Annotated in this window: 37 protein-coding genes and 2 rRNA genes (1 of these 39 only partly in view); 25 read left to right on the top strand and 14 right to left on the bottom strand. The window is 33.3% G+C overall.

What is annotated here, in order from left to right; all coding sequences use genetic code 11:
- Together ACEN2K_RS07775 and ACEN2K_RS07780 are read left to right on the top strand one after the other, a co-directional pair.
- Positions 1–1023: the 3' portion of a glycosyltransferase family 9 protein gene (locus ACEN2K_RS07775; RefSeq protein WP_441758765.1), read on the top strand. 51 nt of this gene lie to the left of the window's left edge; only the last 1023 of its 1074 coding nucleotides appear in the window; its start codon lies beyond the left edge, outside the window; its stop codon occupies positions 1021–1023.
- The gene (locus tag ACEN2K_RS07780; RefSeq protein WP_441758766.1) at positions 1013–1798 is read left to right on the top strand and encodes a glycosyltransferase family 2 protein; all 786 of its coding nucleotides are present in this window, start codon (positions 1013–1015) and stop codon (positions 1796–1798) included. The genes ACEN2K_RS07775 and ACEN2K_RS07780 overlap by 11 nt, the downstream gene beginning before the upstream one ends.
- Here the strand turns inward: ACEN2K_RS07780 and ACEN2K_RS07785 are convergent, their stop codons facing one another.
- Positions 1799–2569, bottom strand: coding sequence for a Kdo domain containing protein (locus ACEN2K_RS07785; protein ID WP_441758767.1), 771 nt, complete (start codon positions 2567–2569; stop codon positions 1799–1801).
- A 221-nt stretch (positions 2570–2790) separates the two neighbouring features.
- Between ACEN2K_RS07785 and ACEN2K_RS07790 the strand changes: the two genes are divergently transcribed.
- The 7 genes from ACEN2K_RS07790 (at position 2791) to ACEN2K_RS07820 (ending at position 8700) form a co-directional block, all read left to right on the top strand.
- The gene (locus ACEN2K_RS07790) at positions 2791–3903 is read left to right on the top strand and encodes a glycosyltransferase family 4 protein (protein ID WP_441758768.1); all 1113 of its coding nucleotides are present in this window, start codon (positions 2791–2793) and stop codon (positions 3901–3903) included.
- Positions 3890–4459 (top strand): L-threonylcarbamoyladenylate synthase, encoded by a 570-nt coding sequence (locus tag ACEN2K_RS07795; protein WP_441758769.1) that lies wholly within the window; start codon positions 3890–3892, stop codon positions 4457–4459. The genes ACEN2K_RS07790 and ACEN2K_RS07795 overlap by 14 nt, the downstream gene beginning before the upstream one ends.
- A 149-nt stretch (positions 4460–4608) precedes the next feature.
- Positions 4609–4902 (top strand): GxxExxY protein, encoded by a 294-nt coding sequence (locus ACEN2K_RS07800; protein ID WP_441758804.1) that lies wholly within the window; start codon positions 4609–4611, stop codon positions 4900–4902.
- Positions 4903–4932: 30 nt separating this feature from the next.
- The gene (locus tag ACEN2K_RS07805) at positions 4933–6354 is read left to right on the top strand and encodes a CCA tRNA nucleotidyltransferase (protein WP_441758770.1); all 1422 of its coding nucleotides are present in this window, start codon (positions 4933–4935) and stop codon (positions 6352–6354) included.
- A gap of 86 nt (positions 6355–6440) precedes the next feature.
- Positions 6441–7463 carry a COX15/CtaA family protein gene (locus tag ACEN2K_RS07810; protein WP_441758771.1) on the top strand — a complete coding sequence of 341 codons (1023 nt, stop codon included), beginning with the start codon at positions 6441–6443 and terminating at the stop codon, positions 7461–7463.
- A gap of 61 nt (positions 7464–7524) precedes the next feature.
- A complete protein-coding gene (locus ACEN2K_RS07815) occupies positions 7525–8304 on the top strand; it encodes a CDP-alcohol phosphatidyltransferase family protein (protein ID WP_441758772.1) in 780 nt (259 codons plus the stop codon).
- A gap of 213 nt (positions 8305–8517) precedes the next feature.
- Positions 8518–8700, top strand: coding sequence for a CsbD family protein (locus tag ACEN2K_RS07820; RefSeq protein WP_441758773.1), 183 nt, complete (start codon positions 8518–8520; stop codon positions 8698–8700).
- Positions 8701–8808: 108 nt separating this feature from the next.
- Here the strand turns inward: ACEN2K_RS07820 and ACEN2K_RS07825 are convergent, their stop codons facing one another.
- The 7 genes from ACEN2K_RS07825 to ACEN2K_RS07855 form a co-directional block, all read right to left on the bottom strand.
- Positions 8809–9564, bottom strand: a complete 756-nt coding sequence (locus ACEN2K_RS07825; RefSeq protein WP_441758774.1) for a LytR/AlgR family response regulator transcription factor — start codon at positions 9562–9564, stop codon at positions 8809–8811.
- Positions 9565–9607: 43 nt separating this feature from the next.
- Positions 9608–11098: an ArnT family glycosyltransferase gene (locus tag ACEN2K_RS07830; protein WP_441758775.1), complete on the bottom strand. Its 1491-nt coding sequence runs from the start codon at positions 11096–11098 to the stop codon at positions 9608–9610.
- A 33-nt stretch (positions 11099–11131) separates the two neighbouring features.
- Complete coding sequence (locus ACEN2K_RS07835; protein ID WP_441758776.1) at positions 11132–11485, bottom strand: 2TM domain-containing protein; 354 nt, start codon at positions 11483–11485, stop codon at positions 11132–11134.
- Positions 11486–11500: 15 nt separating this feature from the next.
- Positions 11501–11812: a 2TM domain-containing protein gene (locus tag ACEN2K_RS07840; protein WP_441758777.1), complete on the bottom strand. Its 312-nt coding sequence runs from the start codon at positions 11810–11812 to the stop codon at positions 11501–11503.
- Positions 11813–11814: 2 nt separating this feature from the next.
- On the bottom strand, positions 11815–13152 hold the full coding sequence (locus ACEN2K_RS07845; protein WP_441758778.1) for a histidine kinase: 1338 nt from the start codon (positions 13150–13152) through the stop codon (positions 11815–11817).
- 47 nt (positions 13153–13199) lie between these two features.
- A complete protein-coding gene (locus tag ACEN2K_RS07850; protein ID WP_441758779.1) occupies positions 13200–13850 on the bottom strand; it encodes a hypothetical protein in 651 nt (216 codons plus the stop codon).
- A 267-nt stretch (positions 13851–14117) separates the two neighbouring features.
- Positions 14118–16277 (bottom strand): TonB-dependent receptor, encoded by a 2160-nt coding sequence (locus ACEN2K_RS07855; RefSeq protein ID WP_441758780.1) that lies wholly within the window; start codon positions 16275–16277, stop codon positions 14118–14120.
- 290 nt (positions 16278–16567) lie between these two features.
- Here ACEN2K_RS07855 and ACEN2K_RS07860 point away from each other — a divergent pair, with 290 nt between their 5' ends.
- The 7 genes from ACEN2K_RS07860 (at position 16568) to ACEN2K_RS07890 (ending at position 22610) form a co-directional block, all read left to right on the top strand.
- The gene (locus tag ACEN2K_RS07860) at positions 16568–17125 is read left to right on the top strand and encodes a sugar O-acetyltransferase (protein WP_441758781.1); all 558 of its coding nucleotides are present in this window, start codon (positions 16568–16570) and stop codon (positions 17123–17125) included.
- Between the two features lie 3 nt (positions 17126–17128).
- Positions 17129–17389 (top strand): hypothetical protein, encoded by a 261-nt coding sequence (locus ACEN2K_RS07865; RefSeq protein WP_441758782.1) that lies wholly within the window; start codon positions 17129–17131, stop codon positions 17387–17389.
- Position 17390: 1 nt separating this feature from the next.
- On the top strand, positions 17391–17780 hold the full coding sequence (gene gloA2, locus ACEN2K_RS07870) for an SMU1112c/YaeR family gloxylase I-like metalloprotein (protein ID WP_441758783.1): 390 nt from the start codon (positions 17391–17393) through the stop codon (positions 17778–17780).
- An 86-nt stretch (positions 17781–17866) separates the two neighbouring features.
- Positions 17867–18406: an IS1096 element passenger TnpR family protein gene (locus ACEN2K_RS07875; RefSeq protein ID WP_441758784.1), complete on the top strand. Its 540-nt coding sequence runs from the start codon at positions 17867–17869 to the stop codon at positions 18404–18406.
- A gap of 51 nt (positions 18407–18457) precedes the next feature.
- Complete coding sequence (locus ACEN2K_RS07880) at positions 18458–18871, top strand: four helix bundle protein (protein ID WP_441758785.1); 414 nt, start codon at positions 18458–18460, stop codon at positions 18869–18871.
- A gap of 27 nt (positions 18872–18898) precedes the next feature.
- Positions 18899–19957, top strand: coding sequence for a nucleoid-associated protein (locus ACEN2K_RS07885; protein ID WP_441758786.1), 1059 nt, complete (start codon positions 18899–18901; stop codon positions 19955–19957).
- A gap of 283 nt (positions 19958–20240) precedes the next feature.
- Positions 20241–22610 carry a GAF domain-containing protein gene (locus ACEN2K_RS07890; protein ID WP_441758787.1) on the top strand — a complete coding sequence of 790 codons (2370 nt, stop codon included), beginning with the start codon at positions 20241–20243 and terminating at the stop codon, positions 22608–22610.
- Here ACEN2K_RS07890 and ACEN2K_RS07895 read toward each other — a convergent pair.
- Entirely contained in the window at positions 22607–23794 is a 1188-nt protein-coding gene (locus ACEN2K_RS07895) for a Pycsar system effector family protein (RefSeq protein ID WP_441758788.1), read from the bottom strand. The two genes, ACEN2K_RS07890 and ACEN2K_RS07895, sit on opposite strands and share 4 nt — an antisense overlap.
- Before the next feature lie 25 nt (positions 23795–23819).
- Between ACEN2K_RS07895 and ACEN2K_RS07900 the strand changes: the two genes are divergently transcribed.
- Positions 23820–27554: a metallophosphoesterase gene (locus ACEN2K_RS07900; RefSeq protein WP_441758789.1), complete on the top strand. Its 3735-nt coding sequence runs from the start codon at positions 23820–23822 to the stop codon at positions 27552–27554.
- On the opposite strand, the gene ACEN2K_RS07905 is transcribed toward ACEN2K_RS07900, so the two are convergent.
- On the bottom strand, positions 27537–28415 hold the full coding sequence (locus tag ACEN2K_RS07905) for a hypothetical protein (protein ID WP_441758805.1): 879 nt from the start codon (positions 28413–28415) through the stop codon (positions 27537–27539). The genes ACEN2K_RS07900 and ACEN2K_RS07905 overlap by 18 nt on opposite strands.
- A gap of 45 nt (positions 28416–28460) precedes the next feature.
- Positions 28461–29525 (bottom strand): hypothetical protein, encoded by a 1065-nt coding sequence (locus ACEN2K_RS07910; RefSeq protein WP_441758790.1) that lies wholly within the window; start codon positions 29523–29525, stop codon positions 28461–28463.
- Between the two features lie 342 nt (positions 29526–29867).
- Between ACEN2K_RS07910 and ACEN2K_RS07915 the strand changes: the two genes are divergently transcribed.
- From ACEN2K_RS07915 to ACEN2K_RS07940, 6 genes are all read left to right on the top strand, one after another.
- The gene (locus tag ACEN2K_RS07915) at positions 29868–31697 is read left to right on the top strand and encodes a PAS domain S-box protein (RefSeq protein WP_441758791.1); all 1830 of its coding nucleotides are present in this window, start codon (positions 29868–29870) and stop codon (positions 31695–31697) included.
- A complete protein-coding gene (locus tag ACEN2K_RS07920; RefSeq protein WP_441758792.1) occupies positions 31687–32076 on the top strand; it encodes a response regulator in 390 nt (129 codons plus the stop codon). Before ACEN2K_RS07915 ends, ACEN2K_RS07920 begins: the two co-directional genes overlap by 11 nt.
- Before the next feature lie 78 nt (positions 32077–32154).
- Positions 32155–33069: an ABC transporter ATP-binding protein gene (locus ACEN2K_RS07925; RefSeq protein WP_441758793.1), complete on the top strand. Its 915-nt coding sequence runs from the start codon at positions 32155–32157 to the stop codon at positions 33067–33069.
- 5 nt (positions 33070–33074) lie between these two features.
- Positions 33075–33911 carry an ABC transporter permease gene (locus ACEN2K_RS07930; RefSeq protein ID WP_441758794.1) on the top strand — a complete coding sequence of 279 codons (837 nt, stop codon included), beginning with the start codon at positions 33075–33077 and terminating at the stop codon, positions 33909–33911.
- A 214-nt stretch (positions 33912–34125) separates the two neighbouring features.
- The gene (locus tag ACEN2K_RS07935; protein ID WP_441758795.1) at positions 34126–38604 is read left to right on the top strand and encodes a T9SS type B sorting domain-containing protein; all 4479 of its coding nucleotides are present in this window, start codon (positions 34126–34128) and stop codon (positions 38602–38604) included.
- Between the two features lie 22 nt (positions 38605–38626).
- Complete coding sequence (locus tag ACEN2K_RS07940; RefSeq protein ID WP_441758796.1) at positions 38627–41068, top strand: T9SS type B sorting domain-containing protein; 2442 nt, start codon at positions 38627–38629, stop codon at positions 41066–41068.
- A gap of 78 nt (positions 41069–41146) precedes the next feature.
- Here the strand turns inward: ACEN2K_RS07940 and typA are convergent, their stop codons facing one another.
- Positions 41147–42943 carry a translational GTPase TypA gene (gene typA / locus ACEN2K_RS07945; RefSeq protein WP_441758797.1) on the bottom strand — a complete coding sequence of 599 codons (1797 nt, stop codon included), beginning with the start codon at positions 42941–42943 and terminating at the stop codon, positions 41147–41149.
- A 169-nt stretch (positions 42944–43112) separates the two neighbouring features.
- On the opposite strand from typA, the gene ACEN2K_RS07950 reads away from it, so the two are divergent.
- Positions 43113–44825, top strand: a complete 1713-nt coding sequence (locus ACEN2K_RS07950) for a PAS domain-containing sensor histidine kinase (protein WP_441758798.1) — start codon at positions 43113–43115, stop codon at positions 44823–44825.
- Positions 44826–44830: 5 nt separating this feature from the next.
- Complete coding sequence (locus ACEN2K_RS07955; protein WP_441758799.1) at positions 44831–45232, top strand: response regulator; 402 nt, start codon at positions 44831–44833, stop codon at positions 45230–45232.
- Between the two features lie 653 nt (positions 45233–45885).
- Here the strand turns inward: ACEN2K_RS07955 and rrf are convergent.
- Positions 45886–45995, bottom strand: a 5S ribosomal RNA gene (rrf, locus tag ACEN2K_RS07960).
- 194 nt (positions 45996–46189) lie between these two features.
- Positions 46190–48505: ribosomal RNA gene (locus ACEN2K_RS07965) — 23S ribosomal RNA — on the bottom strand; the annotation flags it as partial.

The following is a 48505-nucleotide window of genomic DNA, read 5'->3' on the forward strand; positions in this document are numbered from 1 at the left end:
AGCATTATATGCAATAACTTACGATATGCTTATCCTGATGCGCAAATTGACTATTTAGTTTACGAAACAACTACTCCGGTTCTAAAAGGGAATAATAGTATTGACCGCATTATCACTTTTGAAGAGAAACATCGTACAAACAAAAAAGAGCTATTAAAATTAGCCCTGGAAATTCGGGCTGAAAAATACGATGTATTGATTGATGCTTACTCTAAATTAGAAAGCTGGTTAATTGTCCTTTTAAGTGGTGCCAAAAGAAAAATTTCCTATAAAAAACCCGGTCGCACATTTTTATATACAGACAATGTTCCTTTTGAGGCTTTTCCAAAAACGAATCTAGGCTTAGCCATAGAAAGAAGACTTTCTTTATTAGAGCCACTCCAATTGGACATTATTATTGACCCTTTACCAAAACTATTTGTTACAGCTGAAGAAAATAACATAGCCCAAACACTTTTTGAAAAACATCAGCTCCAAAAAGATGTAAAAACAGTGATGATTAGCCTTATAGGAAGCGAAAAATTAAAAACCTATCCGTTAGAATATATGGCAGTAGTGATTGATACTATTGCAGAGGATAGAGAGATTAACATCCTTTTTAATTATTTCCCGAAGCAGATTGAAGACGCCAAAAAAATCTTCAATTACTGTAAGCCTGAAACTCAGAAGAAAATTTATTTTGATTTATTAGCGGATGATCTTAGAGGTTTTATTGCCATTATGAATCAATGTGATGTTATTATAGGTAATGACGGTGGAGCTATTAATATGGCCAAGGCCTTACAAAAACCTTCGTTTATTATTTTTTCACCTTGGATTGAGAAAAAAATATGGGCCACTTTTGAAGATGGCATCCATCATTTGTCAGTTCATCTTAATGATTACAAACCACAATTATTTATTGGTAAGAAAGAAAAAGAACTTAAACAGCACGCCTTAAGTTTATACCAAGAATTCAAGCCAGAATTATTTACATCTAAAATCGATACTTTTTTAGTAAAGAATCTTTCTAATGAAAAATAGTAATCTGACAATAAATAGCAAAAACCCTCCTTTAAGCGTTCTAATTATTACCTATAATGAAGAGCACAATATTAGCAAATTGCTGCAAACTATAAATTTTGCTGATGAAATTCTTGTAGTGGATTCCTATAGTACGGATAACACAATCAAAATTGCGGCATCATTTCCTAAGGTTAGAGTAATCCAACATCCATTTGAGAATTATGCGGCTCAACGGAATTTTGCCATTGGTCAAGCCAAAAACAATTGGATACTTTTCTTAGATGCTGATGAAAGACTACTTTCTCCATTAAAAAAGGAAATCTTACACACAATTCAAAATCCGCAAGCCAAAGATGCTTACTATTGCTACCGCTCCTTTATGTTTAAAAACCAAAGACTGTATTTTAGCGGGTGGCAAACAGACAAGGCTACTCGATTATTTAAAAAAGAAAAAGCGCTGTACAGTTTAGAAAAAACAGTGCACGAAAAGCTTATTATTAATGGTACTACGGGAAAATTAAAAAACAAGCTTATTCATTATACTTATATTGATTACAGCAGTTATAAGTCTAAAATGATTCATTACGGTAAGCTTAAAGCGGTAGAAGAATTAAAAAAAGGAACAAAACCACATTTCTTTCATTTTTACATTCGCCCAGTATATCAATTTTTAAATCAATACCTGCTTCGATTGGGATTTCTAGATGGTAAAAACGGACTAACTATATGCTATTTGAATGCTCTTAGTGTGGCGGTACGTTTTCAAGAATTAAAAAAATTAAAAGCTGATTAATTAGGCTTTCCAAAATTTCAGCTTCTTCTTTAACCTCTTTTTACGGAAAAACTCTTCCTGAAACTGCTGCGTAAATCCCCACATTTTTTCAAAAATAACCGCTTCATTTTCAGCATAATGTTTCGCGTATTCATTACTCATTATAGCAATCATTTCTTTTTTTGGCGTAAGCCTGCTAAAATTTTTCATTCGGGATTCAAAATCCATTTTAGCATGAAAATTCATACGGTTTAGATCAACTAAGTAAAAGCTATAGATTCCATTTGCTTCTTTTTTAATCAATGTATTACCTGGAGAATGGTCGAGAAACTCGATACCTTTTTCGTGCAGTTTAAAGGTAAATAGGGTAAATTGTCGTAAAATATTTTCATGATCTGGATAATTAGGAATTTCTACTAATTCCCTAAAGGTCAAATCACATGCTAAGTGCTCACTGACATAGTAACTATCTCGTAATCCTAAAGCATCAAAGTTCTCAAAATAAGCGAGAGGCTTAGGAGTGCCTATTTCATTTTGTAATAATAATGTAGCATATTCGAAGGATCGCTTTGCTTTAGACTTCCTAAAATATTTATAAGCAATTTTGTTTATTAGATTCGGAATTTTAAAAGACTTGATATTTACCTTTTGCCCGTCTAAATCAAATAATTTAATCACATTTCGATCACCATTTCCAAAAACGGTTCCTAAATCAGAATTGAATTCTTTTATGAAGTTTAGAATTTCTCTTGAGTTTTGAACTGTTTGAGAAAACATGAATTTTATTGTCATTTTTATTTTTTTAAAGCTTGCTCTTTGAATAATCACATAGCTTGTAGGATCAATTAGATTTAGTAGTCTTGTATCTTATTAAAACGCAAAGGAAGACCTACTATATAATGTAAGGTACAACCTTTGTTTATAACATAAATCTAAAATACTACCAACCAACAAAAATACACATACCATTTTAGACTTCAAATTATTATTGTAATTTCGGCAAAAAAATAATAATGACCATATTACATGTATCAGCTGTAAAAAATTGGGGCGGTGGGGAGAATCACATTGAGAATCTTTGCTTTGAACTAAAAGAAACCAATCCAGAAGTTAAAAATATCGTTTTATGTGTCGAAAACGGCCTTTTTCACAGTCGTTTACAAAAAACGGATATTGCATTTGAAACAGCTCCTTTAGCATACAATTTAGACTTCCGTTTTTCTAGAAAAATAATTTCTATATGCAAAACACATAAGGTTGACCTTATTCATATTCATGATCCTTCGGCAATTGCCCTTAGTATTATTGCGGATAAATTCTACAATTTACCTCCTTTTGTTTTTAGCAAAAAGACTTCTTTCCCGATAAAACCAAAAAAATTCACACGCTATAAATACAACTACTCTAAGATTAAAAAATATTTATGTGTTTCAAAAGAAACGGAGCGAGTTACCGCTGAATCTATAATAGATAAAGATAAATTAATTACTATTTATCATGGAACTAATTTAAAAAATAAAAGTTCAGACACACCCTTTTTACTAAGAGAAAAATATGGTATCGATTCTTCCAAGAAAATTGTAGGAATTATAGGGAATCACATACGAGCCAAAAATTTCGAAACCTTAGTTGAGACTGTTAACATCATCATTAACAAGGAAAAGAGAAAAGACATACTCTTTGTGCAAATAGGAAATTATACGGATAGAACAGCTGATTTACTTGACGCAGTTAAGAATTACGGTTTAGAGAAAGACATTCTATTCTTGGGCTACACAGCAAACGCTTCTAATTTTATACCACAATTTGACTGTCTTTTGGTCACGTCTCAAAGTGAAGGAATTCCGCAGGTAATTTTTGAAAGTTTTTACCATAAAAAACCGGTGATAAGCACTAGTGTAGGTGGTATTCCAGAAATTATTGAAGATGGTATCAATGGCTTGCTTGCGCCAAAGCACAACCCTGAAATTTTAGGTGAAAAATTAATCCATTTGTTTGATAATACAGCGTTGATTTCTCAGTTCACTACGCTCTCTCATGAAAAACAACTTAGCCAATATACAACAACGATTATGGCTCAAAAAACTTTAGAACAATACAAAAAAATTATCGATGGAAAATCTTAACGAAGAAGTTCTCAAAGCTTACGAAATTATAAAAGAAGGTGGAATTATCTTATATCCTACTGATACGGTGTGGGGAATTGGCTGTGACGCCACAAATCCTGAGGCTGTAGCCAAAATTTACAAATTAAAACAAAGAGCCGAAACGCAAAGTATGATTGTGTTAATGAATGGTGAGAAAATGATGTACAATGTTTTTAAAGAAATCCCAGAAGTTGCATGGCAAATTATGGATTTATCTGAAAATCCAACGACATTAGTATTAGATAACCCTCGAAATGTAGCTCCAAATATCATTGCACCAGATAAAACTTTAGGAATCCGTTTGGTAAAAGAGCCTTTTTGCTTCAAATTATTAGAACGTATGAAAAAACCGCTTGTTTCCACATCAGCTAATATATCGGGAAAACCAACTCCAAAAAGTTTCAAAGAAATTAGCCCTGAGATTATAAAAGGTGTGGACTATGTTGTAAATTTGCAGCACGATAAAATAGCCGGTAAACCTTCTACAATTATTAAATTAACTAGTGATTCTCAGGTAAAAGTGATTAGGAAATAGTAATTACAAAGAAATAATTACAGGATAACCACAGATTCGCAGATTAAAATTTTTAATTTATGGAGGATTATTTATTGGCAGATGAGACTTATAAAATAATTGGAATTCTATTTGAAGCTCATAAAATTTTAGGAAAAGGTTTTTCATAAATAGTCTATAAAGATGCTTTAGAATTTGAATTTAGCGAAAATAAAATTCCTTATGAACGTGAAAAAGAATATTCCGTAAACTATAAAAACACTGTTTTAAAGCATCAATTTTATGCGGATTTTGTGGTTTACAAGTCAATAATTTTAGAAATTAAAACTGTAGAGTGTTTTAACAATAATCATTATAATCAATGCTTAAATTATTTAAAAGTTTCAAATAATGAACTTGCATTACTAGTGAATTTTAATTCTAACTCTCTAGAATACAAACGAATTATTCGCACAAAAAAATAAAAAAATCTGCGAATCTGCGGTAGAAAAAACATGAATTACAAAGAAGCATTAAAAAATAAAATATTCGAAGTTATCTCTAAAGCCTCACAAGAACTTAGCGTAGACAGCTATGTTATAGGAGGTTTTGTTCGAGATTTAATTCTGAAAAGAGATTTTAAAAAAGACATCGATATTGTTGCTGTAGGCAGCGGAATCGAATTAGCTTTAAAAGTATCTCAATTATTACCTAATAAACCAAAAGTTCAAGTATTCAAAAACTATGGAACAGCTATGCTGCGTTTTGAAGATACTGAAGTTGAGTTTGTTGGAGCAAGAAAAGAATCGTACCATTTTGAAAGTAGAAATCCAGTTGTTGAAAACGGAACTTTAAAAGACGACCAAGATCGACGTGATTTTACGATAAATGCATTAGCAATTTCCTTAAATTCAAATTCATTCGGAGAATTGCTTGATCCTTTTAATGGACTCCAAGACATGGAAAACAAGCTGCTAAAAACACCACTTGATCCAGACATTACCTATTCAGATGACCCTTTACGCATGATGCGAGCCATTCGATTTGCTAATCAATTGAACTTTGAAATTGAGGAAAAATCATTACAATCCATTACTAAAAATGCCGAAAGAATAAAAATAATTTCTGGCGAAAGAATTGTAGATGAGTTAAACAAAATCCTTATGACAGACAAACCATCTGTTGGATTTTTACTGTTGTACAAAACGGGACTTTTAGAGCTATTATTACCCGAATTAACAGCTTTAAATCAAGTAGAAGAAATAGAAGGACAAACACATAAAAACAATTTTTACCATACACTAGAAGTAGTAGACAATATCTGTCCGAACACAGATGATGTATGGTTGCGTTGGGCTGCTTTACTGCATGATATAGGAAAGGCACCTACCAAACGTTTTAACAAAAAACAAGGTTGGACCTTTCATGGCCACGAATTTCTAGGTGGCAAAATGGCCAAGAAAATATTTGAACGTTTACACATGCCTCTGAATCAAAAATTAAAGTTTGTTCAAAAAATGGTCATGATGAGTTCGCGCCCTATTGTTCTTTCGCAGGACACAGTAACCGATTCAGCGGTGAGAAGACTGGTTTTTGATGCTGGAGAAGATGTAGAGGATTTAATGACGCTTTGTGAAGCAGACATTACCACTAAAAACCCTTCAAAATTCAAGAAATACCATAACAATTTTGAAATTGTTCGCAAGAAGATTGTTGAAGTTGAGGAGCGTGACCATGTACGTAATTTTCAACCTCCTATCACAGGAGAAGAAATTATGGAAATCTTTAATTTAAAACCTTCCAGAGAAATAGGAACCCTCAAAGAAGCCATTAAAGAAGCGATCCTTGAAGGAGAAATACCTAATGAATACGAAGCAGCTTACCAATTCATGTTAAAAAGAGCAGCTAAATTAGGTCTTAAAATTAACGCTTGTTAAATCAGTAATTGATTAACAATCCAATAACTTTGCATGCGCTTTACTTTAAAAGCAGAAAACCGTAGTTCAGAAAATTGATTTTAAAAATGAGAAAAGAAAATAGATCTGTAGTAATTTGGTTATTATCCGGCTGTGTATTATTATTTTTAATGGTTACTGTGGGTGGAATCACAAGATTAACCAACTCTGGTTTATCCATGACCGACTGGCATTTAGTTACAGACACTTTCCCTCCACTGACAGAGGCAAAATGGCAAGAAGCTTTTGATCAGTATAAAAAATTTCCTGAATATCAAAAAATCAATATCCACAACGATTTCCAGCTGTCAGATTATAAATTTATCTATTTCTGGGAGTGGTTTCACCGCTTTATAGGCCGCATCATCGGACTCGTGTTCTTCATACCTTTTGTTTATTTCCTGTTAAAAAAGAAACTTGACAGGACTACCATAAACAAATGCATTGTATTATTAGCGATGGGTGCTTTTCAAGGCTTTCTTGGTTGGTTCATGGTAAGAAGCGGATTAATCGACAATCCAGATGTAAGCCATTTTAGACTAGCTTTACATCTTACATTTGCCTTTATCACCTTTGCATATACCTTTTGGGTGGCTTTAGATCTAATATATCCTAATAGGAACAATGGCATTCCAAGCTTAAAGAAAATAGCTCGCTTTGCACTAGTGTTTTTATTAGTACAAATCATTTATGGTGGATTTGTTGCAGGTTTAAATGCAGGGCTAATTCACAATCACTGGCCTATGATGAGCGATGGTCAATTCATTCATGACAGCGTATTTTTAGAGCAAAAAAACCTTTTATTAAGCTTTACTGAAGGTAAAAGTGGGGTTCAGTTTATACACCGTACCTTGGCCTATGCGGTTGTAGGTTTTATGGTTTTACTCTATGTTAAGAGTCGAAAATTCACACTCAATCCAGGACAATCAAATGGTATAAAACTATTGGTAATTCTCGTATTCGTACAGTTTGCATTAGGAGTTTTCACACTACTATATGGCGTTCCTTTGTGGTTGGGTTTAACGCATCAAATCAATGCTTTTTTCCTATTATCAGCAATGACTTACACATTACACAGACTATCAAAATAACAACTTATCACTATATTTACCCCTGACTATATTGTCACATTTCTCTTTGTCTCTATAAAAAATGTCAAAACTTGCTGCGCAAGACAGCTTTCTTGATCTATCAGATTACGGAAGACCCTTTGGAAAAATGCTCGCAAATCAGTTAAAAAATACGCGATTTACAGCTATCCATGTTACCTTACTTTTTGGCATTTCAGGACTCATTGCCATCTACTTTATTTTGCAAAATCAATATTACTTAGCCGGGTTTTTCATAATTTTGAAATCAGGAATTGACGCTGCAGATGGAGAATTAGCTCGTCTAAAAAACACTCCTTCCTACACAGGAAGGTATTTAGATAGTGTGTTTGACATCATTTTAAATTTCCTTTTTTTAAGCGCAATTTGCTACGTTTCAAACACCTCTTTTTGGCTCACTTTATGCGCTTTTTTTTGCATACAATTACAAGGAACTTTATACAATTATTACTACGTAATTTTAAGAAATAAATCAATAGGAGGAGACGTAACAAGTAAAGTTTTTGAGTACAAATCACCAAGAGCTTTACCAGGAGAAAATCAAAAATCAGTTGATATTTTACACCAAATTTATAAAGTTGTTTATGGTGGATTTGATAAAATAATTCACACCTTAGACAGTGATGCCTACAAAGTAAAAACCTTTCCCAACTGGTTTATGACCTTGGTCTCTTTATATGGTTTAGGCTTTCAATTACTGCTAATTTCATTGATGCTTGCTTTGGATTTTATCGATTATATCATTCCCTTTTTCATCGGATATTCTACACTATTATTTGTATTTATTTATCTTAGAAAAAGACTTTTTAAGGCTAAAAACTAATTATAGATAAAATCTATATTGATATTTGAATACATTAATATTCAGTAATTTAAAACTAAGCATGTAAACAAAAAATTTAACTAATAATTTTTAATCGGGTTCAGATTAGCTTTAGCAATTTTACAATAAATTATTGGAATAGCATAACACTTTAGAGACTTAATTTGAGCAGCTTTGTGATAGAAATATTATTAATTATAAAACTATATCGTTATGCCAAATTCAGAAGAGATTAAAGGAAACTGGAATGAAATGAAAGGTAAATTGAAACAAAAATATGCCGACCTTACCGATGATGACTTATTATTCGAAGAAGGGAAAGAAGATGAAATGTGGGGAAAACTGCAACAAAAATTAGGAAAAACAGAGAAAGAAATTAAATCATTATTTGATTAATTTTTAAATTAAAAACGAACGAAAACTGTGTCAAAAAAAGCTGTTTATTTTTATGTAAATTAAAATAAATTTCGGCTTTTTTTGAGGCAGTTTTTTTATGCTTTTTTACTACCCAATCCATACTTTAAAATCGGCAACTTTTTCTCTACTTACAATCACCTCATCTTCTCCGTAAGAAGGCAAAATAACTTTTAATCGAGAGTTACTGTACAGCACTATTTCCTTAATTGCTTTCATCGGAATTATGAACTTTCTATTAATTCTGTAAAATTCTTTTGGATCTAATTCTTGTTCCAAAACTTCTAATGTGGAGTCGATCAAATAATTTCTATTGTCGAAAGTGTGAATATAGGTTCCTTTATTTTCGCTAAAAATACATTCGATTTCGTCTATTGAAATCACTTTCAAATGTTGTCCTATTTTGACCGTAAACCTTTTTTTAAATTCTTTCTCAAATGGATTTCCTAACATTTTTTTTATCTCTTCAAAATCCAGTTGCAATTTTTCGGTCTTAGGTAAGCGTTGTTTGAATTTAGATATGGCAATTTCTAAATCATCTTCATCTATAGGTTTTAAAAGGTAATCCACACTGTTTAATTTAAAGGCCCGTAATGCAAATTCATCATAAGCTGTTGTGAAGATGATAGCGCTCTTAATTTCGACCTTTTCAAAAATTTCAAACGACAAGCCATCGGACAATTGTATGTCTAAAAAAATCAAATCTGGATGCTCATTAGTAGAAAACCATTCGATAGCTTCTTCAACAGAATGCAGCAGCACTCCCACCTCTATATTTAGTTTATCCAACTTCCTTTGTAACAATCTCGCAGCGGGCTTTTCATCTTCAATTATGATGGTTGTCATTCTTTTATATTTTAGTTAGTTAGCCTTTATTAATTTTCATTCTTTAATCAAAAACGTGTTTTTCTAGTAATTTCCAATTTTGTTCTATATCAATTTTGGGATTGCTACACAGGTACACTGGAATATTGTTTTCTTCGCCAATGGCATATTTATGCTTAACTATTTTTACTAGCGTGTAATCAGAAAAAACACTTTCTACAGCTTGCTTTTCGTTTCCTATGCTAATATAAATTTCAGCTTGAGTATTTCCCGGTCCCCAAGTCCAAAAACTACCATGACTAGACATAGGACTAGGCAGCTTATATTTATCTCCTAGAATTTCAATTGCGCCAGCTTCTCCGTAATTCTCGGCCCAAATCATGCATTTTTCTCTTTTAGCTACGGGTAATGAGCGGTACAAACTATCTACTAATTGCACTTGTTCTTCCCAACCAAACATATCCGCAAAATCATCTGTAAGTACAATGCGTCCATCGGCTTCAGGTTTCAAATCGAGATAATCCACATAAGTTGCAATAGGCAAAATAGGAATTGCGCCTGGTATAAATGGAATGGCAGGCAAGATTAAAACTGTAGCAACAAGATAATTCCATTTTGGTTTGCGTTGCAGCATTTTTTCAATTTTAACTGCACCTGCAGCAAATAAGATGGGGTACACCGCAAAGAAATAATAATCTTTTGATCCCATAAACCACATTGTGAAAAAGATCACTAGCACAGTTACACCAAATGTTTTGTATTTCCTTAAAGTGGAATCGAAAAAATAAGCATACAATCCTATTAAACTGATAATTAACGTAAAAGGATGCTTTAATTGTTTTGTAGCAAAATCAAAAACACCTCCATTATCCAACTGACTTTCTTTCAATTTCTCTAAATGTAACAGTATTGGAAACTCATGACTCCACTGCCAAACTATATTAGGCAAGACAATTAAAAAAGAGATAATTCCAGCAATATAAAACCATTTATTTTTGAACGACTTTCCTTTATCATAGAAAAACAAACCAATAAAGACACCAAATCCCCAAACTAAGATTGTATACTTGTTCATTAAACCAATTCCGAAAATAATCCCTAACAAAATCAAGTACCGATTTGCTTTTGTATTAAAATATTTGATTAAAAAGTAAAATCCTAGAGTCCAGAAAAATTGATCAAACGCAACGGGCTGAAACAGTAAATGGTTGCGGTAAAAAGGAACAAAAGCTAAAACAGTGACTCCTGCCAGTAAAACAGCATACCGCTTCCCTCCTAGTTCTTTAGCAATTAAACAACATATAATCAAGATACCCATTCCAGCTAATGTGGGAAAGAGCCGCACACCTGACAAGGAGTATCCAAATAGAAAATGTGCCACTTTACCTACGAAGGCTATAAAGGGTGGAAATTCAAAATAACCCCAATCTAAATGCTCACTGACTGACAGGTGTAGCAGTTCATCACGATGAAAACCATAATTCTGGTTACCAATTAGATGAAAGACTAATTTTACAATCGACAATGCTATTATAACTGGGTAGTATTTTTTCATTTAACCGTTTTTTGAAATTATTAAATTAGTTCTTTATTCCCATTTGTTGTTTTTATCTTTATCCATAAATTCCTGAATCTTTTTTTCTTCCCAATCAGATCCAAAAAATATATTTCGACCAAAAACAGACAATCCATGTGCGAGTAAACCTATTCCCCAAAAGAAAACAGTATTCCATGTTTGCCATTGCCAAAACACTTCGTCCCCAATCATACTTCTATTAAAAGCAGAAATTAATATAAAGGCATTTACGAGAACATAAACTAAAGCATGAACATAGAATCCTTTTATTCGTTTTACTCTCTTATATGCCATGTCATATCGCGCATCAGGACTATTACTCTCTGAACTATAATCTTCGAACATTCTTTTTCTAAATCTTCCCATTTTGTCTAAATAAAATTATTTCCAAGTTTCTCTTTGTTGTTTCTCTTTTTCTTTTTCCATAAATTCTTTTATTTTTTGCTCTTCCCAGTCTTTGCCTAGAAATGGCATAAAATTAAAAACCTTCATAGCGTGAAAAAACACTCCAATTCCCCATCCGAACAACGGCCAAAAAAACCATAAATATCCGGGTGATGTTGACAAATTAATTGCCAGAAGGACTAGATTAACAACAATGTATGCACCCAAATTACCATAAAACCCTTTAAGTTCTTCTACTCGCTTTTTAGCTTTAAAGTAGCGATCTTCATCTTGATATATTCTTTCCATGACTATTTCCACGTTTGTTTGTTATCTTCTTTTCTTAAAATCTCTTGAATTTTTCTTTCTTCCCAATTGGAACTATATCCAAAAACCTTAAAAGCATGCATGACTAATCCAAAACCCCAACCCGCAGCAGAAAACCAGAACCATTGAAAATGTGGAGAAAACCTCAGATTGATAAAAATCAAAAAAGGAATCACGAAACAATAAGAGATTAAATTCCCGTAAAAGCCTCTTAGTTCTTCCACTCTCTTTTTGGCTCTATAATAAGCGTTGTTTTCGTTATAATTTGTTGTTGTTTCCATAACTGCTATTTGTTTGGTCAAAATCGGAATTTTGACCGTGAATGTTTTTTCATTTTGTCCTATCAGTACTTTCCTGTCGGTGATGATTCCGTACCGATTGATAATATTTTGTAAGCCTACTCCTTTGCGATCTTGCAGTACTTCTTTCTTTTGATAATCATTTTCTACCACGAGATACCCATTTTCAATAAAAATCCGAATATGCAATGGTCTTTTCTCACTGACCACGTTATGCTTTACTGTATTTTCAAGTAAAAGTTGTAAGGAGAGCGGAACTACTTTAGTGTCACGGTTTATAGTAGTTGTAGGCAATTCATAAAATAAACTGTTCTCAAATCGCATTTTCAATAAATTCATATACGTTTTGGCGAAAGCCAATTCCTCTTCAACTGAAACCAGTTCTTTGTCCTTTTGTTCTAATACATAACGATAAATCTTAGACAGTGAAGTGGTGAATCGTTGTGCATTTTCAGGATTTTCCTCAATTAATGAACTCAGCACGTTCAAACTATTAAATAAAAAATGCGGATCTATTTGATTCTTTAAACTTTCAAATTTTGCCGAAGCCGTTCCTGCAATTATTTTCTGTTCTTTGACTTTATTTTCATTGTATAATTTATAGAAATAGAAAGTATATAATGAAAGTGTAATGAAAAAAGTTATGATGATAGAAAACAAATAATTTGATGGTTTTTCGTTTGCTAAAAATACTTGAAATGTTTTCCCACTAATTATAACCTCTTCAAAAAGATGTAATAAAAAGATAACGAATAAGGAAACTACAAAAGCTCCAAAGAAACCCAGAACGATCCTTTTTAACGAGAAACGATCCTTTTTGAAATAATGATCTAAAAACTCAAAAAGAGCGGTATTTGAGATGTATAAAGCTAAGGTATAGAGTACTGTAAAGCCAAAGCTAATTAAAAGACTTAAATCAAAACGGACGGTGTTTCCTAAAATCAGACTTACAATTTGAATCACAAAAAAAATGATAAATGAGAGTCCAATGATTTTGGGTAGTTGTTTATAAATTCTATTCATTCTTTTTTACATATAAGAAATAGGAAAATTGATTAGTTGTATTGATCCTATTTGCAGGTTTTCTGCGCTACTAATGCTCTATCTAATCCCCACTTTGGTGAGAAAGTGGTTTCTGGCTTAAAAGTAGCAAAAAGTTCAATGGCTTTATCTATTTGAGCGCACATTGGCTTTGTATCTTGACCCCAAAACTTGGCTCCACCAATTTCGAACTCCGCTTTTGAAAAAACAACTCTCGGATTATTTGGGTCAATAGCTAGTGCTTTATTGTAGATCTCGATTGTAGGTCCAGACAGCTTTTGTCCGTTAGTCATAGGATCAAAAACGATCCAAGCCGTATTAATCATGGCTTGCATCACGTACAATTCGGCATTATTTTGATCTTTTCCCATTTCTACATCCAAAGCATTTTGTGCTTTCGAAAGTAATAAATTTATTTTTTCTTTGTCCTTTGTTGCAAAAGCGGTGGTTGTATTAACCAAAGCTACATAATAATTGGGTAACCATTTAGTAGGTTCAGCAGCGGCAATTCTTTCAAATACATCTGAGGCTTCGGTATTTTTCCCTTCTCCCCAAAGAGCAAAAGCTTTTCCCATTCCTTGGTCAAATTTAGTAACTGTAGTTTGAGTCGCCACCTGCTGACCTTGAGCTGATAATAGTGTAACTACAAATAGTGCGAATGCGGTGATTAATTTGGTCATAATTTCTAGTTTTTAAGGTTGATTGTTTTTTTGATGATTGAAACTTGATTATTTATACTTCAAAAGTATTGGAGAAATACTGCTATAAAAATTTATAATTACTGAACTGTTGAATTTTGAGGATGAATCGGTGTTTTAGTCGAAAGTCGACATTCATTGTTGCTACAAACTGAGACTATTACACATAAAACTCTGAAAATCTGAAGTTTTAAAACTCTGAAACTTTGAAACTCTGAATCTCTGAAACTTTGAAGCTTTGAAACTCCTCTAAAGATTCTTCAACTGATTGTCTTTTTTATCTTGGCTAATGGTCCAAAAGAACCCAACAAAAAAGAAACGATCTGCTGTAGGCGTGATGGTTTTTCTATTATAAAAACCAGTGGCATCTGGGTTTTTAGCATAATCATAACCAAAGACATTTTGCGTACCTAAAACATTCGAAACAGAAAAATACAGTATCTTTTGCTGGCTAATCAAGTAAGCCCAATTAAAACTTAAGCTTTTATAGGCTTTTGTTTTTCCATTCATGAATTGTGCTTCATTTGGATTATTGTACGGACGCCCTGAGCTAAACGAATTAGTAAAACCTACTTGCGAACGCCAGTCAGTTATAAAATATTTAGTCACTACTGACAGTGAATGATCAGCTACAAAGTTAGGAGTTACTGCGGTAGGATAGTTTTTATAATCTCTTCGGGTATCAATACAGGAATAGGAAATCCAGTACTCTAAATTTTTAAACGATTTGCCATCACGCCAAAATAAATCCAATCCTTTTGAGTAAGCTGAACCCGTATTATTAAAACTGGAATTATAGGCAATATCGTCTGTATCGTACTTCACTAGATTACTGTAATCTTTATAATAGGCTTCGGCTCTAAATGTTTGATTGTCTTTTGCATATTGAAAATTCAGGATATAATGCGAAGATTTTTCACTTTCAAATTGATGGTATTTAGCGTATTTAATATAATCCGCATTGGGACTCTGCGTAAAATCGCCGTAAGCCAGCGAGAACTGACTGTTTTTGGCCACTTTGTACGCCATAGATACTCTGGGCGAAATCGTAGTTTCATCAAGCAAATCATTGTGAGAAGCTCGCAAGCCAATCTTGGCGGCAAAGTTTTTCGATACCAATACATCCGCTTCAGTATATGCGGCTGCAATATTCGAAGTGTATCCATTGGTTAAAGTTGGACCCTGATTTTCGGTAAAGCTTTCATTAAATTTGGTAGTAAAATAATCAGCCCCAAAAGAAAGCTTAAAGGAATTGGAAATTTTTTTGTTCAGCTTCATTTTGAGGTGTGCTGCATTTTCATCATTACCGACCTTGTTTAAATCCAGATCAATTTTATTTTTACTAAAACCATAACTCATTCCAGTTGTGATTTGCCAATTAGCTCCAAAAACGCCTTTGTAGGAAGTATTAAAATACAAATTATCGTTCTTTAAATTTACTCTCATCTTCTCAGCTGCATTTATATTTTCCTGATTAATATCAAATTTAGAGGAATCAAAAGCAGCGTACAATTTTAGAATTCCGTTATTAAAGTTATAGCGATAAACGGTTTCTCCTGACAAAGATTGAAAAGGACTGTTCCAGTCAACATTTTGCGAAATTACCGCTTGATATGGGGCCAGATTAACATAAGACGTATTTACACTAAGGGAACTTTTTTTCCATTTTTGCGTATTCCCTACTCCTAAACCTACCGTCATTAAGGAAATATCTGTTTTGTTTTGATCAGGATTATCTTCAGTATTTAAAAGTAGCACACTGGATAAGGCTTCCCCGTACTCAGCGGAATATCCTCCTGTAGAAAAAGCGATGCCACTAAACAGAAAAGGAGAAAACCGACCGCGAGTGGGCAGATTATTAGTAGTTGCTCCATAAGGTTGCGCTACCCGAATACCATCTACAAAAGTTTGTGTTTCATTAGCTTCTCCCCCACGAACAAACAAACGACCATCCTCACCTACACTTTGTGTTCCCGGTAAGGTTTGCAGCGCAGCTATAATATTTCCTGCAGAACCTGCAGTCGTTACAATATCCAAGGGTTTTAAAACTGCAACTCTGGCTTTTTCGCCAGACTCCATGGTTCCTGCAGTAATCACTACGGCGTCCAGTGCGTTCCTATTTTCTTGTAATATGATGGTTTTTCCCTGAAAATTAGCAACCTCAACTTGCATTCTCATGGTTTCATAGATTAAAAAGCTAACTACAAGCGTTTGACTCCCTTCAGCATCTGTAGTAAATGAAAAATTGCCGGTTTCAGTAGTAGTTGCGCCATCATAACTTCCTTCGATGAAAATATTAGCTCCAGCAATGGGTTTCCCTTTATGGTCAACAACTTTTCCAGAAAGTGTTGTTTGAGAAAATGAAAGAATGGTAAAAAATAATGCAGTTAAGGTGATGATTGTTTTCATTTGGTTTGATTTTGATACTCCAAATGTATTTTGATTGTCTCATTATTGAAATTTAAACTAACCGAACTGTCAAAATCAATGGATGAGTTGTAATGGTTTTAAATTTCTGCTATATTTACAGCATGTCGCCCTCGTTCAGCTATGCGGTTTGCATGAGGGATGGCAGTGAAAATGATCTCTTTTTTTTTTCATGGGAGATGGTAACGAACAGCGCGACCGGCCATCATAGCTATCGGGGTTGCGAAGGGCATTCCAAAAAAAAGAATTAGAAACGAAATGAGCAATAGAACATGAAAACGGAAAAAGAAAAGATGATTGCTGGCGAATACTATTTGGCTGGAGATTCGGTTTTAGTGAAAGACAGAAGACGTTCAAAAAATCTACTGCACCGCTTGAATGTTACTGAATACCGCATTACCAAGAAAGCGCGCGAAATTATCAAAGAGTTGATTCCAAATGCAGGGGCTAATTTATATATAGAACCTCCTTTTCAGTGTGATTACGGCTACAATATTAGTTGCGGTGAGAATGTTTACTTTAATGTTAACTGCGTGGTCCTGGACTGTGCTCCAGTAACTATTGGTTCGAATGTGTTTTTTGCGCCCAATGTGCAGTTATATACCGCAACCCATCCATTAGAAGCAGAGTTAAGGAAAACGCTAGAAAGTGCTCTACCAATAACTATAGGCGATGATTGCTGGATAGGCGGAAATACGGTGATTTGCCCTGGAATAACAATTGGTAAAGGTTGTGTCATCGGTGCTGGCGCAGTAGTGACTAAAGATATCCCAGATAACTCATTAGCCGTAGGCAATCCTGCAAAAGTCATTCGAAAATTAAATCAATAATCTATGCCACACCTATTAGCGAAACTCTGTAATGTACCCATCGAGTTTATTACAGAAATATTAGAGAAAGACAAAGAATTTCATGCTTCACAGGGAATGTATTTAGAGCATATTTGGCAAAATTCCGACAATGACATGGAAGTTTTCTTTCTGTTTACAATTGATTCTATCGAAAAAACTAAAGTGCTCATCAACAAATTACACGCTCAAGCTTTAAAGGAAAATCCGGAAGCGAATCTACCCACCATGACTTATTTAAAATAAAATGCTGCAACTTAACAAAGTACACCATATTGCCATTATTTGTTCTGATTATGAAAAATCAAAACATTTTTATACTGAGATTTTAGGGCTAACAATAGTACACGAAATATATCGAGAAGAACGGGAATCATATAAATTAGATTTAGCCTTAAATGGCGAATATATAGTAGAGTTGTTTTCGTTCCCTAATCCGCCAGAGAGGCTCTCTCGACCAGAGTCTTGTGGTTTAAGACATTTGGCTTTTGAAGTAAATGATATGGAGCAAACTCGAAATTTCTTAGTTCAAAACGAAATTCCATCAGAAACTATTCGGACGGACGAATTTACAAATAAGCGATTTTTCTTTATTGCAGACCCAGATAATTTACCCATAGAGTTCTATGAAGTTTAATCAAAAATCTTATTAACAAATCAAGATTCTTAAAAAGATATCTAAAATTAAATTTTACCTTTGACCTTTCAATAAAAACAAAGATTATGGTTTACAAATTCAGAGTAATTCTAGATGCTGAAGAAGATATTTTTAGAGATATTGCAATACTTGATGAGGATACTTTAGAAGATTTACATAACGCAATCTTCAATTCATTTGGTTTTGACGGTATGGAAGTAGCTTCATTCTACACCTGTGACGAAACATGGAATCAAGAAGATGAAATTTCGCTTTTTGATACTGGTGATGTTCCTGGTGAACAAAAAATCATGAGCGATTATAAACTATCAGACATCTTAGACGATGAAAACACTAAGATTCTTTATGTTTATGACTTTATTAATATGTGGACATTCCTTGTAGAATTAGCCGCAATTGAAGAACAAGAAGCTGGAAACTTGTATCCTGAAACATTATTTTCTCACGGTGAAATGCCAGATGAAGCCATAGAAAAAAACTTTGAAGCAGACAATGCTGATGATTATGCCAATGACTATGAAGACGGCCTAGACGAAGACGATCTAGATATGTTTGAAGGAGACGACAGTTTTGAAGACTTTGGATTTGAGGAGAATTGGAATTAAAAGAAAGTTTAAATTGTTCAAGAGTTTAATTGTTTAAAATAGTTTTTTAAGATGGCTACAATTAAAAGATTCGAAGATTTAGAAATTTGGCTTGAAGCTAGAAGACTTTCGAAAGAAATAATTTCAATCTCAAAAAACACTGATTTAAACAAAGATTTTAAGCTTAAAGAACAAATTAAAAGTTCATCAGGCTCTGTTATGGACAACATAGCCGAAGGTTTTGAAAGAAATGGAAATGCAGAATTTCGCCAATTTCTTTCAATTGCAAAAGGTTCTGCGGGAGAATCTAGATCGCAATTATATAGACTTTTTGACAACGGATACATCAATGAAGGAGAGTTGATAATTTTGGTTGCTTCTTATGAAAAATTAAGCGTCAAAATTCACAATTTTATTACATATCTAAATAAAAAAGATTTTAAAGGAACAAAGTTTATCGACAATGAAACTTTTAAACAACTTTAAACCTTTAAACAATTTTAAACTTAATTAATGATCAACTTATTTAACACACACATCGAGACGCTTTCTATTCACAGAGTAGGAAACAAAAGTCGTAATGAAGCTATCTTTTTATCGGAGCAACCATTTAGTCTAAATGACGAGATAGTTCCTCTTATGAAAGAATTCTTCTTGAAGCCTTTTCGAGAAAAAGAAGAAAACTATTTTCAGTTTGCTCACGAAGTAGATTTAGACTACAACGATATGTATAAGTTTGCTACTGAAATTTTTGAAAAACCTGAAACGTTACACGAAACATCAAAAAAGATAACCAAACACTTATTTGAGCAGTCTAATCATCCGCACATTAAAAACGGAGAAGTATATGTTACTTATTTAACTAATGTAAATATTGACAACACTCAGGTAGATGCTATTGGGATTTTTAAAAGTGAATTACAAGCTGATTTCTTGCAATTTGAAGAAAAAGGAACCCACTTAGAAATGATCTTACAACAAGGAGTTAACTTAAGCAAGTTAGACAAAGGTTGTATTATCTTTAATCATAAAAAAGAAGAGGGATATAAAATCCTTACTGTAGATAGCAACCGCTACGATGCTAGGTATTGGTTAGAGCATTTCTTATCAGTTGACGCTTTTGAAGATGAAAATTTCATCACTAAAAAGTATTTGAAATTTTGTCAAAACTTTGCTAAAGACGTTGTTTTCCCTGCTGAAGATAAAAAAGAAGAAGTGATGTTCATGAACCGCTCTGTAAATTACTTTGCTAAGAACGATCAATTTGAAGAGACTAATTTTTTGAACGAAGTACTAGACAATCCTGATTTGATTCCGGAATTTAAAAATTACAAAACTGATAAAGGTGAAAAATACAGTATCGAAGATGTAACCTCTTTTCCTATTGCTAATGCTGCAGTTTCTGACGCTCGTAAATCCATCAAAAATGTGATTAATTTAGATACTAATATTCAGATCAAAATGGATTTTATCAATCCTGAAAGTGCAGAGAAATTTGTAGAAAAAGGATGGGACGAGGAGAAACAAATGTACTATTACTTAGTGTATTTCAATAAAGAACAAAAATCATAAGCAAAATACGGAACTCCGTTAGCTATCGTTTAAAATCCTCTATTACATTTTGTAACAGAGGATTTCTTTTTTACAACAACACACTAGCTACTAAGTATTTAATAGTTAATCACTTAGCGCTAGCAATTTTCTAAAAGTTACGCTCAATCCCTATATTAAAATAGTTCTTCTTTACAATTTGATTGATAAATACGTTTACAACTGCTAATACTTTCATAATAGGTACTACATTTTCAGTATTATCTTAGTTTATTTGTAATTTTGCATTCTAATATACCCATTAATGAACTATAACTTATTCAAAGATAGCCCTCTCAAAACTGTTATTTCTTTTCATCAGCTCATTGAGCCATTAGAAAAGCTAGCTTTGAACGATAGTGATTACAGGTCATCTTACGCTAAAGAATTACTCAGTTCAATAAACAAACTTCCTGAACTGCGCACTGGTATTAATGATCTAACGCTTTTAACTAAGCACAAAGATTTAATACAAAACCTGCTGTCTGACTTATTTCCAAAATTATTGTCAGATAATGAAATTAAGGCGGTAACTATCCCTTTTCAAAACATCACCTTCAATTTCACTAATAGATTTCAATCCATCCTCGATAATGCTGGAGGTAACTTTGATATGACAATAAGAGATTTTGATAAAGACCAATTCTTTATCATGTCTTGTATTTTAATACTAAATAATTACTATAAAAAGAATTTCTCTATTAGCAAGCCTTTGTTTTATGACATACCTGATGCTAATGGAATTATCAAGCATTATAGAATTTTGTACAATGCCGATTTTATTGACATCACGCCTACTGACAGAGCTAAAGAATTAAGTACTGATGATATCGATTTGTTAATGGACAACTATGATGATGTAAATTTATGGAAAGAAAAATTTCCTCAAGCTAGTTGGGAATTAAAAGGGTTTGGTATTGTAACTTTATTTGACGCTACTATTGAAAATGCCTTATCTGAATTAAAGAGTAATCTCTTAAAAACAACTAATGAATCTAATGAAAATGACCATCAATTTGAGTCTATTTTTAGATCCATTTTTAAAGTGTCTGATTTGAGAGTGGGTCTGACTTTTTATAATGAAGAAGAAAACACCTTTACAAATCCCTCGAATAGTACCAGCGCAACTAAAAGTTTTATTCTTGTCAATAAAAAGGAATTACCGTGTGAGGAAGCCTTTTTAGAGAGTAAGCAAATTAATGTTTTTAGAGCTAATAAAACAGTTGCCATTTCAAACGTAGAACATTTTGGTAAAACCCAAAAAGACAACAGTTTTGCACAGCACCTTCTTAAACAAGATATTAAGAGCTGTATTCTGGCACCTGTTATGAAAAAAAATAAACTATTAGGTATCCTAGAATTAGTTTCTGCTACTCCTAGGAGTTTAAATAGTATTAATGCTAATAATCTCGAGCTGATACTTCCATACGTAGTGGATACGATAGATGGCTTTTATAATGATTTGCAAAACCAAATTGAAGCAATAATCCAGCGAGAATATACCGCTATTCATTCGAGTGTTTTTTGGAAATTTAAGAAAGAAGCTCAGAAATACTTTTATTCTCACAATCCAAATAAGGAATACGTTTTTAAAGAAATAGTATTTAAAGAAGTATATCCTTTATATGGGCAAATTGACATTAAAGGTTCTTCGTTACATCGAAATCAAACGGTAAAAGAGGATTTACGAAATCAGTTGAAATCTTTATTAGCAATTTTCGACAAGCTAAAAGAGACTAAAAAACTAGCTATTTTAGAACAACGAAAATTTGAGATGAATGCTTTTGTTAGTGAATTAGATTCTGAATTAAAAACAGATACTGAGCAACAAATTCAAAACTACATTAGAAAGGACATCCACCCTATCATTGCTAAAGCAAAGGTGGTCGCTTCGTCTCAAGAGGAGATAGCCAACTACTTTTCCCATATTGATTCAAAGACAGGCTTGTATTATGAATCTAGAAAAAAGTTTGACGACGCAATGTCTATTATCAATAAAAAGATGGCCTCTATAATTGATAATGCTCAGATAGAAGCGCAAAATATTTTTCCGCACTATTTTGAGCGCTTTAAAACAGATGGTGTTGAACACAATTTATATATAGGCGCTTCAATAGCTCCACAGCAGCAATTTGATAAAATTTATCTAAGCAATTTAAGGCTTTGGCAGTTACAAACATTATGCAAAATGGAATTGGAACACCACAGGTATAAATCGGTTTTACCTTATGAGCTAGAAGTAACCTCTTTAATTCTTGTATTTAGCTCTCCTATCTCTATACGATTTAGAATGGATGAGAAAAGATTTGACGTAGATGGCACCTATAATGCTAGATATGAAGTGGTAAAGAAAAGAATTGATAAAGCTAATATTAAAGGGACTGAAGAAAGAATCACGCAGCAAGAAAAAATCACCATCGTTTATTCTCATAAAGAGGAAGAAAGGGAATATTTAAAGTACATTAAATTTTTACAGTTTAAGAAAGTTTTAGAACCTACTATAGAACAGTTTGATGTAGAGGAACTACAAGGGGTGTCTGGTTTGAAGGCCATTCGAATAAAAGTTTTGAATACCATTTCGAAAAACCCTAACCACCAATATACTTATGAAGAATTATTAGAAGAACTGGACTAGATACTAGCCCAGTTAAATGCTATAATAAATGCTATAAACGATATGATTAATCCAATCATAAAAATATTATATGTAATTCTCAATAACTTGTATTTTCTTTCAAGCACAAGACCCAGAAAATACAAATCTTTAATAAGAGAGTTATATAGATACTCTCTATCGTTCATCATTTCGTTTACCGCCCATTCATACTCTTCTAAAGGCATCTTATAGAAATTACCAAAAAACAGTAAATTCACTTTTTTATCGGCTATATCTTGCCTAGTAAATGTTCCACTTGTAACTTTTGGTCGAGTTGATAAGATCGCAAAGATGATTGAAACTACACTAAAAAGTAACATGATAAAAGTTGGGTAAACGAGGTGGGCATTGCGTATGCTATCTAACTTAGGTATTAAAGAGGATAATGCAATTGAAATTATAATAGCATTCACAGATAATAAAATATTAGCTTTACTATCAGCAATCCCACTTAATCGTGTGTGATTGTTAAGTGTTATCCTAAAAAGCGTATCTATTCCTCTATCTGGTTTTTTAGCTTTTTTCTTCTTTTTTTTCTTTAAAACCACTTTCTTTTCATCCATATTTGTCTCTAACTTTTTTATGATATCTTTAATCAAAGTAATGTTATTTTGTTTTGCTGCTTCCCAATTTGCCTTCGCATAAGCAGTATAATAAGTATGATGTTCAGACAGCATTTTTAAGTTTTCATTAGCCCATTCTGTATCGGTAAAAAATTTATCTTGGGTTTTCTCCCATTCTGTTCTCAACAACTCACATCGCAACAAGTAATTATCAGTAGAGAAATGATAATAGTCGGCATCTCTAATTATTTGTTCTAAAATATTCTTGGGAGTGTTGCTGTATTTAGTTGCATTAATCAGCGAACAAACCTTAGCAATAACGCTTTCAGAGACTTCTTGTTCTTTTAAAAAATTAGTAACCATTACTATGCTTAAGTCTTCATGATCTGTACTACCATGAATATAACCACAGTCATGAAACCAAGCAGCGATTTGTAAAATCTCACTATCTGTTTGATCAATATTTTCATTTTCAGCGAGCTCTTTGACTGCATTTACAACATCTAATGTATGATTAAAATTATGGTATGTAAATAATTCAGAAAGATTATCTTTGAGCAAATTATAAATAAATTCCTCGGCCTGTTCGATTAGATTCATATTAAAAAATTTATACCTCTAAATTATGAAATTGTTTTTTGATTACTCTTGTATAAAAAAAAATATATTTAAATATAGTCCTGTTTTATTACCTCTATTATTCCTACAAAGCTGTGCCACTTATCACGCACAATATGGTAGTAAAATTGAGGCACCAAAATCTGCAAATGATATTGACACCTCTAAAGTTTCACACACCTTTTACCTTATTGGTGATGCCGGTTATGCAGACGAATTGGCTACAAAAATCACTTTAAATAACCTACAGGACAATTTAATCAAATCAGATAAAAATGCCACACTATTATTTCTCGGTGATAATATCTATCCTGTCGGAATGCCTGACAAAGAAAACAAAAAAGGATATAAGTCCGCAGAAAATAAACTACTAAATCAGTTAAAACTTTCACAAGGTTTTAAAGGAAACACGATGTTTATTCCTGGCAATCATGATTGGTATAGCGGAATTAAAGGTTTAGAAAGGCAAGAAAAATACGTTACCGATTACTTAAAAGACAAAAACTCATTTTCTCCTCGCAATGGGTGTCCTATAGAGGAACACGATATTAATGATAAAGTGATGTTGATTACCATTGATAGTCAATGGTTTTTATTAGACTGGGACAATGTTCCCACAATAAATGAAAATTGTGATATCAAGAATAGAGAAGCATTTTTTGAAGAGTTAGAAAGTACCTTGAGTAAAAATGAAGATAAGACGATAATTTTAGCTATCCATCATCCCCTCATCAGCAATGGGACACATGGTAATCAGTTTTCGTTAAAAAAACAATTATTCCCTTTTCAGCAAAAAATCCCTTTACCTATAATTGGTTCATTAATTAACCTTGTTCGAAAAACATCAGGTTTTAGTCCACAAGACATTCAGAATAAACAGTACACCTTATTAGCTAAGCGTATTAAAACCATATTGCAAGGCCAAGATAATGTGATTGTGGTTTCTGGTCATGAACATAATTTACAGTACATAGACAAAGACAATATCAAGCAAATTATAAGTGGATCTGGTTCTAAATCAGAAGTTGCAAGAGCCGTTTTCCCTTATGACTTTTCGTATAGCGGTAATGGTTATGCGATAATGAAAGTGTATAAAAAAGGAGATGTTAAAGTTTCTTATTTTGCAAATCAGGACAAACAAGACAAACTTTTGTTTGAAAAAACAGTTATTAAAGTTGAAGATAAAAAGCTAGAAAAGTTCCCAACTAATTTCCCAGCTAAAACAACAACTTCAATATATACTAAGGAAATGACGGATAAAAGTTGGTTCTACCGCTTATTTTTTGGTAAACATTATAGAAAATATTACAGCATGCCTGTTGAAGTTAAAACAGCAACTATTGACACTTTAATGGGCGGAATGGTCCCTAAAAGAGCGGGAGGTGGACATCAAACAAGATCTTTGCAACTGGTAAATAAAGATGGTAAAGAGTTTGTGCTGCGTGCAATGAAAAAAAGTGTATCAAGCTTTGTACAGTCAGTGGCTTTTAAAGATCAATATGTTGTTAATGAATTTAAAAACACTTATGCAGAAGGATTTCTTTATGATTTCTATACTACGGCACATCCCTATACGCCTTTTGCTATTAGTAATTTAGCATCTAAAATTGGTGTCGCTCATACTAATCCAAAATTATATTACGTACCGAAACATAAGGCTTTACAAGAATACAACGAAGAATTTGGGGACGAGTTGTACATGTTTGAAGAACGCACAGACGAAACACAAAAAGATCTCAAAAGTTTTGGAAAACCTGAAGACATTATAAGCACTGAGGACTTATTAGAAAAACTTCATAAGGATGAAAAATATTCAGTAGACGAAAAAGAGTATATAAAGGCCCGATTATTTGATATGCTAATTGGTGACTGGGACAGACACTATGACCAGTGGCGATGGGGCGAATATAAAGTAAAAGATAAAGTAGTCTACAAACCGATACCTAGAGATCGTGATCAAGCCTTTACTAAATATGATGGTGCGCTACTTTCTGTTTTGATGACCAAATCAGAGCTAAAGCACATGCAAACATTTAAAGATCATATTAAAAAAGTGAAATGGTTAAACAGAGAACCTTATCCACTTGATCTGGCTTTTCTAAAAACGGCTGACAAAGAAGACTGGATTAAACAAGCTAAATACATTCAAAATCAGCTCTCAGATGCTGAAATTGATGCCGCTTTTAAAAATCTTCCGGTAGAAGTTCAAGATGCGACTATTGAAGACATTAAACGCAAATTAAAATTGCGAAAAAATGACCTTCAAAAATATACTGCCATCTATTTTCAAGCCTTACAGAAAACAGTATTGATTGTAGGAACAAACAAAGATGATAAATTTGTAATCGATCACAATAAAAAAAATAATATAAAAGTAGATGCATACCGTTTAAAAAAGGAAGGTGATGAACTGATGTATTCTAAGAATTACTCTGCTTCTAGCACAAAGAACATTTGGGTTTATGGCTTAGATGACAAAGATCAATTCGAAATAAAAGGAAATGCGAAGACAAGTACTAAGATCAAATTAATAGGAGGTTTAGATAAAGACCAGTATAAAATAGAAAATGGTAAAAGACTGACTATTTATGACTTTAAGTCAAAAGATAATAATTACGATTTAGATAATAAGACAAAAACTGTTTTAACGGATGATTACAGTATCAATCAATATGATTATACAAAACCTAAGTTCAATTCTTTTTCTAAATTTCCAGTGATAGGCTACAATCCAGATGACGGACTCAAGTTAGTACTGCTCACTAAGTACCTTGTCAATGGGTTCAAACAAAATCCCTATACACAAAAACATACGCTAAAAGCAAATTATTACTTTGCAACAAACGGTTATGATTTAATTTACAACGGTCATCTCCCTAAGTTATTTAAGGATTGGGACTTTAATGTAGAAGCCCGACTTACAAGTCCTAATTTTTCTATAAATTATTTTGGAGCGGGTAACGAAACTGTAAATGAGGATCAACAATATGGTTTAGATTACAATAGAGTAAAAATTAGAATTTTAAAATTTGCCCCGTCTATCATGAAATTTGGTCGATATGGAAGTGAAATTAATTTTCAAACTTCATTTGAAAGAATAAAAGTTGAAGAAACAACTGATAGATATATTAATTTACCTACCGTAGTTAATCAAACCGTATTTGATGGACAGCATTTTGGTGGTGCTACTTTAAAATACAGTTTTGAGAACTACGATGTTGTATCTTTACCTACCATGGGACTCGGATTTTCACTTGCTGGTAGCTGGACAACAAATCTACGTGATGGCAAAAGAAACTTCCCTACTATAGAGAGTCATTTAAATATTAATCATAGAATTGATTCAAATGGCAAACTTGTTTTAGCCACGATGTTAAAATCAAAAGTCATACTAAATGATAATTATGAATTTTATCAAGGGGCAACATTAGGTGGGGACTATGATTTAAGGGGTTTCCGTAACGAACGATTTTTAGGCCGTCAATCCTTTTACCAAAGTACTGATTTACGTTGGAATTTAGGAAAAATAAAAAGAAGTATCATACCGATGTCTTATGGAATCCTAGGTGGATTTGACTATGGAAGAGTATGGACAACTGGTGAGAATTCTGATAAATGGCACCAATCTTTTGGTGGTGGTTTGTGGCTAAATGGATTAAATGTCGTGACAGCAAGATTAACCTATTTCAAAAGTCAAGATGATAGACCTAGAATTGCATTTGGATTAGGGTTTGGATTTTAAATCACTAATTTTTACTGTATAGACATTGCCTCCTATATTTTTAGTTTTTTCATCAGCAATGAATAAACTGGAGTTATCCTTAAAACAAACGGCCTCTTTTTGAGAGTTGTGTCCTAAATCTAACTCCTTTACATTGCCTGACAGGAAAGAATCATTTTTAAAGTTATCAAACAGCCATATTTTATCATGACAAAGTAACACCACCTTTGTTTCATCTGGACTTATGGCTGCACTTGTAATGGCGCAGGTAGTAAAGTTGTCACAGGTTTTAAATTCGGCTAACTTTTCTGCCTTATGTGTCCCTTGCTTATTAGGAATTTTATATAAAAAAGTGGTACCATCAAATCCTTTACTTCTATTCTTTGTAAAAAGATAAAAATTGTTTTTGAACTCAAAGAATCCTTCTACGTCATAAAACATTTCTTTCTTCTTTGGAGGAAATGATTGTTGTTCAGGATATGAAAAAGAAACTTTATAAGCTGGTGTTGCATCTTCAGAGAACAAAGACTCTTTATTAATTTTATAAATGCACAGATCTTTTCGATCATTATTATTATTACCAAAGTCTCCAATATAAAGGTTACCCTGCTGGTCTTTTGTAATATCTTCCCAATCCTCGTTAGTAGCCCCTGAAATCTTAACCTCATATTTAATTTTACCATCAGGAGTAAGTCCGTATATTTTATTAGCATTTCCGCTGTCTTCAAGTGTCCAGAGCAAATTTGTTTCATTTGCGTAGCTAATACCAGAAACTTCTTTAAGTTTTTTTGGAAGGGAATATATGTTGGTCAAAGCTCCACTATCTTGTTGACAGGCTAAGGTTACTAAAGAAACTAATATAATGGAAAAGTAATTTTTCATAAAGATAAATGAGTTCATAATAGTGGTAATTAAAGTAAAAGAGTATTAAAACCCTGGTTTAAATAAATTAGCATTTTTAAAGTTTCTAGTTACAAATCGAAAAGCAGCACTTAGTACATTACCCATTCTCTTTGCATTTTTAAAATTCAGGTCATTAGTATAACGGTACAAGTCCATTTTCAGTTGCTCAATATGTTCCTCAGGAGCAATGTTATCTTGACCCATAATTTTCAAAATACGCTTAATACGAGTTTCAGCAGACAGAATCCTTTTAGCCAAAGCTGATCGTTCTTCATTTTTATATTGCTCAATTGAACTTTCTTGAAGTTTTTCTTTGACTAATTTGACCATCGGATAATTCTCTTTGAAGAATTGTGGTCTGTACACTTTAAAATTACCTTCGTAGCACTGCTGATCAAAATCAATGGGACGTATTTTATATACTACTTGATCAAAATCATGAATAGGAACTATCACATAATTATAGGCTCTCATATCCCCTAGAAGCCTAATCATACAGCGTTCATTAAACTTAACAAATTCTTTTGCAATTTGTGCTTTCTCAGTTTCTGTACAACTTTTTAAGTGGGTTTCCATAAAAACATCACCAGGAATACCGATGATGTGTTCTTCAATTAGAGTATCATCAAAAACCAAGAAATTGATTTTGTCAGGAGATAAAATATGCTCTAATTCTAAACCATATATTCGAGAAGCATCTGCTTTTTTAATGTAAAAATGAACATAATTATCATTAAGAATATTTCGCACCTTTATTCTAAAAGGTTTAGAATTTCCAAAAGTGCAATAGTCGATAGCATCAACATTTAAAAATTTGATAATATCTGAGTTTCCATCAGAATGCAGTAGAGAATAGATTTTCTTTAAGTTCAGATCTATTTCATTTCGTTCATATTCATTGTAAAAAACCCTTGCCCATAAGGTGTCCTGATCTTGTTTATCATAAACATTAATTGCTCCTGAGAAACGCAGTAAATCATCATAGCAAATAGAAACTTTTGAAATACGATCAAAACGCTCCAAATAATCAAAAAGAGATTTATTAATTGGATAGCTAGGTTTTTTAAATTGTATTGTTGCGTCGCTCATTTAGGGTCTTTTATTGCAAATTTACATTAATTAAAAGCGTAATGGTAACAAAATTACAAGTAGTTGCATTAATTAAGGTTATGAAATAAGCTTATAAAGTTATAATCTAACTACTAGTTTTATGCCAATTTGACTAATTGAGTTTATAGATTTCTTTTAAATTTTTTATCATTCGAAACTAAACAACAAACATCTTCAAAAAATTGATTAGCAGGTAATTATACCAAATAAAATAAAACTCCCTTAAAAAAATAGTATTTTATTGACAAAAAAAGGCAATTAGGAACATAATTATTTTAAATTTGGAAGTGTCCAAAACATAATACCAACCTTCCACTAACTATGAGTTATAAGCATGAAATTTATTTTAAAGCTGCTGAATCTGCAAAAATTGGGATTTGGGAAGTTAATTTAGAAAATAATTTTATTTATTGGGATACTGTAATCAAACAAATTCTCGAAGTTCCTGAAGACTTTGTACCTGTTCAAGGAAGTGGAATCAACTTTTATTCTGAAGGAGAAAATAGAGATAAAATAAAAGCATTTATTGAAAGAGCAATCAATGAAGGAGTTTCGTTTAATGATAAATTTCAAATTACCACGGCTAACAATACTATAAAGTACGTCGAATGTGTTTGTAAAGTAGAGTCATTAGATAATGTACCCACCCGATTATTAGGAACTTTTCAAGACATTACAAAAGAGCAAAATTTAATCAATGAATTAGAAATTAGTGTTGAAAAATTCTCTTCGGTTTTTTCAAGTGCTAACGATGCCATTATAATTATAGATTTTTCTACTGGTATAATCACTGATTGTAATACCCGTTTTTATGAACTTACAGGTTACAATAGATCAGAACTTATAGGTTTACATAATTTAAATTTATTTCCTGACGAAAGAAGAAAAGAAGTCCGTTTTTTTCTATCCAATCAATTAAAAAAAGATGAGTACTCGATTAATGAAACTTATCTGAAAACAAAAACTAATTCTACAATACCTGTTGAAGTTGCTTCTGGAAAGAAATTCAGTGTAGACTCTAAAAGTTATTTAGTGTGTTTTTTTAGAGATATCAGCGAACGAAAAAATGCCGATGAAAACTTGAGCATGCTATCGTTAGTAGCTTCTGAGACTACTGATGCAATCGTGATTACTAATGAGAAAGGTGATGCTGTATGGGCAAATAAATCATTTCTAAAATTAACTGGTTTTACTCTTAATGAATTGCGTGGTAAAAAACCTGGGCACTTGGTCGCTGGACCCAAAACAGATCCTGAAAGCACAAATAAGATAAGGCAAGCTATAAAAAACAAGGAAAACATTAAAGTTAGTTTGCTCAATTATAACAAACAAAAAAACAAATACTGGTTTGAGTTGAATATTACTCCAATATTTGATAGACAAGGTAAGTGTATCAAATTTGTAGGCGTGGGTAGAGATGTTACCCATAGAAAAGAACGAGAATTAGAACTTAAGCGTTTACTGGAAGTTACTAGCCAGCAAAATAATAAGTTATTTAATTTTGCCCATATTGTTTCGCACAACATCCGTTCACACACTAGTAATTTATCAATGATTCTGGATGTCATGGACAGTACTGATGATGTCGATGAGAAAATGGCTTACGTAGATTATTTTAAAGAAGGAACAGAAAAGCTGTCGGAAACCATTGAATATTTGAACGAAATTATTACTATTCAGAAAAATACTAATATTGAAAAGAAAGCGATTTTCCTGAAAGACGAAATCGAAAAAACAAAAAAAGCGCTTAGTTTATCCATTATAGAAAGCGGCATTACGATTACCCATACTATTCCCGATAAAATGACAGTCAACGTCATTCCCGCTTACCTAGATAGCATTTTACTAAATTTATTTACTAATGCCATTAAATACAAATCCCTTGAGCGAGAAGCCAAATTGGAAATTGGATACGAAATTCTCGAAAATTACACGGTAATCACTTTTAGAGACAATGGCTTAGGTATAAACCTAAATAAAAACAAGCATAAAATATTTGGAATGTACAAGACTTTTCATGGAAATGAAGATGCAAGAGGAATTGGTCTTTTTATCACAAAAAATCAGTTAGAGGCAATGAAGGGGAAAATAGAAGTTGAAAGCGAAGAAGCAGTTGGTTCTGTTTTTAAAATATATCTCAATGAAAAATAAAATAACATATATTATTGATGATGATAAATTATCAATAAAATTAATGAGCATGCTAATTTTAAAAAATGAATTTTGTAAAGAAATCATTTCCTTCTTTAATCCACAGACAGCTTTACAAGATTTAAAAAATAATGCTGCTGACGCTTCAAAACTGCCTGATGTTATTTTACTAGACCTGAATATGCCTGTATTGGATGGTTGGCAATTTTTAGATGAATTTATGCTTCTTCCAATTCAAAAAGAAATTGCTATTTTCATTGTTACCTCTTCAATAGATCCTGCAGATATTGAAATGACAAAAAAATATAAGGTGGTCAAAAATTATTTAATGAAACCTATTACTGCTAAAAAATTAGAAGAAGCTACAAAATCAATATAGAGAAAAAAAACTAATTCTTTATAAATAGTAACAATTTCATATCTTGTTCGTCTTATCAACAAACTAAACACGATCATATTGGAAACCATACTTACTATTACTAATTTACACAAACGTTACGGCGGAGTCCAAGCGCTAAAAGACGTTTCATTCGAAATAAAAAAAGGAAATGTTTATGGTATTCTTGGTCCAAATGGAAGCGGAAAATCAACAACTTTAGGTATTGTTCTTAATGTAGTCAATAAAACTTCGGGTGACTATTTGTGGTTTGATGGTAAAATGGAAACCCATGAAGCGTTAAAAAAGGTAGGAGCTATTATTGAAAGACCTAATTTTTATCCTTACATGACTGCTCAGCAGAATCTAAAGCTAGTTTGTAAAATTAAAAACATTCCATTAGATAAAATTCAAGAAAAGTTAGAGCTGGTTGGTTTAGTTGATCGAAAGGACAGTAAGTTTAGTACTTTTTCTTTAGGTATGAAACAACGTTTAGCCATTGCTTCTGCCCTACTTAATGATCCAGAAATACTTATCTTAGATGAACCTACAAATGGATTAGATCCACAAGGGATTCATCAAATTAGAGATATCATTAGAAAAATTGCTTCTCAAGGCACAACAATTTTATTAGCTTCTCATTTACTTGACGAGGTAGAGAAAGTTTGTTCTCACGTTTTAGTGTTAAGAAAAGGAACTGTACTGTACTCTGGTACGGTTGATGGCATGTCAGCAAATGAAGGTTATTTTGAGTTACAAGCTGATAACAACGAACTCTTAGCCGATACATTAAAAAAACATCCAGCGGTAGACAAAGTCGTTAAAGAAGAAGAGAAAGTACTAGTGTATTTAAAATTAGAATTAGAAGCTGCTGTACTGAATGAATATTTATTTGAACATAATATTAGTTTAAGCCATTTGGTTAAACGAAAAAATAGTTTAGAAGAACAGTTTTTAGAGTTAACTAATAATAGTAATACACCATCCTTAAACTAATACACATGAAAAGATTATTATTTATAGAACTACAAAAAATATGGTTGAATAAAGCTAGTCGCGTTTTAACATTAACCTATTTCATTCTACTATCTTTTATTGCCTTAATTGCCTCTATCAAATTTGATATTGGAATATTTAAATTACACCTAGCGGAGATGGGTATATTTAACTTTCCTTTCATTTGGCATTTTAACACTTATGTTGCCGCTTGGTTAAAATTCTTTTTAGCCATTGTTATAGTTTCCATGATGGCAAATGAATACAGTTATGGAACTCTAAAACAGAATTTAATTGATGGCATGAGTAAAAAAGAATTTATTCTGTCTAAATTTCTAACAGTACTTCTTTTTGCGTTTTGCTCCACCATATTTGTCTTTGTCATGACCATTCTATTAGGACTGAGCTTTTCGTCTTATACTGAAATAGGCATTATATTCTCTGATTTAGAGTATCTTTTAGCTTTCTTTGTGAAGTTAATAGGTTTCTTCTCTTTCTGTTTATTCTTAGGAATATTAGTAAAAAGATCAGCTTTTGCACTTGGCTTTTTATTAGTGTGGAATATTGTCGAAGGTATAGCAAAAGGAATTTTAGTATTTAAAATCTTTCCTGATTCTAAAACAGCCGACTCAATTACACAGTTTTTTCCGCTAGAATCTATGTCAAATTTAATTGTAGAGCCTTTCACTCGATTATCTGTTATCAAAAGTATTGGAACACAAATTGGAGTAGAAAATAGCAAAGATTATGGAGTACATCTTGGAGCCATTATCATTGTATTAATTTGGTCTCTATTATTCCTGTTTTTTTCTTATAAATTATTAAAAAACAGGGATTTATAATAAACAACAAAATCGTTGTTAATTAGTTTAAGCATGTAAAAATTTCCCTAATTGAATACAATATCACTTTGATTTTGAATCATCTCTAGCTATGTCAATTTATAGCTTATTTATTTAAACGAATAAATCATAAAAGTTGTTTTTTTGTTAAAAACATGATAAGTTTTTTTATATTTAACCGATGAAAAAAACTATACTTTTATTTTTTATATTTATGTCTATTAATTGTTTAGCACAGTTTAGTAAGACACATTATATACCTCCTATAGCTGTTCAAAATAATTTAGTTGAAGATCAATATTTATACATATCTACTCCTAATAGTAATAATGTTAATTTTAAAATAATTGAAAATGGGGGAAACATTATAACTGGATCGGTAAGTAAAAACAGTCCTTCTACTTATCCTATTGGTAGTGGAAATACTACGCAACTGATAACTCCAAAAACACTCATTGGAAAAATAAGTAATAAAGGCTACATCATTGAAGCGGAAGATTTAATATATGTTAGTGTACGGGTAAATGCTAGTAGAAACCCAAACGGATCTTATAATCATGCTGGAGGCCTAGTGTCTAAAGGTAACAGTGCATTAGGGAAAGAATTTAGACTTGGAGCGATGCTAAACCCAAATTATGACACCACAATACTCAATTTTGCATCTATTTTAGCTACAGAAAATGGTACAAATGTGACTATCTCAAATATACCTGCTGGTACCATATTATCTGACGGAACAGTAACAAACGGCCCAATAAATGTCGTATTAAATAAAAATGAAAGTTATGTTTTAGCTTTAGAAAACATTGATAACGCCATAATATCAAACAGTTCTAAAATGATAGGTGCTTTAGTGGTTTCAGATAAGCCCGTTGTAGTTAATTCTGGTTCCTTTTGTGGGAGTAACAGCACAGCACTCAATGGACAAGGAAATCCTTCAGGAAGAGATTTAGGTTTTGACCAGATTGTACCCTATGAAAAAACGGGCACAGAGTACCTATTTGTAAAAGGAAATATAGCATCAGTCAGCCCCGAATTAGAGCGTGTTTTATTAATTGCACATCTTCCTAATACACTAGTTTATCTAAATGGAAGTTCCACCGCATTTGCAACTCTGGTAAATGCTGGTGACTATATCGACATTGACGGCAATAGCTTTGACAATGGAAATCTGTATGTTAAAACATCCGAAAAAGTTTTTGCTTACCAAAGTACATCTGGATCTAATTCTCCTGCAAATCAAAACTTATTTTTTGTTCCCCCTATAAACTGTTCTACACCTAATGTTGTTGATAATATTCCTTCAATTGAATCAATTGGTAGTGTTTTCTATAGCGGAGGTTTGAACATCGTAACGGAAACTGGCGCCACTGTTTTAATTAACAATTCAGCTATAAACTCTTTACCAGTAGCGATAACTGGAAACCCCAATTTCGTCAGATATTCTGTCAATAATCTTATTGGAGATATATCAGTAAAATCAACGAGACAAGTTTACGTATCTTATTATGGGACTAACGGTGCTGCTACCTATGGTGGTTATTATTCTGGATTTGATACCAAACCAGAAATTGTCACAGATAAAATCACTGTCTCTAATTCTGCCTGTATCCCTAACGTAATTTTAAAAATTAATACCTTATCCTCTTATGACTCTTTCCAATGGTATCTAGACGATACCATTATTCCTGGTGCAACAACCAATTCTTATCGCCCAACTACTCCCGGATTCTACCAAGTTAAAGGAAGTATTACTAACTGTCCTACTACAGTTCCCATATTTTCTGATAAAATACCAGTAAGCAATTGTCCTACAAATAATGATAATGATTTAGCACATGACAACTTAGATATTGATAATGATAATGATGGCATTACAAATTGCACAGAATCTTTTGGTAACGCAAACATTAACCTTTCAAACCCAGCTTCTGGTACTTTGTCTATTGGCGACTATTCCAATTCATTTAACGGAACATTTAATAATTCAGCTTCAACAACTACTGCGCCTTTTATTGGTAATACAGATGGGAGTTTTATAACGGAAGTAGCTTCTGGTAAAGCTAATTACGTTTCTTACAAAATGTCATTCACCAAACCCATTACAATAGGAGTCGAATATGTTTCAACTGCAAGCCCATCAGATTTACTAAATCCAGATGCAGAATATATTATTAATTCTGATATCGATAAAACCATAACTGTGTTGAATCCCACAGACCAATTATTGATTGATACAAATTATGATGGAATTTACGAAAGTGGAGTAACTGAATATTCCTCTTTTGAGATTCGCTTTAGACTAAAAAGCACTTCACCCCTTCCAGCAGGAACAGGAAATTTTAAATTCGCAACCTATTTAACTAATACCATTAGGATTACACATAAAAACTTATCAGATGTTAGTCCAAATAAGTCCACTTTCAAAATATTTGCTATTTGTGTTCCTAAAGACAGTGATGGTGATGGAGTTCCCGATCAATTGGACCTAGACAGTGATAATGATGGTATACCTGATACTATTGAAGGGCAAGGAAGCAATTATGTGCAATACACTACTACTGATGCTAATAAAGACGGCTTGAGTGATGCTTACGGAAACGGTATTGAACCAATAGATACAGATACTGATAACTCTATTGGCGGAGCCCCTGATTACTTAGATTTAGATAGTGATAATGACGGAATTTATGATGTTGTCGAAAGTGGAAGCGCAGCGATAGACAGTAACTTTGATGGAATTATAGACGGAACTGCAAGTAGTTTTGGTATTAATGGACTTGCAAATAGTCTAGAAAGCTTTGCCGATTCGGGAATATTAAACTACACTGTTAATGATTTTGATGCCGATGGGAAAAAGAATTATGTCGATTTAGATAGTGATAATGACGGTTGTTTTGATGTTATAGAAGCTGGTTTCACTGATGACAATTCTGATGGCATTCTAGGAAATAGTCCTGTTACCGTAAACAAATATGGTGTAGTATCGAGCAGTAGCAACGGCTACACTATTCCTAATAGTAACTACTTAACAGCATCCCCTATTATTATCAATCAACAACCTATAGATCAAACTGCATGCGAATTACAAGATGTAAACTTTACAATAGACACAAACAGTATTACTAGTTATCAATGGCAGCAATCTACTGATGGTATTACTTGGGTAAATCTTTTGAATAACTCAAATTTTAACGGAACTACTACAAGTACACTTACTATTAAAACAATCAGAAATGCTCAAAATAATTTTCACTACAGAGTACTCCTAAACAAAAACGGGAATAGTTGTGGTTTAACATCAAGTGAAGCAATTTTAAAAGTAAATACATTACCAAACGTAAATGTGCTCGTGACACTTATACAATGCGATGACGACGCTGATGGCTCCTCTAGTTTCAACTTAACAGAAAAGAATAATAGCATATCATCCAATTACAGTACTGAAACCTTTACTTATTTTAACACTGTAGCTGCTGCTACATCTAATGACATTTCAAAAAAAATCACTACTCCTTTAGCTTATATTAGCCCAAGTAAAAGTATTTGGGTCCGTATAGAAAATAGTAATGGATGTTATACTGTTTCACAATTAGATTTGGTTGTTTCTAGTACGCAAATTCCCCAAACTTTTAACAGGAAATTTGATGTTTGCGATGATACTATAGATCTAATTAGTACAGATACTGATGGTATAGCCACCTTTGATTTTAGTAGCGTAACACAAGATATTCAAGCTTTGTTGCCCTCTCCTGCTTCGTTATATGAAATTAAATATTATGCTAACGACACCGATGCTTTAGCAGAACAAAATGAAATTATAAATATCTCAAATTATCGAAATACAGAAAGCCCTTTTTTACAAAATATATGGGTTAGAGTAGAAAGCACTTTAGATAATTCTTGTTATGGATTAGGACCAAATGTAACTCTAAAGGTCAATCCTAAACCAAACATCAATACAAACGAAGACAAACTTGAAGATGAATTAGTATGTTCCAATCTTTCCTCCTTTTTTGTAACATTAAATTCAGGGATACAAGATGGCACTCCAGAGAGTGACTACACCTACAAATGGTTTAAAGATGCTGTTTTCCTAGCTGGCAGTACCAGTTCAACTTTACAAGTCAATGCTATCGGGGATTACACAGTGGAAGTTATGAATCATTCTGGCTGTAGTAGATTAAGAACGGTTAAAGTTACTGCCTCTGATATTGCACAATTAAGTACGATTGAAATCACTGACCTTTCAGACACTAATAGTGTAAGAGTTATTGTTACCGGTCAAGGAAATTATGAATACGGCATCGATACTATTTCTGGACCCTATCAAGATTCCAACTTTTTTGATAACCTTGCTGCAGGAATTCACGAAATATACATTAATGATAAAAATGGCTGCGGCATCGTTCAAAAGACAATCGCGATTTTAGGTGTACCAAAATTTTTCACACCTAATAATGATGGATCTAATGACTACTGGAATGTAAAAGGAGTCAATACCACAAGTAATGCTAAGTCATTAATTCACATATTTGACAGATACGGTAAATTAATTAAGCAGATTAACCCCATGAGTATTGGTTGGGATGGTACTTTTAATGGTATTCCTCTACCTGCAGATGATTATTGGTACACTGTAAAATTAGAAGATGGCAGAGAAGCAAAAGGACATTTTAGTCTAAAACGCTAAACTTAGGAATCTAGAAATAATCATGAAATTTATCAAAACAGTAATACTCATTCTCGTCCTTACAGCAATCAAAGCAAATGCTCAAAATGATTGTGTAGATGCAATTATTGTTTGTGGAAATACTGGTTTCGAGGGATTATCAGCAACTGGAATTGGAGCACAAGAACTATTTAACTCCAATACATGTAGTAGCGAAGAAAACAACAGTATTTGGATGAAAATTTATATCAAAGATTCTGGAACACTAGGCTTTACTCTTGTGCCTGAAAGTAGCAATATTAATGAAGATTTTGATTTTTTTGTATTCGGCCCAAATGCTACTTGTACAAACTTGGGACAAGCAATAAGATGCTCAACAACAAATCCTCAAGCTTCTGTACAGCCTAATAATTATACGGGAATGAATAATGTTGAAACTGATACTTCAGAAGGCCCCGGAGCATTAGGCAATAGTTTTGTAAAATGGCTCGAGGTAAACGCAGGAGAATCCTATTATATCGTAATTGATCGACCTATTGGGATTAGCAACTTTTCCTTACAGTGGACTGGAACGGCAACTTTTAACCCCCCTCCTACATTTAATATGCCATCGGCTGCGTCTATAAATTTAGAAGAATGTGATAATGACGGTCTAATTGATTTATCAACTAATTTTAATTTAGAGCAAAATACAGCTATGATGATTGGAAATCAATCCAATGTTAGTGTAACCTATCATCTTAGCCAAAATGATGCTCTAACAAATAAAGATAGAATTACAAACACCACTTCATTTACAAACACAACTAATCCCCAAACAATTTATACAAGAATAACAAACAATGTAAATCAATGTTATAACGTTACAGATTTTACAATAAGTACCAAAGAAACGGTACAACTATCCAATATAGTTTCTTATGCTTGTGATGATACAACAGACGGAAATGATTCAAATGGACAAACAACTTTTTATCTTGATAAAGTTAGTTTTGATATATTTGAAAATCAAGACATTTCAAGCCTTATTATTAAATATTACATCTCAGAAAGTGATGCTAATAAATCAGTTAATGAAATACAAAATTCATTTTATAATAGTATTCCGCAGCAGCAAAATTTATTTATAAAAGCAACAAATATAGAAGGCTGTACGACTATAAATGAAATAACACTGAATGTAGTACAACCTCCCACAAAAGTAGATATAACATTAGTACAATGCAGTACAGGAGCAAGTGCAAGTGACTTTAGTTTATTTAATCTTAATGAAGCTACCACTTCATTAATTAATAATAATCCAGATCTAACTACAACATTTTTTACTAGTTATTTTGATGCTCAGAACAACCTTAATGAACTAGATGCAGCGTACACAAACATTGCTAATCCTCAAAACATTTATGCCCGTATTTTAAGCAAGTCAACAGGCTGCTACAGTATTAGCAACATCAATTTAGTAGTAAATGTTATTACTGAAAAAAATTATGTGATAAATCCTGTATGTGATGACGACGGAATAGAAGATGGCTTGCACGCGTTCAACTTAGCTGATACTAATATCCCCATAACGCCAAGCCAAACACTTTCTTATTATCCAACATTAACTGATGCGTTACTGGAAGAAAATAAAATCATTAATCCAGATCGATATTTTAACGAAATGCCTTACCATCAAGACGTGTATGCCCGTATTGAACAAGGAAATGATTGTTTTGGAATTTCTAAAATAAAATTAGAAGTTTTAAAATTACCCGATATTATCACAATTGATAATAAGAAGGTATGTCGTAATTCCCCTAACTATTATATACAATTAGATGCCGGTATTCAAGATAATTCTTCTCCAAGTTCATATACATATATATGGTTTAAAGATAATAATGTTATAAAGGAAGAAACAAATTACACCTTGAACGTTAATAGGACTGGAAATTATGCTGTTCAAGTTACTAATTTAATGGGCTGTAGCAAAAAGAGAAATATTGAGGTAACATCATCTGATATTGCGACAATAGAAAATATTTCTATAGTTGACCTCTCAGAAATTAATTCAGTCACAATTAATGTTAGCGGTTCTGGCGATTACAAATATAGCATGGATTCTCAGTATGGTCCCTTTCAGGAGTCCAACTTTTTTGACAATGTTCCTGCAGGTATTCATGAAATTTATATAAACGACGATAACAACTGCGGTTTAATATCCAAAACTATAGCTTTACTGGGCGTACCAAAATTTTTTACACCAAATAATGATGGCTTTAATGATTATTGGAATATTAAAGGAGTTAGTGAAACAATGAATTCTAAATCTCTAATTTATATTTTTGATCGCTACGGTAAATTAATCAAACAAATTAAACCTCTAGAAGTAGGCTGGGATGGGACTTCTAGAGGAACATTATTACCAGCAGATGATTACTGGTTTACTATAAAGTTAGAAGACAAAAGAGAAGTACGAGGTCATTTCAGTTTAAAAAGATAAGCTAAATATTCCGCAAAGATTATGCATAAAAAAAAGCCATTACTAAGAATGGCTTTTAATATATATACTAAATAAGAATTAGATTTTAAATCTTTTTCTATCAGTTTCAGTCAAATAAATTTTTCTTAAACGAATCGATTTTGGAGTCACCTCTACGTATTCATCTTTTTGAATGTACTCCAAAGCTTCCTCAAGGGAGAAAATAATTGGAGGAATAATTCTCGCTTTTTCATCATTTCCTGATGAACGTACGTTCGACTGTTTTTTAGCCTTAGTTACATTCACACACATATCATCGCTACGTGAATTTTCACCAATAACCTGACCTTCATAAATTTCAGCGTTAGGTTCAACGAAGAATTTACCACGATCTTGTAATTTATCAATAGAGTAAGGAATTGCTTTACCATTCTCCATAGAGATCAATGAACCGTTGTTACGTCCTGGAATTGCTCCTTTGAAAGGCTCATATCCAATAAAACGGTGTGACATAATCGCCTCACCAGCAGTAGCTGTTAACAATTGATTACGTAATCCAATGATTCCACGAGATGGAATGTTGAATTTAATAATCATACGATCATTTTTACCTTCCATAGAAAGCATCTCACCTTTACGAATAGTTACAAACTCTACAGCACGTCCAGAAAGATTTTCTGGTAAGTCGATTGTTAACTCTTCAATTGGCTCACATTTTTTACCATCAATTTCTTTGATAATAACTTGTGGTTGACCAATTTGTAACTCATACCCTTCTCTTCTCATTGTTTCAATAAGAACAGATAAGTGAAGTACACCACGACCAAAAACCATAAACTTATCAGCTGAATCAGTTTCACCTAATTTCATTGCTAAGTTTTTCTCTAACTCTTTTGTTAAACGCTCTCTAATATGACGTGAAGTTACAAATTTACCCTCTTTACCAAAGAAAGGAGAGTCATTAATTGTAAACAACATACTCATTGTAGGTTCATCAATTGCAATAGAAGCTAATCCTTCAGGATTTTCAAAGTCAGCGATAGTATCACCAATTTCGAAACCTTCAACACCAACAATTGCACAAATATCTCCAGCAATTACTTCTTGAACTTTTTTACGACCTAAACCTTCAAAAGTATGTAATTCTTTAATACGTGATTTTACGATAGTACCGTCTCTTTTTACTAAAGAGATTGGCATACCTTCTTTTAAAACTCCTCTTTCAAGACGACCGATAGCAATACGACCTGTAAAAGCAGAAAAATCAAGAGAAGTGATCAACATTTGTGGAGTTCCTTCTGAAACTTTAGGAGCTGGTACATTTTCGATAACCATGTCTAATAATGCTTCAACATTATCAGTTACATTCTCCCAATGGTCAGACATCCAGTTGTTCTTAGCTGAACCGTAAACTGCTGGAAAATCCAACTGCTCTTCAGTAGCACCTAATTCAAACATTAAGTCAAAAACTTTTTCATGAACTTCTTCAGGAGTACAGTTTTCTTTATCTACTTTATTTATAACAACACATGGTTTTAAACCAAGGTCTAATGCTTTTTGTAATACAAAACGCGTTTGTGGCATAGGCCCTTCAAATGCATCTACTAGTAAACAAACTCCATCAGCCATATTTAATACACGCTCCACTTCTCCACCAAAATCGGCGTGACCAGGAGTGTCAATAATGTTGATTTTTGTTCCTTTATACTGAACAGAAACATTCTTAGAAGTAATAGTAATACCTCTTTCACGCTCTAAGTCGTTGTTATCAAGGATTAGATCACCTGTGTTTTCGTTGTCACGAAATAACTGACAGTGATACATAATTTTATCAACCAAAGTTGTTTTACCGTGATCGACGTGGGCAATAATTGCAATGTTTCTAATTGATTCCATCTGTGATTTTTAATGGGTGCAAAGGTACACTTTATTTTGATATAAAAAATATTTCATTAATACTTTACATATTCTTAACGATTTACACCTAAAAAACTTAATATTTAAAACACTTTAAAATAACTTTTGTAGGTTTTTTATATTTCATATTATTTATTACATTTGAGTAATGAAAAACAAATCCAACCAAATAACCCTGATCTATCTGCTTATTGCCATGTTTGCAGCTATAGTTTTTCACAAACTTTTTCTAAAGCCTTCATTTAGCGAAAATTACCAACTTTATCTTTTTTCAAAAGATATTGTACTAATCATTTTGACCGCAATTACTTACAGATTTGTTTTATCAAAAAATGATAATCGAAATAAGGCCATTTTTCAAAAATTAAAAAACACTAACGACGAAATTAAAGAATCAAATGAAAAATATGACATTGTAGCCAAAGCCACAAGTGATACAATTTGGGACTGGAAAATACAAGAGGATAAATTTATTTGGAACAAAGGTATTAGGAGCATTTTTGGTTATGACGAAGAGATTGTAGGAGATAGTTCAAAATGGTGGTTTGAAAACATCCATCCGGAAGACAGTATTAAAATGTCTATAAAGCTTTATTCCTTTATCGAACAGAAAACAGAAAATTGGCAAGATGAATACCGTTTTAAATGCGCTGATAATAGTTATAAATATGTTCTTGATAGAGGTTTTCTTTTAAAAGATGACCAAGGTAAAGCTATTAGAATGATTGGTGCAATTCAGGATATCACCAAACAAAAAGAAGAGGAATTAAGACTAAAATTGCTTGAAACTGTAATTGTACAAACTAAAGACTCTATAATTATTACTGAAGCAGACTTTAACGATAATAAGCTTCCTAAAATTGTCTACGTCAATCCAGCATTTTCAAATATGACTGGTTATAATCCTGATGAAATTTTAGGACAATCTCCAGACTTTTTAAAAGGTCCTAATTCATCTATAGCCGGAATCAAAAATATTATTGCCTCTATTAAAAACAAAGAAGAAAGTTTAATAGAAATGATATGCTACAAAAAAGATAAAGAAGAATTTTGGCTGCGATTTTCAATGATTCCAATATACAATTCCGAAAACGAACTAACCCATTGGGTATCCATACAAAGAGACGTTTCCGAAGAAAAAATTCAAGAAAAAGAAAAAGAGCAACTAATTAATGAATTAACACAAAATAATAAAGACCTTAAGCAGTTTTCGTACATAACATCACATAATTTAAGAGCACCACTGTCTAATCTTACGGGTTTATTAAATTTAATTGAAGATGTCAAAATTGAAGATGAAGAACTACGTGAACTTATTGACGGTTTTAATAAATCTACACATTTATTAAATGACACAGTAAACGACCTAACAAAAGTAATGATTATTAAAGATAACCGTTCCATCCAAAAAGAAAGCCTTTCTTTAAGAGATCTATTTGAAAACGTATTTAACCAAATTACCTTTCAAATTGATGAGCATAAGCCAATTTTAGAACTTGATTTTGATAAAGTGCCTGCGCTCAATATTAATAAATCATATCTGGAAAGTATTTTGCTAAATCTTTTAACCAATTCAATAAAATATAGGTCAGATGACCGAAAAATAACAATAGCTATATCCGCAGAACAGATAAATAATATTGTAACCTTATCTTTTAGTGACAATGGTATTGGTATTGATTTAAATCGCAATAAAGACAAAATTTTTGGGCTTTATCAAAGATTTCATAATTACCCCGACAGTAAAGGATTAGGATTATACCTAGTAAAGTCACAAGTAGAAGCCATGGGTGGAACAATTTCAATCGATAGCGTAGTTAACAAAGGCACTACATTTACTTTAACATTCAAAAACAAATAAATTAAATGTTAGATCTGATTTTATGCGTTGATGACGACCCCATAACATTAATGTTATGTAAGAAAGTTATAGCAAAAACCTCTTTTTCAAAAACAATAATGACTGCCCAAAATGGAGAAGAGGCTCTGTTTATTTTTGACAAATTTATACAATCAGATGTAGAAAAAGATGAGATTCCCGAGTTAATCTTTTTAGACTTAAACATGCCTGTGATGGGTGGATGGGAGTTTTTAGACTCCTTCAACACCGATGAATACCTTTCTTTCCATCATATTAAAGTGGTTGTACTGTCATCTACAATTGATCCTGAAGATTTAGAAAAAGCAAAAAAATACCCGATGGTGATAGATTTTTTATCAAAACCTATCACAATAAACATGTTAAATTACTTAACAAATAAGCTTTAGATTATTTCAAATTCCACAAATTGTAAGTCAATAAAATTAAGACTAAAGAAGTGCATAAATAAGGCTTAAATAACTATAACATCAGGGTTAATCATTGTCTTAAGCTATTATAGCACTTAATAGTATAATAAACCTTGTTTTTTTCTATAACAGAGTTAAATATACAGAAGCTTACTTATATTAAATATACTCTGGTACTGATTAATTGATCATTGATTCTCCTATACAAAGACCTTCTAAGACATACAGTAATCGTATTAATTATTCCCTTACTACATCTGTCATAATCTTCTTTTTATAATTTACAATTCAACTACAAACTTTATCAGCAATATTTTATATTCTGTTAGTAAGTATGAGAGATGATTTAGAATTTAAATAATCAAAGCTAATGGAATTCTAAATATTAAATAGCTGAGGATATATCCGATCCTATATTTCAGGTATCTATTAAACACCTGATCATAGGATTAAGATCAAAAGCATATAAAATAAAAACCCCCATCCGACTGGATAGGGGTTTTAGAATCTAAAACAAGTTCAGATTAAAGAAAGTCGGCAAACCGAGAGCGTGAACTCGTGGTTCTAGTAAAAAAAAGAACCCCAGTCTTTTCAGACCGGGGTTTTAGAATCTGAAACTAGTTCAGATTAAAGAAAGGCGACGACATACTCTCCCACATAACTGCAGTACCATCTGCGCAGGCGGGCTTAACTACTCTGTTCGGGATGGGAAGAGGTGAGCCCCGCCGCAATAACCACCTTAAGATTATTGTTTAAGGAGTTTAAGGTTTTTATAGTTTCAAGTTATACAACTTGCAACATTAAACTTCAAACTTTAAACGCAGCTTTGCTGCAATATCTTAACATACTGAGATAAAGAAAAAAGTATTGTAGATACTGAAACTAGTTCAGTATAAAGAAAGTTTCCCCAGTGCGCCGAGGCGCACTGGAAAGGGTGTACATAAGCTTACGGATTATTAGTACTACTCGACTATGACATTACTGCCTTTACATCTATAGCCTATCAACGTGGTCATCTCCCACGATCCTTAAAAGAAATCTCATCTTGTGGTGGGTTTCGCGCTTATATGCTTTCAGCGCTTATCCCTTCCAAACGTAGCTACTCTGCGGTGCCACTGGCGTGACAACAGATACACTAGAGGTTTGTCCAATTCGGTCCTCTCGTACTAGAATCAGATCCACTCAAATTTCTTGCGCCCACAGTAGATAGAGACCGAACTGTCTCACGACGTTCTGAACCCAGCTCGCGTGCCACTTTAATGGGCGAACAGCCCAACCCTTGGGACCTTCTCCAGCCCCAGGATGTGACGAGCCGACATCGAGGTGCCAAACCCCCCCGTCGATATGAGCTCTTGGGGGAGATCAGCCTGTTATCCCCGGCGTACCTTTTATCCTTTGAGCGATGGCCCTTCCATGCGGAACCACCGGATCACTATGCTCTACTTTCGTACCTGATCGACCTGTATGTCTCTCAGTCAAGCTCCCTTATGCCATTGCACTCTACGCACGGTTACCAAGCGTACTGAGGGAACCTTTAGAAGCCTCCGTTACTCTTTTGGAGGCGACCACCCCAGTCAAACTACCCACCAAGCAATGTCCCCCGCATAGCGGGGTTAGGCCTCAGATAAACAAAGGGTTGTATTTCAACAATGACTCCACAACGCCTAGCGACGCCACTTCACAGTCTCCAACCTATCCTACACATCATTTATCCAAGGTCAATACTAAGCTATAGTAAAGGTGCACAGGGTCTTTTCGTCCCACTGCGGGTAAGCGGCATCTTCACCGCTACTACAATTTCACCGAGCTCATGGCTGAGACAGTGTCCAGATCGTTACACCATTCGTGCAGGTCGGAACTTACCCGACAAGGAATTTCGCTACCTTAGGACCGTTATAGTTACGGCCGCCGTTTACTGGGGCTTCAATTCAATGCTTCTCCGAAGATAACATCTCCTCTTAACCTTCCAGCACCGGGCAGGTGTCAGGCCCTATACTTCATCTTACGATTTTGCAGAGCCCTGTGTTTTTGATAAACAGTCGCCTGGACCTCTTCACTGCGGCCAGCATTGCTGCTGGCGACCCTTCTCCCGAAGTTACGGGTCTATTTTGCCTAATTCCTTAGCCATGAATCTCTCGAGCACCTTAGAATTCTCATCTCGACTACCTGTGTCGGTTTGCGGTACGGGTACTATTAACCTGAAGTTTAGAGGTTTTTCTTGGAAGCCCTTAGGTGCACTATCTCTTTGTCCGAAGACGCCGAGTACTATCGTATTTCCCCAAAACCCGTGGATTTGCCTGCGGGTCTTATAGGTAGGTACTTCAACGAACTATTCCGTCAGTTCGCGGCACTTTCATCACTCCGTCACCCCATCACAGTTAACAGTAGTACGGGAATATTAACCCGTTGTCCATCGACTGTCCCTTTCGGGTTCGCCTTAGGTCCCGACTAACCCACAGCTGATTAGCATAGCTGTGGAAACCTTAGTCTTTCGGTGTGCGGGTTTCTCGCCCGCATTATCGTTACTTATGCCTACATTTTCTTTTCTAACCAGTCCAGCATGCCTTACGACACACCTTCTACCCTGTTAGAATGCTCCCCTACCACTTAGAGTAAACTCTAAATCCATAGCTTCGGTAATATACTTATGCCCGATTATTATCCATGCTCGTCCGCTCGACTAGTGAGCTGTTACGCACTCTTTAAATGAATGGCTGCTTCCAAGCCAACATCCTAGCTGTCTATGCAGACAAACCGCGTTCTTTCAACTTAGTATATATTTGGGGACCTTAGCTGATGGTCTGGGTTCTTTCCCTCTCGGACTTGGACCTTAGCACCCAAGCCCTCACTGTTATGAAACATTATATAGCATTCGGAGTTTGTCAGGAATTGGTAGGCGGTGAAGCCCCCGCATCCAATCAGTAGCTCTACCTCTATATAACTTTATGCATAACGCTGCACCTAAATGCATTTCGGGGAGTACGAGCTATTTCCGAGTTTGATTGGCCTTTCACCCCTACCCACAGATCATCCCAAGACTTTTCAACGTCAACGGGTTCGGTCCTCCACTTTGGGTTAACAAAGCTTCAACCTGTCCATGGGTAGATCACACGGTTTCGCGTCTAACACTACTGACTAAAGCGCCCTATTCAGACTCGCTTTCGCTACGGATCCGTGGCTTAACCACTTATCCTTGCCAGCAACGTTAACTCGTAGGCTCATTATGCAAAAGGCACGCCGTCACCCCACGAA

Origin of the sequence: Flavobacterium sp. W21_SRS_FM3 (assembly GCF_052113625.1) — a bacterium.
In the GTDB taxonomy this organism is placed as follows: Bacteria; Bacteroidota; Bacteroidia; order Flavobacteriales; family Flavobacteriaceae; genus Flavobacterium.

Excerpts from the sequence above, each read along its gene's own strand:
- ACEN2K_RS07780 (WP_441758766.1), top strand. The coding sequence starts at position 1,013 with ATGAAAAATAGTAATCTGACAATAAATAGCAAAAACCCTCCTTTAAGC.
- ACEN2K_RS07785 (WP_441758767.1), bottom strand. The coding sequence starts at position 2,569 with ATGACAATAAAATTCATGTTTTCTCAAACAGTTCAAAACTCAAGAGAA.
- ACEN2K_RS07790 (WP_441758768.1), top strand. The coding sequence starts at position 2,791 with ATGACCATATTACATGTATCAGCTGTAAAAAATTGGGGCGGTGGGGAG.
- ACEN2K_RS07795 (WP_441758769.1), top strand. The coding sequence starts at position 3,890 with ATGGAAAATCTTAACGAAGAAGTTCTCAAAGCTTACGAAATTATAAAA.
- ACEN2K_RS07805 (WP_441758770.1), top strand. The coding sequence starts at position 4,933 with ATGAATTACAAAGAAGCATTAAAAAATAAAATATTCGAAGTTATCTCT.
- ACEN2K_RS07810 (WP_441758771.1), top strand. The coding sequence starts at position 6,441 with ATGAGAAAAGAAAATAGATCTGTAGTAATTTGGTTATTATCCGGCTGT.
- ACEN2K_RS07815 (WP_441758772.1), top strand. The coding sequence starts at position 7,525 with ATGTCAAAACTTGCTGCGCAAGACAGCTTTCTTGATCTATCAGATTAC.
- ACEN2K_RS07820 (WP_441758773.1), top strand. The coding sequence starts at position 8,518 with ATGCCAAATTCAGAAGAGATTAAAGGAAACTGGAATGAAATGAAAGGT.
- ACEN2K_RS07825 (WP_441758774.1), bottom strand. The coding sequence starts at position 9,564 with ATGACAACCATCATAATTGAAGATGAAAAGCCCGCTGCGAGATTGTTA.
- ACEN2K_RS07830 (WP_441758775.1), bottom strand. The coding sequence starts at position 11,098 with ATGAAAAAATACTACCCAGTTATAATAGCATTGTCGATTGTAAAATTA.
- ACEN2K_RS07835 (WP_441758776.1), bottom strand. The coding sequence starts at position 11,485 with ATGGGAAGATTTAGAAAAAGAATGTTCGAAGATTATAGTTCAGAGAGT.
- ACEN2K_RS07840 (WP_441758777.1), bottom strand. The coding sequence starts at position 11,812 with ATGGAAAGAATATATCAAGATGAAGATCGCTACTTTAAAGCTAAAAAG.
- ACEN2K_RS07845 (WP_441758778.1), bottom strand. The coding sequence starts at position 13,152 with ATGAATAGAATTTATAAACAACTACCCAAAATCATTGGACTCTCATTT.
- ACEN2K_RS07850 (WP_441758779.1), bottom strand. The coding sequence starts at position 13,850 with ATGACCAAATTAATCACCGCATTCGCACTATTTGTAGTTACACTATTA.
- ACEN2K_RS07855 (WP_441758780.1), bottom strand. The coding sequence starts at position 16,277 with ATGAAAACAATCATCACCTTAACTGCATTATTTTTTACCATTCTTTCA.
- ACEN2K_RS07860 (WP_441758781.1), top strand. The coding sequence starts at position 16,568 with ATGAAAACGGAAAAAGAAAAGATGATTGCTGGCGAATACTATTTGGCT.
- ACEN2K_RS07865 (WP_441758782.1), top strand. The coding sequence starts at position 17,129 with ATGCCACACCTATTAGCGAAACTCTGTAATGTACCCATCGAGTTTATT.
- gloA2 (WP_441758783.1), top strand. The coding sequence starts at position 17,391 with ATGCTGCAACTTAACAAAGTACACCATATTGCCATTATTTGTTCTGAT.
- ACEN2K_RS07875 (WP_441758784.1), top strand. The coding sequence starts at position 17,867 with ATGGTTTACAAATTCAGAGTAATTCTAGATGCTGAAGAAGATATTTTT.
- ACEN2K_RS07880 (WP_441758785.1), top strand. The coding sequence starts at position 18,458 with ATGGCTACAATTAAAAGATTCGAAGATTTAGAAATTTGGCTTGAAGCT.
- ACEN2K_RS07885 (WP_441758786.1), top strand. The coding sequence starts at position 18,899 with ATGATCAACTTATTTAACACACACATCGAGACGCTTTCTATTCACAGA.
- ACEN2K_RS07890 (WP_441758787.1), top strand. The coding sequence starts at position 20,241 with ATGAACTATAACTTATTCAAAGATAGCCCTCTCAAAACTGTTATTTCT.
- ACEN2K_RS07895 (WP_441758788.1), bottom strand. The coding sequence starts at position 23,794 with ATGAATCTAATCGAACAGGCCGAGGAATTTATTTATAATTTGCTCAAA.
- ACEN2K_RS07900 (WP_441758789.1), top strand. The coding sequence starts at position 23,820 with ATGAAATTGTTTTTTGATTACTCTTGTATAAAAAAAAATATATTTAAA.
- ACEN2K_RS07905 (WP_441758805.1), bottom strand. The coding sequence starts at position 28,415 with ATGAAAAATTACTTTTCCATTATATTAGTTTCTTTAGTAACCTTAGCC.
- ACEN2K_RS07910 (WP_441758790.1), bottom strand. The coding sequence starts at position 29,525 with ATGAGCGACGCAACAATACAATTTAAAAAACCTAGCTATCCAATTAAT.
- ACEN2K_RS07915 (WP_441758791.1), top strand. The coding sequence starts at position 29,868 with ATGAGTTATAAGCATGAAATTTATTTTAAAGCTGCTGAATCTGCAAAA.
- ACEN2K_RS07920 (WP_441758792.1), top strand. The coding sequence starts at position 31,687 with ATGAAAAATAAAATAACATATATTATTGATGATGATAAATTATCAATA.
- ACEN2K_RS07930 (WP_441758794.1), top strand. The coding sequence starts at position 33,075 with ATGAAAAGATTATTATTTATAGAACTACAAAAAATATGGTTGAATAAA.
- ACEN2K_RS07935 (WP_441758795.1), top strand. The coding sequence starts at position 34,126 with ATGTCTATTAATTGTTTAGCACAGTTTAGTAAGACACATTATATACCT.
- ACEN2K_RS07940 (WP_441758796.1), top strand. The coding sequence starts at position 38,627 with ATGAAATTTATCAAAACAGTAATACTCATTCTCGTCCTTACAGCAATC.
- typA (WP_441758797.1), bottom strand. The coding sequence starts at position 42,943 with ATGGAATCAATTAGAAACATTGCAATTATTGCCCACGTCGATCACGGT.
- ACEN2K_RS07950 (WP_441758798.1), top strand. The coding sequence starts at position 43,113 with ATGAAAAACAAATCCAACCAAATAACCCTGATCTATCTGCTTATTGCC.
- ACEN2K_RS07955 (WP_441758799.1), top strand. The coding sequence starts at position 44,831 with ATGTTAGATCTGATTTTATGCGTTGATGACGACCCCATAACATTAATG.